This window comes from Cyclobacterium jeungdonense, assembly GCF_010994275.1.
GTDB classification, from domain to species: Bacteria; Bacteroidota; Bacteroidia; order Cytophagales; family Cyclobacteriaceae; genus Cyclobacterium; species Cyclobacterium jeungdonense.
In genome coordinates, this window is sequence record NZ_WMCD01000005.1 from 230,687 (window position 1) to 288,357 (window position 57,671).

52 protein-coding genes (2 of these 52 running past the window's edge) are annotated in these 57,671 nt (G+C 46.1%); 25 read left to right on the forward strand and 27 right to left on the reverse strand.

What is annotated here, in order from left to right; genetic code table 11:
- Together GKS34_RS12490 and GKS34_RS12495 are read left to right on the forward strand one after the other, a co-directional pair.
- A protein-coding gene (locus GKS34_RS12490) for a DUF1553 domain-containing protein (RefSeq protein WP_163385163.1) crosses the window boundary here: on the forward strand, positions 1–726 show its 3' end. It extends 2,481 nt beyond the left edge of the window; 726 of the gene's 3,207 nt are visible here — the last part of the coding sequence; its start codon lies off the left edge, out of view; the stop codon is at positions 724–726.
- A gap of 1 nt (position 727) precedes the next feature.
- Positions 728–2,215: a DUF1501 domain-containing protein gene (locus GKS34_RS12495; protein WP_163385164.1), complete on the forward strand. Its 1,488-nt coding sequence runs from the start codon at positions 728–730 to the stop codon at positions 2,213–2,215.
- On the opposite strand, the gene GKS34_RS12500 is transcribed toward GKS34_RS12495, so the two are convergent.
- The 9 genes from GKS34_RS12500 to GKS34_RS12540 all read right to left on the reverse strand — a co-directional run bounded on the left by GKS34_RS12500 (position 2,197) and on the right by GKS34_RS12540 (position 9,925).
- Complete coding sequence (locus GKS34_RS12500; protein WP_163385165.1) at positions 2,197–2,445, reverse strand: Dps family protein; 249 nt, start codon at positions 2,443–2,445, stop codon at positions 2,197–2,199. The genes GKS34_RS12495 and GKS34_RS12500 overlap by 19 nt on opposite strands.
- 265 nt (positions 2,446–2,710) lie before the next feature.
- Positions 2,711–3,907 carry a M56 family metallopeptidase gene (locus GKS34_RS12505; protein WP_163385166.1) on the reverse strand — a complete coding sequence of 399 codons (1,197 nt, stop codon included), beginning with the start codon at positions 3,905–3,907 and terminating at the stop codon, positions 2,711–2,713.
- 22 nt (positions 3,908–3,929) lie between these two features.
- Positions 3,930–4,298, reverse strand: a complete 369-nt coding sequence (locus GKS34_RS12510; RefSeq protein ID WP_163385167.1) for a BlaI/MecI/CopY family transcriptional regulator — start codon at positions 4,296–4,298, stop codon at positions 3,930–3,932.
- A 465-nt stretch (positions 4,299–4,763) separates the two neighbouring features.
- The gene (locus tag GKS34_RS12515; protein WP_163385168.1) at positions 4,764–6,065 is read right to left on the reverse strand and encodes a DUF2254 domain-containing protein; all 1,302 of its coding nucleotides are present in this window, start codon (positions 6,063–6,065) and stop codon (positions 4,764–4,766) included.
- An 87-nt stretch (positions 6,066–6,152) separates the two neighbouring features.
- Positions 6,153–6,635 carry a DUF4199 domain-containing protein gene (locus GKS34_RS12520; RefSeq protein WP_163385169.1) on the reverse strand — a complete coding sequence of 161 codons (483 nt, stop codon included), beginning with the start codon at positions 6,633–6,635 and terminating at the stop codon, positions 6,153–6,155.
- Positions 6,636–6,645: 10 nt separating this feature from the next.
- Positions 6,646–7,041: a VOC family protein gene (locus GKS34_RS12525; RefSeq protein ID WP_163385170.1), complete on the reverse strand. Its 396-nt coding sequence runs from the start codon at positions 7,039–7,041 to the stop codon at positions 6,646–6,648.
- Positions 7,042–7,112: 71 nt separating this feature from the next.
- On the reverse strand, positions 7,113–7,754 hold the full coding sequence (locus GKS34_RS12530; RefSeq protein WP_163385171.1) for a Crp/Fnr family transcriptional regulator: 642 nt from the start codon (positions 7,752–7,754) through the stop codon (positions 7,113–7,115).
- 2 nt (positions 7,755–7,756) lie between these two features.
- Complete coding sequence (locus tag GKS34_RS12535) at positions 7,757–8,815, reverse strand: hemolysin family protein (RefSeq protein ID WP_163385172.1); 1,059 nt, start codon at positions 8,813–8,815, stop codon at positions 7,757–7,759.
- Positions 8,816–8,902: 87 nt separating this feature from the next.
- Positions 8,903–9,925, reverse strand: a complete 1,023-nt coding sequence (locus tag GKS34_RS12540) for a quinone oxidoreductase family protein (RefSeq protein ID WP_163385173.1) — start codon at positions 9,923–9,925, stop codon at positions 8,903–8,905.
- A gap of 203 nt (positions 9,926–10,128) precedes the next feature.
- On the opposite strand from GKS34_RS12540, the gene GKS34_RS12545 reads away from it, so the two are divergent.
- Positions 10,129–11,346, forward strand: coding sequence for a DSD1 family PLP-dependent enzyme (locus GKS34_RS12545; RefSeq protein WP_163385174.1), 1,218 nt, complete (start codon positions 10,129–10,131; stop codon positions 11,344–11,346).
- Positions 11,347–11,401: 55 nt separating this feature from the next.
- On the opposite strand, the gene GKS34_RS12550 is transcribed toward GKS34_RS12545, so the two are convergent.
- On the reverse strand, positions 11,402–12,592 hold the full coding sequence (locus GKS34_RS12550; RefSeq protein ID WP_163385175.1) for a cation:proton antiporter: 1,191 nt from the start codon (positions 12,590–12,592) through the stop codon (positions 11,402–11,404).
- Positions 12,593–12,763: 171 nt separating this feature from the next.
- Between GKS34_RS12550 and GKS34_RS12555 the strand changes: the two genes are divergently transcribed.
- The gene (locus GKS34_RS12555) at positions 12,764–15,082 is read left to right on the forward strand and encodes a hypothetical protein (RefSeq protein ID WP_163385176.1); all 2,319 of its coding nucleotides are present in this window, start codon (positions 12,764–12,766) and stop codon (positions 15,080–15,082) included.
- A 370-nt stretch (positions 15,083–15,452) separates the two neighbouring features.
- Here the strand turns inward: GKS34_RS12555 and GKS34_RS12560 are convergent, their stop codons facing one another.
- The 3 genes from GKS34_RS12560 to GKS34_RS12570 form a co-directional block, all read right to left on the reverse strand.
- Complete coding sequence (locus tag GKS34_RS12560) at positions 15,453–16,013, reverse strand: gluconate 2-dehydrogenase subunit 3 family protein (protein ID WP_163385177.1); 561 nt, start codon at positions 16,011–16,013, stop codon at positions 15,453–15,455.
- Between the two features lie 28 nt (positions 16,014–16,041).
- Positions 16,042–17,721 (reverse strand): GMC oxidoreductase, encoded by a 1,680-nt coding sequence (locus GKS34_RS12565; protein WP_163385178.1) that lies wholly within the window; start codon positions 17,719–17,721, stop codon positions 16,042–16,044.
- A 127-nt stretch (positions 17,722–17,848) separates the two neighbouring features.
- Entirely contained in the window at positions 17,849–19,129 is a 1,281-nt protein-coding gene (locus GKS34_RS12570) for an MFS transporter (RefSeq protein WP_163385179.1), read from the reverse strand.
- Between the two features lie 238 nt (positions 19,130–19,367).
- Here GKS34_RS12570 and GKS34_RS12575 point away from each other — a divergent pair, with 238 nt between their 5' ends.
- The 4 genes from GKS34_RS12575 to GKS34_RS12590 are packed head-to-tail and all read left to right on the forward strand — an operon-like array spanning position 19,368 to position 22,796.
- Positions 19,368–20,534, forward strand: a complete 1,167-nt coding sequence (locus tag GKS34_RS12575; RefSeq protein WP_205602066.1) for a Gfo/Idh/MocA family protein — start codon at positions 19,368–19,370, stop codon at positions 20,532–20,534.
- Positions 20,535–20,548: 14 nt separating this feature from the next.
- Positions 20,549–21,604, forward strand: a complete 1,056-nt coding sequence (locus GKS34_RS12580; RefSeq protein ID WP_163385180.1) for a sugar phosphate isomerase/epimerase family protein — start codon at positions 20,549–20,551, stop codon at positions 21,602–21,604.
- An 18-nt stretch (positions 21,605–21,622) separates the two neighbouring features.
- Positions 21,623–22,054 carry a c-type cytochrome gene (locus GKS34_RS12585; RefSeq protein WP_163385181.1) on the forward strand — a complete coding sequence of 144 codons (432 nt, stop codon included), beginning with the start codon at positions 21,623–21,625 and terminating at the stop codon, positions 22,052–22,054.
- A 4-nt stretch (positions 22,055–22,058) separates the two neighbouring features.
- The gene (locus GKS34_RS12590) at positions 22,059–22,796 is read left to right on the forward strand and encodes a 3-keto-disaccharide hydrolase (protein WP_163385182.1); all 738 of its coding nucleotides are present in this window, start codon (positions 22,059–22,061) and stop codon (positions 22,794–22,796) included.
- A gap of 384 nt (positions 22,797–23,180) precedes the next feature.
- Here GKS34_RS12590 and GKS34_RS12595 read toward each other — a convergent pair whose 3' ends face one another.
- Positions 23,181–23,306 (reverse strand): DUF559 domain-containing protein, encoded by a 126-nt coding sequence (locus GKS34_RS12595; protein ID WP_262888572.1) that lies wholly within the window; start codon positions 23,304–23,306, stop codon positions 23,181–23,183.
- Between the two features lie 310 nt (positions 23,307–23,616).
- Entirely contained in the window at positions 23,617–25,851 is a 2,235-nt protein-coding gene (locus tag GKS34_RS12600) for an NADP-dependent isocitrate dehydrogenase (protein ID WP_163385183.1), read from the reverse strand.
- A gap of 178 nt (positions 25,852–26,029) precedes the next feature.
- On the opposite strand from GKS34_RS12600, the gene GKS34_RS12605 reads away from it, so the two are divergent.
- The 3 genes from GKS34_RS12605 to GKS34_RS12615 all read left to right on the forward strand — a co-directional run bounded on the left by GKS34_RS12605 (position 26,030) and on the right by GKS34_RS12615 (position 27,728).
- A complete protein-coding gene (locus tag GKS34_RS12605; protein ID WP_205602067.1) occupies positions 26,030–26,563 on the forward strand; it encodes a CAP domain-containing protein in 534 nt (177 codons plus the stop codon).
- A 489-nt stretch (positions 26,564–27,052) separates the two neighbouring features.
- On the forward strand, positions 27,053–27,307 hold the full coding sequence (locus GKS34_RS12610; RefSeq protein WP_163385185.1) for a DUF6364 family protein: 255 nt from the start codon (positions 27,053–27,055) through the stop codon (positions 27,305–27,307).
- On the forward strand, positions 27,297–27,728 hold the full coding sequence (locus GKS34_RS12615; RefSeq protein ID WP_163385186.1) for a type II toxin-antitoxin system VapC family toxin: 432 nt from the start codon (positions 27,297–27,299) through the stop codon (positions 27,726–27,728). Before GKS34_RS12610 ends, GKS34_RS12615 begins: the two co-directional genes overlap by 11 nt.
- A gap of 287 nt (positions 27,729–28,015) precedes the next feature.
- On the opposite strand, the gene GKS34_RS12620 is transcribed toward GKS34_RS12615, so the two are convergent.
- Complete coding sequence (locus GKS34_RS12620) at positions 28,016–29,131, reverse strand: Fic family protein (protein ID WP_163385187.1); 1,116 nt, start codon at positions 29,129–29,131, stop codon at positions 28,016–28,018.
- A 690-nt stretch (positions 29,132–29,821) separates the two neighbouring features.
- Here GKS34_RS12620 and GKS34_RS12625 point away from each other — a divergent pair.
- The 3 genes from GKS34_RS12625 to GKS34_RS12635 all read left to right on the forward strand — a co-directional run bounded on the left by GKS34_RS12625 (position 29,822) and on the right by GKS34_RS12635 (position 35,351).
- Complete coding sequence (locus tag GKS34_RS12625) at positions 29,822–31,003, forward strand: ATP-binding protein (protein ID WP_163385188.1); 1,182 nt, start codon at positions 29,822–29,824, stop codon at positions 31,001–31,003.
- Positions 31,004–31,712: 709 nt separating this feature from the next.
- Complete coding sequence (locus GKS34_RS12630; RefSeq protein WP_163385189.1) at positions 31,713–32,630, forward strand: sugar phosphate isomerase/epimerase family protein; 918 nt, start codon at positions 31,713–31,715, stop codon at positions 32,628–32,630.
- A gap of 69 nt (positions 32,631–32,699) precedes the next feature.
- Positions 32,700–35,351 carry a PVC-type heme-binding CxxCH protein gene (locus tag GKS34_RS12635; RefSeq protein ID WP_240459288.1) on the forward strand — a complete coding sequence of 884 codons (2,652 nt, stop codon included), beginning with the start codon at positions 32,700–32,702 and terminating at the stop codon, positions 35,349–35,351.
- Here GKS34_RS12635 and panB read toward each other — a convergent pair.
- The 6 genes from panB to GKS34_RS12665 form a co-directional block, all read right to left on the reverse strand.
- Positions 35,345–36,166, reverse strand: coding sequence for a 3-methyl-2-oxobutanoate hydroxymethyltransferase (panB, locus tag GKS34_RS12640; RefSeq protein WP_163385190.1), 822 nt, complete (start codon positions 36,164–36,166; stop codon positions 35,345–35,347). The genes GKS34_RS12635 and panB overlap by 7 nt on opposite strands.
- Before the next feature lie 2 nt (positions 36,167–36,168).
- Complete coding sequence (locus tag GKS34_RS12645) at positions 36,169–36,675, reverse strand: phosphoribosyltransferase family protein (protein ID WP_163385281.1); 507 nt, start codon at positions 36,673–36,675, stop codon at positions 36,169–36,171.
- 108 nt (positions 36,676–36,783) lie between these two features.
- Positions 36,784–37,710 (reverse strand): ribosome small subunit-dependent GTPase A, encoded by a 927-nt coding sequence (rsgA, locus tag GKS34_RS12650; protein ID WP_163385191.1) that lies wholly within the window; start codon positions 37,708–37,710, stop codon positions 36,784–36,786.
- 120 nt (positions 37,711–37,830) lie between these two features.
- The gene (locus GKS34_RS12655) at positions 37,831–39,090 is read right to left on the reverse strand and encodes a 3-deoxy-D-manno-octulosonic acid transferase (RefSeq protein ID WP_163385192.1); all 1,260 of its coding nucleotides are present in this window, start codon (positions 39,088–39,090) and stop codon (positions 37,831–37,833) included.
- Between the two features lie 100 nt (positions 39,091–39,190).
- Positions 39,191–39,838 (reverse strand): alpha/beta hydrolase, encoded by a 648-nt coding sequence (locus tag GKS34_RS12660; RefSeq protein WP_163385193.1) that lies wholly within the window; start codon positions 39,836–39,838, stop codon positions 39,191–39,193.
- Positions 39,838–40,326 (reverse strand): cytidine deaminase, encoded by a 489-nt coding sequence (locus GKS34_RS12665; RefSeq protein WP_163385194.1) that lies wholly within the window; start codon positions 40,324–40,326, stop codon positions 39,838–39,840. Before GKS34_RS12665 ends, GKS34_RS12660 begins: the two co-directional genes overlap by 1 nt.
- A 290-nt stretch (positions 40,327–40,616) precedes the next feature.
- Between GKS34_RS12665 and GKS34_RS12670 the strand changes: the two genes are divergently transcribed.
- Together GKS34_RS12670 and GKS34_RS12675 are read left to right on the forward strand one after the other, a co-directional pair.
- A complete protein-coding gene (locus GKS34_RS12670) occupies positions 40,617–43,715 on the forward strand; it encodes a SusC/RagA family TonB-linked outer membrane protein (protein WP_163385195.1) in 3,099 nt (1,032 codons plus the stop codon).
- Positions 43,716–43,727: 12 nt separating this feature from the next.
- Complete coding sequence (locus GKS34_RS12675; RefSeq protein ID WP_163385196.1) at positions 43,728–45,134, forward strand: SusD/RagB family nutrient-binding outer membrane lipoprotein; 1,407 nt, start codon at positions 43,728–43,730, stop codon at positions 45,132–45,134.
- A gap of 186 nt (positions 45,135–45,320) precedes the next feature.
- Here GKS34_RS12675 and GKS34_RS12680 read toward each other — a convergent pair whose 3' ends face one another.
- Both GKS34_RS12680 and GKS34_RS12685 read right to left on the reverse strand, forming a co-directional pair.
- Positions 45,321–47,258, reverse strand: a complete 1,938-nt coding sequence (locus GKS34_RS12680; protein ID WP_240459289.1) for a pyrroloquinoline quinone-dependent dehydrogenase — start codon at positions 47,256–47,258, stop codon at positions 45,321–45,323.
- 652 nt (positions 47,259–47,910) lie between these two features.
- A complete protein-coding gene (locus tag GKS34_RS12685) occupies positions 47,911–48,624 on the reverse strand; it encodes an SAM-dependent methyltransferase (protein ID WP_163385198.1) in 714 nt (237 codons plus the stop codon).
- Between the two features lie 11 nt (positions 48,625–48,635).
- Here GKS34_RS12685 and GKS34_RS12690 point away from each other — a divergent pair, with 11 nt between their 5' ends.
- Positions 48,636–48,869 (forward strand): DUF2905 domain-containing protein, encoded by a 234-nt coding sequence (locus tag GKS34_RS12690; RefSeq protein WP_240459290.1) that lies wholly within the window; start codon positions 48,636–48,638, stop codon positions 48,867–48,869.
- Positions 48,870–48,915: 46 nt separating this feature from the next.
- Here GKS34_RS12690 and GKS34_RS12695 read toward each other — a convergent pair whose 3' ends face one another.
- The 3 genes from GKS34_RS12695 to GKS34_RS12705 all read right to left on the reverse strand — a co-directional run bounded on the left by GKS34_RS12695 (position 48,916) and on the right by GKS34_RS12705 (position 50,874).
- Complete coding sequence (locus GKS34_RS12695; protein WP_163385199.1) at positions 48,916–49,218, reverse strand: hypothetical protein; 303 nt, start codon at positions 49,216–49,218, stop codon at positions 48,916–48,918.
- A 24-nt stretch (positions 49,219–49,242) separates the two neighbouring features.
- The gene (locus GKS34_RS12700; RefSeq protein WP_163385200.1) at positions 49,243–50,004 is read right to left on the reverse strand and encodes an alpha/beta fold hydrolase; all 762 of its coding nucleotides are present in this window, start codon (positions 50,002–50,004) and stop codon (positions 49,243–49,245) included.
- Between the two features lie 153 nt (positions 50,005–50,157).
- Entirely contained in the window at positions 50,158–50,874 is a 717-nt protein-coding gene (locus tag GKS34_RS12705) for a pyridoxine 5'-phosphate synthase (RefSeq protein WP_163385201.1), read from the reverse strand.
- A 148-nt stretch (positions 50,875–51,022) separates the two neighbouring features.
- Between GKS34_RS12705 and GKS34_RS12710 the strand changes: the two genes are divergently transcribed.
- From GKS34_RS12710 to GKS34_RS12745, 8 genes are all read left to right on the forward strand, one after another.
- Positions 51,023–51,475, forward strand: coding sequence for a GatB/YqeY domain-containing protein (locus GKS34_RS12710; protein ID WP_163385202.1), 453 nt, complete (start codon positions 51,023–51,025; stop codon positions 51,473–51,475).
- Positions 51,476–51,483: 8 nt separating this feature from the next.
- Positions 51,484–52,029, forward strand: a complete 546-nt coding sequence (locus tag GKS34_RS12715) for a CvpA family protein (RefSeq protein WP_163385203.1) — start codon at positions 51,484–51,486, stop codon at positions 52,027–52,029.
- A complete protein-coding gene (locus tag GKS34_RS12720; RefSeq protein WP_163385204.1) occupies positions 52,013–52,606 on the forward strand; it encodes an anthranilate synthase component II in 594 nt (197 codons plus the stop codon). The genes GKS34_RS12715 and GKS34_RS12720 overlap by 17 nt, the downstream gene beginning before the upstream one ends.
- A gap of 129 nt (positions 52,607–52,735) precedes the next feature.
- Positions 52,736–53,401, forward strand: a complete 666-nt coding sequence (locus tag GKS34_RS12725; RefSeq protein ID WP_163385205.1) for a CBS domain-containing protein — start codon at positions 52,736–52,738, stop codon at positions 53,399–53,401.
- Between the two features lie 6 nt (positions 53,402–53,407).
- Positions 53,408–54,283 (forward strand): NAD kinase, encoded by an 876-nt coding sequence (locus tag GKS34_RS12730; RefSeq protein ID WP_163385206.1) that lies wholly within the window; start codon positions 53,408–53,410, stop codon positions 54,281–54,283.
- A gap of 74 nt (positions 54,284–54,357) precedes the next feature.
- Positions 54,358–55,116, forward strand: coding sequence for a type IX secretion system protein PorG (gene porG / locus GKS34_RS12735; protein ID WP_163385207.1), 759 nt, complete (start codon positions 54,358–54,360; stop codon positions 55,114–55,116).
- A gap of 71 nt (positions 55,117–55,187) precedes the next feature.
- On the forward strand, positions 55,188–55,928 hold the full coding sequence (gene uppS / locus GKS34_RS12740; protein WP_163385208.1) for an undecaprenyl pyrophosphate synthase: 741 nt from the start codon (positions 55,188–55,190) through the stop codon (positions 55,926–55,928).
- Between the two features lie 89 nt (positions 55,929–56,017).
- Positions 56,018–57,671, forward strand: the 5' portion of a protein-coding gene (locus GKS34_RS12745; RefSeq protein WP_163385209.1) for a BamA/OMP85 family outer membrane protein. Its footprint extends 1,058 nt past the window's final position; only the first 1,654 of its 2,712 coding nucleotides appear in the window; its start codon is at positions 56,018–56,020; its stop codon lies beyond the right edge, outside the window.

Below are 57,671 nucleotides of genomic sequence, written 5' to 3' on the forward strand. Positions count from 1 at the left end.
GTAAAGGAATTACAAAAAATGATCCTACTCTCCGAAACGTATAAACAAGCATCGCTAAGCAGCCGGGAATTGCAGGAAAAAGATCCGGAAAACACCTTGCTGGCTCGTGGACCATCGGGTCGTATGCCTGGAGAAATGATTCGTGACAATGCCCTGCTTGCCAGCGGCATGCTGGGTAGGCGTATCGGTGGCCCCAGCGTCAAGCCTTATCAGCCAGATGGATTGTGGTCGGTGAATGGAGGCCAATACACAGAGGATACGGGAGAAAACCTATTCCGACGCAGCCTTTATACCTTGTGGAAACGCTCGGTTCCGCATCCCACCCTCCATATATTTGATTCACCGGAGAGATCGGAATCCACCATCAGGAGGCAAGAAACCAATACCCCGCTACAGGCGCTGGTATTGATGAATGACCCCATTTACGTGGAAATCGCAAAAGTGATGGGAGCGCGGATATCAAGGCATCCCGATCCGGAGCAGGGGATTCAGGAGGCCTTTAGAAAACTCACTGGAAGGTTTCCGTCAGAAGAAGAAGTCAACGTGTTGCTAGCTTTGAGAAAGCAGGAAATGGCCACCTTCTCCAATAACCCGGAGAAAATGAAAGGATGGCTTTCAACCGGATCTTATCCTGTTCAGGAAAAGCCGGAGGCCTTGCCCTGGGCAGCCAATACCGTAGTTGCCAGTGCCATCTTAAACGCCGATGCGACCATTACCAAAAGATAGTATGTGTAATCACTCAAAAAAATACCGCTTTTCGGATATACCGGAACTACACGAATTGGAAAAGAAAATCGACCGAAGGCATTTTCTTTCTAAAACCGCTATGGGAATGGGCGCATTGGCATTGGGTTCTCTTTTTTCCCAGGAAGGATTGATGGCGAAAGGCATGTCTCCGGCAGGAGGTCTTCCCGGACTTCCCCATCACCCCCCAAAAGCCAAGCGAATTATTTACCTGTTCCAAAGTGGAGGTCCCTCCCAACTGGATCTCTACGATTACAAACCCAAGCTTCAGAGCATGCAGGGGCAGGACCTGCCCGCCTCCATTCGAGGTGAGCAGCGACTGACGGGAATGAGTGCCAACCAGAGTATTTTTCCTGTGGCACAATCTGCCTTTGAATTCAAACAATATGGAAAAAGCAGGGCCTGGGTAAGCGATCTCATGCCCTATACAGCAGAAGTGGTGGATGAACTCTGCTTTATCAAATCCATGATCACTGAGCAGATCAATCACGATCCGGCGATCACCTTTATGCAGTCCGGACATCAATTGCCCGGCCGGCCTTCCATGGGGGCCTGGATGTCCTATGGACTGGGTTCCGAAAACCAAAACCTACCGGGATTTGTAGTGCTTGTGTCCAAAAACGCCGTCCGGGACCAACCCCTCTATGCCCGGCTTTGGGGCAACGGCTTCTTACCTTCCCAGCATCAGGGCGTGCAATTTCGTTCCGGAAAAGATCCCGTGCTATACCTGGGGAATCCGGAAAATTATGAGGGAGAGGATCGGAAAGAAATGCTGGATTACCTGAAAGAACTCAATGGCTTGCAGTACGATACCTACGGAGACCCCGAGATCAATGCACGCATAGCCCAATACGAGATGGCATTTCGCATGCAAACTTCCGTGCCGGAAGTCAGCGACCTTTCGGACGAACCGGATTGGGTTTTTGACCTATATGGAGAAGAAAGTCGAGATCCAGGCACCTACGCGGCCAACTGCCTGCTCGCCCGAAAGCTTATTGAAAAGGACGTACGATTTGTACAACTGTACCATCAGGGTTGGGATCAGCACGGAAATTTGCCGGGAGGGATACGCAATCAGTGCGCAAAGACCGATCAGGCTACGGCTGCATTGATCAAAGATTTAAAGCAAAGGGGACTGCTGGAAGATACCTTGGTGGTCTGGGGTGGAGAGTTTGGTAGGACGGTATATAGTCAGGGTACGCTTACCGAGGATAATTACGGCAGGGATCACCACCCCCGGTGTTTTACTATGTGGATGGCAGGGGCAGGGGTGAAACCTGGATTTTCATACGGGGTTACCGATGATTTTGGCTACAACGTGGTTCAGGATCCGGTGCATGTGCATGACTTTCATGCCAGTCTCATGCACCTGTTCGGCGTAGACCACGAGCAATTGATTTTTAAACATCAGGGAAGACGCTTCCGGCTTACCGATGTGGCCGGTAATGTGATTCACGATTTATTTGCCTGATTTACTTCCTGGCTTACTTTAATGGCTGAGGAGTCTTGGTATTTGGAGTACCGATGCTGTGGGGCATGTCCTAGGGTCAAAATCCGTTCTGCTATATCATCGATCTTGACCTGCAGGTCGGTGTAAAACTCTTCAAATTTTAGGTACAGTTTGAAAAACTTGTCACCTTTGATATTCCAGTGATAGCCTCGGGTATTTTGGTAGAAGATGCGATAGTTAGCTAATAACATGTTTAACTAGTGAGCCAACTCTTCAGGGCGCTGAATGTCCGGGCCTTTTTCGTTTAAATTTCTCGCTGTTTACGGAAAAAAGATGGAATGTGTGACCTGATTATATTCCTTGTAAAGGTGACAAAGGATAAAAAAAAATACGATAATTTCAGGATTAGTGGATATCTAATAAACAATAAATCCCCATGGAAGGGCGCAAACGCGTAGCTCATTCCATGGGAAATTAGTTTTATAACGAAAATCTCGTTATTGATAATAAAAATATTTAGCGTTGGTAAGTCAATTTAATCTTACCACTTACTTCTCCTTCTGGAGTATCCATTTTGACGAAGTGTCTCGTGACCAGGTTGTTCTCATTTAATTCTACGACTTGATAAACCTGAACGGATTGATCGGATGCCTCGGTGGTTAAAACACCTTCTTTCATGCTCCAATTACCTTTGCCGTTTTGATTTCCCTGAGGATCGAAAATCTGGTAGCTCCCGTCTGACTGGAGAAGGAACCTGCCTCCTACATGAAGTGTTTCACCACCAGAAATCATGGCACTGATGTCTGGTCCTGAGATTTGCTCATAAGAGAAAGCAGCTCCTTTCCAATCTCCTGCAATGCCGGATTCCTGATCCGTTTGCTCCATAAACGAAAATAGTGCAGCCATTAGAAGTGCCAATGGCAAAAGCAAAAGAAACCGTGCTTTCTGAATTGATTTTGATTCGCTTGTGTTCATCATTTTTAATCTGTTTTTAAGTATAGGAAAATTTAAGTAATGAATTAATGCATATTCAGTTCGTCCAGAAATCATATTTACTAAATTTCTGGCATATGGTATTTTTGGAAATTCCTTTAACACTACTTGGTCAGCCTGGTACTCATGCACCAGTTTTATATAGTGGTTTAGCACATAAATAGCCGGATTAAACCAAAAAAGCACTTTTACGAATTCAATCAGTAAGATATCCCAACTATGCCCTTGTACGGCGTGGGTACGCTCGTGCAATAAGGCCTGCCGTGAAAAAATAGGTTCTAAATCATCTTCTGGTATAAATATATAGTGGAAAAAGGATGCATAACCAATCCTGCTTTGCCTTACGAGTGTCAACGGTCCCTCCGATACACAGTCGCCCGTTGTTATCATTTTTCGCAATTTGAAAAGTTGCCTTCCCAGTTGCATCAACATGAATATACACCCCGCTATATACGTGTACAGAAAAACGGTACCGATACCGTTGGATTCCTGGCTAGAAAGGCTGGGACTGGAAAGTGTCAAAGCAGGAGTTGCTTCCCATTTCTGCCAGGCAATGGCATAGTGAGATTGACCTGGAAGAGGAAGGTTTAAAAAAGGGAGGAGTAAGGAAACTACGATGACTCCAAGTAGTACAAATCGATTCCATGAATAGAACGTTAATCTGGATAGGAGAATAGCGTATACCAGGGCCCCAATTAGGAGTACGATGTTGGCTTTCATGCAATATAGGATCCAAAACATTTTACGCCTCCTTTTCCATTTGGTCAATGATCTGTTGCAATTCTTTAATTTCGTTATTATTTAGTTTCTTTTCCTGTACTAAAAACGATAATACATTGCTAACTGACCCATCAAAAAAATGAGTCATCATTCTGTTAAACCTTTTTTTACGGTAAAGCCCTTGAGGAATGATAGGAAAATATACATGGGTTTTGCCATATGCTTTATGATCAACGAATCCTTTTTTTTCCAACAACCGAACGATGGAAGAAACCGTGGTGTAAGGTGGTGCGGGTTCTTCCATCTGCGCCATTATTTCTTTTACCATAGCTTCTCTCAACTGCCAAAGAATAAGCATGATCTTTTCCTCATTTTCATTTAATTCTTTCATATAATTATTTTTTTAGCGCCCAAAACTTGCCCTGATAGTTATCCGGGCTTCCGTTTGGGTGTCGCTGGCGTCGTACTCGATTTCATCGGTTTATAATTTTATTTTCATCGGTCAGATGGCCTGTCCCGATGTTAAATCGGGAGAATCTCGCATGTTTGATAATCAACCAACTGAGTCACGCTCGATTACATAGAATAAAGCTATAAATAAATATTTAATTAAACAACTAATTTTTCGTTTATCTACTAAAAAATAGTTTTAAATATATAACGTCGTTGATCGAGGTGTAAAATTAAAATGTGAAATCAGGGGTCGGTCCCCAAAAGCTGCTGCGCATGCGAAAGTGCTGATCCAAAAAAGCTCCAACCTGCAGGCCCATGTGCCAGCGTTCAGCCAAGGCCTTGCGCACCGCGATTTGACCGGGAAAAATAAGTCCTACCTGATATTGTTCTACCAGGTTAAACCTTAGGATATTTTTTGATAGCGTTTTTCCAAGTCATTGAGGTCCTTTTCTTCGTCAAAATATTTTTTGCCCTGATTCCAGATCATCTCTGCATGTTTTTTAATTGGCTGCTTTTGTTCTGACGTGTCAGCAAATTTACTGAGTGTAACCATGGCCTCCATCAGCCGTATGATTACTGCGGGACTATCTTTGGCATACTGTCGGATGGCATTGAAGGCGGCATCCATCATGCCTTCGAAGGTAAGGATGTCGGCTTGAATCCTCAAAGTACCTTCCTTGTCCAAACGATAAGCTGTGGGAAACTTGACTCGTGTCAGGTAGGCCAGGCTGCTAATGAGATTATCGATACAGGAGATGGCGGTGAAGGGGTCGTTTATGCCGGGGGAGAGTGCTCTTGCAGCAATCTCGACCATTTGGTGAATGGCATGTTCGGCGTCTTGCAGAGGGGTTCTTGTTTTTCCACCCAAAAAATGCTGACGCAGCCGGCTCATTGCTTCTTTATCCAGGTTTTTATTTGAGTATACCTTCGCCAGTTCGAGGCCTTTTACCAAATAACTCCCGGGTCGATGAAATAGCTCTATGAAAACCTCCTGCTTACTGGCTTCCTCCATCAATTTATCACTGTCTATGTATTGTAGGTACCCATCAAAGCCAGATTCCAGAACTTGAGAAGCGGCATAGTTACTTTTTTCCTTTTCGGGATTGAACAAATTTTGATTCGGCTCTTCACCCATTTCCTGGGGAAAAAGTTGAGTCAGGTTACGAAACAGTTTTGCAGAGATGTTTCCAATGATATAATCTGCCTGAATGCTGTTGGCGACATGGTGTATAAATATGATTAACAAAACAATATTGGCGACGGCCATCATCAAAGCAAAGGCTACCGAGAATAGGGGGACAAATTGCAGCTCTCCGGTATCTTTTACCGTATTCAGGACAATTAAACAATAAATAAACAGCGAAACATAGGTTCCCAGTACGGTTTGATTAATTCGGTCGTACATGAAATTTTTCACCAGACCGGGACCAAACTGGCTGCTAGCCAGGGTAAGTGCTACAAGGGTAATCGAAAAAACAGTACCCGCCACGCCGATCATGGCTGCGGCAATGGTGGTTAAAATGCCTTTGGCAGCGTCGGGGCTACCGGGAAAGAAAAACTTCATGGAACCACTAGGCTCAAACCCCGAAAAACTGTCCCAATAAACCAAGGCAAAGGAGAGAACGATCACTGTAAAAATGATAAAAACGGGAACAAACCAAAAAGTAGATTTGAGTTCAGACCACCAAAACAATAATTTTTTCATGCCTTTATTAAGAAATATCCTTTTCTAAGGTATTCAATAAAAGAATCAATTCCTACGGAGATCTTTGCTTACGGAATGCGGCATTGGTTAGTTTTTACTTTTCCGGGTAAACAATGCCACGATCGCACTGGTCAAAATACCCATTATCGGAGCGCCAACGATGCTTTGAACCATATAATTTCCCTGCGTAAAGTAGGCCTCCGCTTCCTCCCGCTGCATGTTCCCAGATTCGACGGCGAAGTTTTTTGCATTGGTTAAATAGTCAGGTGTGATAACCGATAGGGTAAGCCATTGCGTTAGGGGGGTTAATAGGGTGACCACCAGGGTAATGATAAGCCCGGCCTTGAACCCCTGCCAGTAGCTCATCGAACCTTCATAGTCTTTTTTCCTTTTTTCCAGCAGCCCGAATACATAAATGGCGATAGCCGGTATGGCGACAAAATTGGTATAGATGACGTGCTTGTCCAAATGCTCGTCGTGCAAGCCTGCCAACCGTTCCAGCACCATCCAAAGGAGGCCCATAAGGGCAAAAATGATTCCCCATTTTATTTCAATGCTGTATTTTTTCATGGGTCATGGGTTAATTCGTAGAGTGAAGGCCAAATGCATTGCCCTCCGTATCCATGCAGATGGAGCAAAATCCATGTTCCCCTATGGGAAATTTTGCTTGCAGCACCTTGCCACCGGCCCCAGGAACTCTTTTTTCTTCTGTGGAGCAATCCTCGCAGGTAAAATACACCAGGGTACCGCCAGCTCCTGGCTGCATATCGGATGATTTTACCAGGGCTCCGCTGGCGTTTGTAGCTCCCTCTACCCAGGGAAAGGCCACCATTTGCATGTCGCCAGCTTCCATTCCTTCCGGCATCGGCATCTCAGATAGGGTTTCACCCAAAACAGTAGCATAAAAATTTTTGGCTCGTTCCATGTTTTCCACATAGATCTCAAACCAGTTTACGGGATTCGTATTTCTTGCCATGGTTGTGTTAATTTTGTATTGTGGCAAAATAGAGTATAGCGGGTAAAATTTACTTGCCCTATGTCAAGAAATCAATTTCCAGCAGCAATCCCTTTTCGAATCCTGCTTAGGGAGCTGTCCGTAATTCCCAGATAAGAGGCAATGTATTTTAGTGGCACCTGTTGTAAGAGTTCGGGTTGCTCCTGCTGCAGGCGCAGGTACCTGTCTCTGGCAGGCTCAGTGATCATTCGTAATGCCCGCAATTTATGGGTCAGCAGTGCCTGAGACATCCATTCCCTGCCCCAGGAGGCAAAAGCGGGTATATGATTGAATAATTCATGAAAGGTGAGGAGAGGAATTTTCCATACCTGGCAGTCGCTGAGGGTTTGAAAATTCTCCTCGGTGGGTATGCCCAGAAAAAGGGACGCCACCTCAATGGCAATCTGTCCCTGGTTCATAAATCCGGTTGTAATGTCTTTACCGGAGGGATTGGTTGCAAAGGATCGAACCAAACCGGAACCGATGCAATAATATGCCTTTGCTCGCTGCCCCTCCTGCAATAGCATGGTCCCCTTGCTTATACCCTGATATTCATGTGCCTGGGCAATTCGCTCCAGGTCTTCAGGTGACAACTCAGGATGTTTGTAAAAATCCTTTACCGAAAGCGTTGGAGGCTGCGTTTCAGGTCTGTTAAATCCGATTCCTTCTGAATTACCGTGAAGGTTTGTTCCCATTTCTAATCGATGTTTTCTCCCGAAGGAAATAAACCCATTTTCAGCGCCCGCTCCTTCCACTGGTCTCTGGCAAGTTCCTGCATGTCCTGAACGCCATCTGTTTCATCCTGAATCTCCAATCCCAAAAGTGTTTCCAAAATATCCTCCATGGTCACAATGCCTGCCAGGCCTCCGTATTGATCCGTGACCATGGCCAAGTGGTCCCTGGTTTGCATCAGCATTTCCAAGACCTCTGGAATGGGATCATCTGTTTGCACCACCGGAATTTTCCTTTTCAAGTCCTTTAGTACATAACCAAACTGGTCCTGAGCTAATTTTTCCAGCACATCATACTTTAGGATGTATCCGGTTACCTGATCGATCGTTTTATCATAAATCGGAATCCGGGAAAATTTTTTAATATTGGAATGGAGTAAGAAGTCTTTTAAGCTCATGTTTTCTTCCAGGGCTACCGTTACCGTCCTTGGTGTCATCACGTGTTCTACCAAAATCGACTGAAATCGGATCAGGTTGTAGATGATTTTGGACTCTTTTTCTTCGAGCACACCATCCCGGGTGGCCATGTTCGTCAAAGCGGTTACTTCTTCCCGGGTGGTTTTGTGGGAGCCTTCATTCTTAAAAAACCGGGTCAACCACTCTGAAACCTTTACCAGCGGGTAGATAGACAGGATCATAAAATTAAGCACCTTACCCATTACAGGAGCCATTTGTTTCCAGTAGGTAGCTCCGAGTGATTTAGGGAAAATTTCGGAGAACACCAGAATTGCCAGTGTCAACAAGGCGGAAATAATTCCAAAATAGGCTTCCCCAAAAATCTTTGTCGCCTGAGCTCCTACGCCGGCAGCTCCGACCGTGTGTGCGATGGTGTTGTAACTCAAGATGGCGGAAAGCGGCCTGTCTACATTCGATTTTAATTTCTCCAATTCCTTGCCATACCGCTTACCGGACTGTTTTAGGGATTCGATGTATGTGGGCGTAATACTCAAAAGGGCCGCTTCCAGGGCAGAACACACAAAGGACACGCCGATGGCTAGAAATAAATAAATAAATAATAGTAACATCTATATAAGTTGGTTCATTTTACTTGTAAACGCCCTTTAAATTGGCAAAACTCCCTTCCAGGAATGGGATAAATAAAGGTATCGATTTTACCAATAGACATATACCTTTCCTGTACTTTCCCCCGATTCAAGTAATTGATGGGCGGCTGCAATTTCTGTTGCGGGAAAAGTAGCTCCTACTTGCGGACGAATTTTCTTTTTCTCCCACAAGGAAACCAGGGCATGTAAACAATGCCCAATAATATCGATTCGATGATCTGCAATCCGTAGCATGTTAACGCCAATAATGCCCTGTGCTTTCATCATCATAAATAGAGGACTTACAAACCCGGTTTTCATCAAAAAGGCAAGGTCATTTAACAAATGACTTTTTTGCCCACTTCTGGCAGCACCTCCAAAACAAAACAAGTGACCACCATGGGCCAGTAGCTTCAGGTCTTTTTTGAAGCTTTTCCCCGCTACCGTGTTGAAAATGAGATTCATTTTTCGCTTGCCAAATTCCTTTTCTATGGCTGCCGAATAATTCACTTCCCGGTAGTTGATAGGAAATTCCACACCCATTTTTTTCAAGTAGTCCACTTTCTGCGATGTACTGCACAGTCCTACCACCCGAACACCCTGAAGATGGCATAATTGGGTAAGGGCCGTTCCTACGCCTCCGGCACAAGCATGAATCAAGGCAATTTCTCCTTTATGCAGGCGGCCAAGATAATTTGTCATGTAATAAGCCGTACCGTACTGGGTAGCCAGGGCACAGGCTTCACCTCCTGGCATCTCCTCCGGAATTTGAGAAAGCGCCCGATAGTCAGCCAGGGCCAAATCGGCATAGCCTCCAAAACGGGTAAAGGCCACCACTCGTTTTCCCATGATTTCTTCAGGCACCTGGGAACCCCTATCGATTACTTGTCCCTCGATTTCATATCCTGGTACAAAAGGAATTTTAGGCGCGTCCTTATACAGGCCGTTCCGGGCCATCACATCTGCATAATTCAGGCCAAAACCGGCTACCTTGACAAGTACCTGAAATTCTTGGGGTTTGAGTTCAGTGCCTTGCTGAAGTTGAAAAGCCTCTTTAGCTGTTCCGTATTGAATGATGGCTAGTTGTTGCATAAAAAACCTGTAAAACTAAACTCAATATAGCTTATTTTTAAACAAGAGAAAATGGTAAGACTGGTCCTACAAGGAAATCGTACTGAATGAATCGCTCGGATTGTTTCTTTTCTGTTACAGTTTCTTAGATCTGAAATAAAAATTAAGGTGTACCATTCAGCAATAATCCGTATTTTTAGAAAGCACCAAAACCACTAAATACCATGCATCGATTTAACCGCAGAAAATTTCTTCAATTTACCGGAATGGCAGGTACATCCCTGCTTTTGCCCGGCAATGGTACCGCAGCTCCTGTTCCTTCCTTTGAATTCGATGAAATAGGTCTTTCAAAATGGGAATTGGAGACGCCTTCTTTATGCCTGGAACTGGAGGTGATGGAATCTAACCTTAAAAAAGTCCATCAAAACCTTCAGGGAACGGGAATTGGAGTACGACCGCATATCAAAACCCACAAAACTCCTGCCTTGGCTCGTATGCAACTGGAGGCAGGAGCTGTAGGCGTTTGTGCAGCGAAGTTGTCAGAATCGGAAGCCATGTTGGAAAACGGTATCCCAAATGTCCTGATGACGGGGGTAAACGTGAGCCCTGGTAAGATCAAAAAGGCCATGGACTTGAGGAAAAAACACCCCGGATTTATACAGGCTGTGGATAATCCTGAGAATGCTGCCGACCTTCAGGAAGCCGCCAAGGCAGCAGGCATCATCGCCGAAGTGGTGGTAGATCTGGATGTGATTAACAGGTCCGGCGTACCCACTGGCAAACCTGCTCTGGCGTTGGCCCAGCAGGTAGATCGTTCACCTAACCTGCATTTTATGGGAATCCTTGCCTATGATGGAGGTGCCCAACATGTCAAGGGTTATGGACCAAGAAAAGCCCGGACAGAACGGACATTTGAACCGGTGGTTGCAACATACGAAAGCCTGATAATTTCCGGTCTTAATGTGGAGATTTTCAGCGGAGCAGGCACCGGTACCTATGACATGATGGGGATCGTGCCGGGTTTTACAGACGTGCAGGTAGGCAGCTATCTTTTTATGGATGCCCAGTATATGGCTATTGGAAGCAAGGAAAACGAGGCACTCTACGATGATTTTGACCCATCCCTGACGGTAATGACCACCGTAATCAATACCAACCACCCCAATCGCTTGGTTACCGACTCTGGGGCCAAAGCGTTTACCATCAATAAACCCAGTGGTATCGTCATTGGAGAGCCGGATTTTACCTACAATGCCGGATCGGATGAATACGGAACGGTTACTTATAATCAGGCCAACCGGGAATACCGGGTGGGAGATAAACTGGAAGTGATCGTCCCTCATTGCGACCCGGTGGTTAATCTGTACGATCGCATTTACGGGATTCGCAGAGGGAAAGTGGAAACTATCCTACCTGTGTTGGCAAGGGGAATGTCCCGCTAAGTGGCTCCAAACTATTGCAGCTCATTCCGCTCCGACTGGAGGCCACAGGCATTTTTTAAACCGTGGCCTGTTCGTCTTCCTCTTGTTTGGGTTTAGCAGTCCACATACCCAGCATCATGGTCAGGGAAGTAATGATGATGACCTGAATGATCAGTGAATCGTTGGCGATACCTAACCCAAGGCTTGCCGGTATACTTAAGTAAAGCAAAATGGTCACCAATCCCCTGGGAGCTATAAAAACCAGGGGAAGCAGGTTTATCTTAAATAGTCGTAATACTGCTGAGCGGATCAAAAATAACGCAACGGAAATCGTTATGGACCAGATTAGGGTTTCCGTGTTGATCAACTCGCTGGTGTCGATCAAAAAACCAAAGACAAGGAAAAACAAGGAGCGGATCAGGAAGGTGAGTTCCAGGGTAAGTTCCTTGAATTTCTTAATTTCCTTTTTGAAACTTTTGGTATGTAGGTTTTTTATCAACGACTGGTGCCTGAGTTGGTCCAGATTGCCGATAAACAAGCCAAACAAAAGGATAAAAATCAGTGCAGGTAGGTGATAAAGCTCGGAAATTGCAAAGATCAAAACGATAACCAGGATAATTGGAGCAAATTTTACCGGGTGTTTAATTTTGCTAAGAAGAAAAGCAAGGATGATACTGGCGAAGAAGGTAATGACCAGAATCATGACGATTTCTCCCACAAAGAAACCTAATGAAGCAGCGCCAATTTTTTCATTTTCCAGTAAAAAATTAAAAAAGATCACCCCAAAAATATCGGAAAGACTGCTCTCGTAGGTAACGAACTCTTTGTTTTTTGCCGACAGATTACTGACAGAGGGTATGGCAATGGCACTGCTTATTATAGCAAAGGGAATGGCATTGAGCAGGGCGGTTTTAAAGTTGACATCTGAAAACTGAATGAAGGCAAAGGCAAGAAGGAAGCTAAAAACCAACACGGGAATAATGGCTATGAGGATCGTTCGGCCGACAAAAGAAACCTTAGATTTGTCAAAATCCAATTCCAGGGACCCTTCCAAAACGATCAGGATCAGACCTAAGGTCCCCAAAAAAGGCAACACAGTAGAAAGATCCGGAATCCCAAGCCAAAAAATTTCAGCCAGTTGGCCTACCGCCCAACCCAAAGCAAACAACAAAATAACCGGCGGTATTTTAGTTTTGGCAGAGGTGATGTCAAAGAAGTAGGCCGAAAGCATTAACACACATAATACAATAATAATGGATAGTGTCATGGATCCTGAATTTGTTTCTTTTTAGAAGCTGTTTTGCTTAAGTCCCAAAAGTACGGATTAATATCCGGCCTTATTTTTCTAAAAATACGATAAACTACGCCAAACAAAAAACCGCTTTTCCACATTGAAGATTTTTGGTTACTTTGGAGGTTAATAAACTTCCGGTTTCCCATGAAACGTTTACTAGGCCTTTGCCTGATTGGATATTTTCTGTGCATGCCCTGCTTATTGCCTGCCCAGGACAGGCTGCCTCTTGGTAGCCATCCCCCAGCCCTTGCTTTTGACCATTTTCCGAACCGGCTTTTTGCATTCGTTTGGCGAAACTGGAACCTGATTGGTGTCGAAAAGATGGCCTCCCTACTGGATTGCGAATCCTGGCAAGTCCGGGATGTCGCCCAGGCCATGGGGCTGCAGGAGGCGAAGCCGCTTTATGCCAGTTACCAGAAACAACTTTACATTACGTTGTTACGAAGAAATTGGCATTTGCTTCCTTATGATCAGCTAATGGAGGTAACCGGGATGTCGGAAAATGAAATGGAGTTTGCCTTGAAGGAAGATGATTTCCTTTTCCATAAGTTTGGAAGGCTAAAGCCCAAGGTCGACCGGCTGAGGTATTCCTTACCGTCGGCTTCCGAATGGGAACGAGCGGCTGCCATCTACGCAGCTGTGGATGCTCACCTAACCGGGCCCCTTCCCGAAGATCCCCGCTTTTCTTTTATAGATCAGCTGGCCAAAACGGAGTCTATCGGTCCCCAAATGGATCGAACCGATCCAGATAAGACTGGCCTGAGGTTTATTTATTCCTATTTCGGGGTTTTTGGTGACCCTCTTCTGGACCCGGAAAGCGACCCCTTTCCGGATGGCCTGCTACAAAAGTTGGCAGAAAGAGGCGTTAACGGAGTGTGGTTGCACGTGGTCTTGAATCAACTTGCTCCAGAAGGAGAGATTTTTCCGGAATTTGGGGATCAATCCGATATCCGTCTAAAAAACCTTCAAAAAATAGCCCGGCGTGCCCAAAAATACGGTATTTCTATCTACCTCTACATCAACGAACCGAGGGCCATGCCTGCCCGGTTTTTTGCTTCCCGGCCGGAAATGGCGGGGATAAGTAAACAAGGACTAACCACCCTTTGTACCAGTAATGAACAGGTGCGGGACTGGATCAGTCATTCCTTAACCCATGTTTTTGAACAGGTTCCGGAATTAGGTGGTGTATTTACCATCACTGCTTCGGAAAACCTAACCAACTGCGCCTCACATGGAGGCAGGGAAGCTTGTCCCCGATGCAGCAAGCGTTCCTATGCCGACATCATTGCCGAGGTAAACCAGGTTATAGCCGAGGGAATACACCGCGCCAATCCGGATGCGCGTGTCATAGCCTGGGACTGGGGCTGGCATGGTCATGGACCTGCCCTGGATGTGATTGAAAAACTACCGACGGATGTGGCCCTCATGTCTGTCAGCGAATGGGGACTTCCCATCGATAGAGGTGGCATTTCTACGCAGGTTTCGGAGTATTCCCTTTCCGCCGTTGGGCCGGGACCCCGGGCGATAACCCATTGGGCGGCAGCAAAAATGAGAGGACTAGAAACCGTAGCTAAAGTACAGTTTAACAATTCCTGGGAATTGTCTGCCTTGCCCTGGCTGCCGGTCATGGACCTGGTAGCCAGACATGCCGCTAATCTGGCCGGTACCAGGTTGGATGGGTATATGTTGAGTTGGACGCTGGGTTCCTATCCCTCTCCGAATCTGGAAATCGCCCGTAAATTTTCACAAAATCCCAATTCAACAGTTGAGCAGGTTTTGGACGAACTGGCCTGGGAAAGGTATGGTCGCCAGGCTGTTCCCCTTATCAGGGAGTCTTGGACAGCGTTTAGCGAGGCATTTCGGGAATTCCCTTACCACCAGCAAGTGGTCTATTTAGCTCCCCAGCAATACGGCCCTTCCAATTTGCTGTACCTTAAACCCACCGGTTATGCCGCCAGTATGGTGGGTTTCCCTTACGATGACCTCGGGAGCTGGTCAGGACCTTACCCGGAGGAGGTATTGGTAAGCCAGTTTGAGAAAGTGGCTCTGGGATGGAAAAAGGGACTGAATCTATTTCAACAAGCCCTGCGTATACCTGGAGGCGGAACTCAAAAAGCGCAGCTTGCCGAAGATTTGATCCTGGCCAAAGCAGCTTATCTTCACTTTCTTTCAGTGGCGCAACAGGGGCGGTTTATCCTGCTCAGAAAGCAGTGGCGTACAAACCCCAACCCATTTGTATACCGGCAGCTACGGAAATTGCTGGAGATGGAAATCCATAGCGCCGTGGAACTGCACGCCCTTGCCCAGGCGGATTCCAGGATAGGTTTTGAGGCATCCAACCAATATTACTACCTGCCACAGGACCTGTTGGAAAAAGTAATCAACTGTGAATACCTGTTAGGCGAATTGGTCAAACAAGCTGAAGGAAAGCTTGGTGAGCACGGAGGCGCTATGGGTCAGTAGGGACCATTTATGAGATGCTTCTCAATCCACATCCCGGGATGTAAGGGCATCCAATCCCTTGAAATCAATTAAAATCGTAATTCCTATAGGTTTATTCAACAAAATCACTCCAATTAAATTCGATATGGTAATTTCCGATAAGGATTCTTATTAGAACAATTACTCCGTTTTAATAGCAGCAGGTTAAGCTATTTTAAATTTAAATGAATATTCTGAAAAATTAATGGCAAGGCCGTCCTCCAACTGCCACTTTCTGGGCCCTGTAGGTCAGTATTGAGCATGCTGCGAACAGGGTTTGTACCCGAGGCACAAAAAAAAGCCCGTCAGTTTGACGGGCTTTTTTTTATTAAATCGTTTTAATCAGGCCAAATCAGATAGCCCACGCTTTATCACCTTTATTATAGTCCGTACAGGGGTCGTATCTACCTGGTGTTTCTATGTAACGTAAAGCTTGTGTGGCACCCACCTCCGAAGTAAAATAACCCAGTAGGGTTAGGTCTTTGATCATAAGGATGTAATTAGAGCCTGAATTTTCTTCAGTGTTTTGCTGCATTGCCTTTTTGTTTAGTTGATTTAAAAAAGCAGTCCGTTCAGCTACAGTGGCATCCATAAAGGCCGTTCCGGTTTCTGATTTGAAATCACTTTTCAAGCTGTTCAGGCCATTGATAAAGGACTTTTGCTGCTCCTCCGTATAAGTATCCTTGACCATCATGGCCATAAAGGAACCGATTCCCGCTGCCTTGGCACCTGGTGTATCCGTTTCCGGAATGATGGCTTCTCCGATCTCATCCATGTACGCTAGTTCTTCTTCGGAAAATTCCAAACCCTCTATTTGCTTTTCAGGGGCGCATCCAGTCAGGATAACGTTGGCTCCGACCATGGTGCCCCCCATCATGAGCACCACACTTTTCAGGGCCTCTCTTCTATTCATTGCATTCATGTTAATTTCTTTTAGGATTTTACAAATTACCTTTTTTCAGTTCTTCCACAGCAAAGTTTGCTGCTCTGGCAGTCATGGCCATATAGGTAAGGGAAGGGTTTTGTGCAGCAGCCGAAGTCATTGCGGAGCCGTCGGTCACAAATACGTTTTTCGCATCCCAAACCTGATTATTGCCATTCAAAACGGAGGACTTGGGATCTCTTCCCATCCGTGCCGTACCCATTTCATGAATGCCCTGTCCAAAGGTATATCCCCGGTCATAGGTAGAAACATTTTTCACCCCTGCTGCTTCCAGCATTTCGGCGGCATCGTTCATCATGTCTACCCGCATTTTCTTTTCGTTTTCGCGAATCTCTGCATCCATTTCCAATACATACATGCCCCACTTGTCCTTTTTGGTTTTGCTAAGCTTGATGGTATTGTCATGGTAGGGGAGAATTTCTCCGAATGCCGTCATTCCAATGGTCCAGGCTCCCGGCTCTGTAAGTTCGGCCTTTAGTGGTGCTCCGAAATCCAATTCGGCCACGGTGCGGCTCCATCCCTGTCGGCTGGCGCCTCCCTGGTACCCGAAGCCTCGGACATAATCCCGACTTTCATTTCCAGTGTTTCGGTAACGGGGTACATAAAAACCTCCCGGCCTTCTTCCAAAATAGTATTTGTCTTCATATCCTTCAATGGTGCCGTTGGCTCCGAGGCGGAAATGGTGATCCATCACATTATGTCCTAATTCTCCTGAACTGCTTCCCAATCCTTCCGGCCAGATGTCTGTGGCAGAGCGCATCAGTACAGCTGTGGAGTTGAAAGAAGAAGCGCAAAGAAATACGATTTTCGCATCGAACTCGATGGTCTCATTGGTCTCGCCATCCAGAATTTCCACTCCAGTTGCCTTTTGGGTATCCTTGTCATAGATTACCCGATTAACAATAGACCAGGGCCTTAATGTAAGGTTGCCTGTGGCTTCTGCAGCTGGAAGTGTGGAAGATTGGGTACTGAAATAGCCTCCAAAGGGGCAACCCAACGAACATTTATTCCGATACTGACAGCCAGGCCTACCGGGTAGGGGCTGCGTGATATTTGCCACACGGGCGTTGGTCATCAGCCTGGAACCGCCAAAGTGATTTTTTAACCGGTCGGCAACATCTTTTTCCACGCAATTTAAGGGGATAGCAGGCATAAATTCTCCGTCAGGTAGTATTTCCAAACCGTCCCTGTTTCCGGCGATGCCAGCAAACCTTTCCACATAACTATACCAGGGAGCCAGGTCGTTGTATCGGATCGGCCAATCCACCGCAATTCCTTGTTTGGCATTGGCTTCGAAATCGATATCAGACCAGCGATAACTCTGCCTTCCCCAAAGAAGGGATCGTCCCCCTACCTGATAGCCGCGAAACCAGGTAAATGGTTTCTTTTCAATATAGGGTGAATCGTCTTCATGAGCCCACCAGTCGAGATTGAGTTCATTCAGCACGTAATCCCTACGGAGATTGGGGTGATTTTCCAACATTTCGATGGTTCGTCTTCCTCTATGAGGGATTTCCCAGGGAGCTTTGGTCGCATTTTTATAATCCTGCACGTGTATCACGTTAGGACCTCTTTCCAGAAGCAGAACTTTTAAGCCCTTTTCCGTGAGTTCTTTTGCCGCCCATCCGCCGCTGATTCCAGACCCAACGACTATAGCGTCATAACTTTGATTAGCCATATACTTGAATTGTTTATTTTAGGTATTGCAATAATATTGATATTTTTAAAGAAACCGTTGGATTTAGTCCTTTTCCTCTTTTTCAATTGAGCTATTTATAAAAACTCTAAATTACCTTTTGCCGCTATCACTCTGTAGATAACGTCCTGGATTGCTGAATGTTTTTCTTATCCCTTCGCAACTCATTGGCTTTCCTGAAGTCATTGTCCTTGAAGAAAAGCAGGAAGAAGATCGTAACAGCAAAGGCGATTCCTGCAGGGATGAGCCAGATGTTTTGCCATTGGTGATTTTCGCCATCAAAGTACAAGTCAGAAACGATTCCTGCTATCCAGAAACCAATCAACATACCGATTCCATACGTTGCCAAGGTGATCAGTCCCTGGGCGGCACTCTTGTACCGGGGTCCTGCCTTAGAATCGGTGTAAATCTGTCCCGAAACAAAAAAGAAGTCATAACATATTCCATGCAAGGCAATGCCAATGATTAGCAGGTAGGTTCCCTCTCCGGCGTCTCCAAACGCAAAGAAAATGTAGCGAACCACCCATGCCAGCATGCCCACGATCAACGTCGTCTTTAAGCCAAACTTTCTAAAAAAGAAGGGCATTAAAAGTAGAAAAAGCACTTCAGACACTTGCCCGATGGTCATTTTACCCGTGGGATTTGAAAGACCTACTTCGGATAGGAAAGGGTTGGCATTTTGGTAATAAAAGGCCAGTGGGATGCATATGAGAACAGACGAAAGGAAGAATATGGCAAAATCCCTGTCTTTAAGAAGCTTCAAGGCATCTAATCCCAGAAGTTCGGATACAGATTGTTTTTCGCCGGTTTTAGTGGCCGGTGGGGTGGCCGGCAGGGTAAAAGCAAACAAACCAAGGACCAGGGAAGAAATGGAGGCCATCAGAAAGGTATTCCGGAGCAATCCCTCACCTATGGCCCCCGGACTGTCCCAAACGAAGAAATAGCTAATCATCAGACCGGATGCAATCCAGCCAAGGGTTCCCCAAACCCGAATGCTGCTAAATTCCGTGGAGGGATCTTTCATTTGACTAAATGACACCGAGTTGGCCAGGGCCAGGGTGGGCATGTAGATTAACATGTATACCAAAACAAAAGGATAGAAGGAGGTAAAGCTGTCGGCTCTAAACATGAGAAAAAGTAGCAGGGCACCCAGTAGGTGCAATATGCTGAGGATTTTTTCTGCATTAAAAAAGCGATCTGCAATCAAGCCAATGATAAATGGGGCAATGATGGCTCCGAAAGACTGCGTGGAAAAGGCAGCCGCAAGCTGGGCTCCGTTGGCGTCCAGATTATTTCCCAAAAAAGTACCCAGGGTAACATACCAGGAGCCCCAGACAAAAAACTCCAAAAACATCATCAGTGAAAGCTTAAATCGGTTGGTGGTTGTCATGGTGGAACAGGATTTCGTTTTTTGTTGGGAGTAAAGCGGCTTGCACCGGCCTTCAAACTATTCTAAGAAATATTTAAATTTAAGCCAATTTAATGTAAATTTATCACTTCAGAAAGTAGGGAAGCCACCTCTCAGCTGGTAAAATAGTCCCTGAGAGGCGGTGAGATTTCTCCTATCTTCTTAGAAATATAGATGTTAAAACCGAACTTTAAAAACCAAAAAACCAAAGATTGGAATAATGAGCGACAGAAAACTTAAAATGGGTATGATCGGTGGTGGTCCGGGCTCCTTTATTGGGGCTGTGCATAGGATATCCGCGGCCATGGACGGGATGATAGAACTTGCTGCCGGAGCTTTTAGCAGCAGTCCAGAAAAATCCGCAGAAACCGGAAAGGAATTATTTCTTCCTGCGAGCCGCGTTTATGGCTCTTATGACGAGATGTTTGAAAAGGAAAAACAATTGCCGGAAGAAGAGCGGATTGATTTCGTTGCCATCGTTACCCCCAACCATGTGCATTTTGATCCTACCAAAAAGGCCCTGGAAAATGGTTTTCATGTGGTGCTGGACAAGCCCATGACCTTTGATTACCAGGAAGCCAAAGAACTCAATAAAATCATAGAAGAAACCGGATTGCTCTTTTGCCTGACCCATACCTATACAGGATATCCCATGGTAAAAGAGGCTCGCCACCTTATTGCTACCGGAGTTTTGGGAAAAATCCGAAAAGTATATGTGGAATACCCGCAGGGCTGGTTGTGGACCTCCCTGGAAAAAACAGACTACAAACAGGCCATCTGGCGGACAGACCCGTCCAAAAGTGGTATTGCCAATTGCATGGGGGATATTGGTACCCATGCCTTTAATCTGGCAGAATATGTGAGCGGTCTGAAACTAACCAAGCTTTGCGCAGATCTAAATATAGTGGTGGAAGGCAGAACGCTCGATGACGATGGGGCGGTATTGCTCAAATTCGATAATGGTGCTTCAGGGGTTCTGATGGCCACTCAAATAGCTACTGGTGCCGAAAACAATATCAAAATAAGGGTGTTTGGAGATAAGGCCGGATTGGAATGGGAGCAGGACAATGCCAATTCCCTTATCGTAAGGCATCCGGAAGCACCTGATCAAATCTACCGCACAGGGGGAAATGTTCCTTATTTGTCTTCCAATGCCATGGAAAATCTCCGCACTCCCGGAGGGCATCCGGAAGGATACCTTGAGGCATTTGCCAATTTGTACCGTAACTTTGCCCGTTGTCTTTATGCGCGAAAAAATGGCGAAACTCCTAAAAAGGAATGGGAAGATTACCCGGGAGCTGAAGATGGACTACGGGGCATGGCTTTTGTGGAACATGTGGTGAAAAGTGGGAAATCTAATGAAAAATGGACTAAATTTGAACTTTAAAAATAATAACCCTTATGAAAACCATTAAAGGACCCGCCTTATTTTTGGCTCAATTTGCGGATGACACCGCACCTTTTAATAACCTGAAGGATATTTGTACCTGGGCTGCCAGTATTGGTTACAAAGCCGTTCAGATTCCCACCTGGGATGCCCGGCTGATTGACTTGAAGAGAGCGGCAGAAGACATGGAGTATGTAAAGGAAATCAAGGCCACCGTTAAAGAAGCGGGAGTAGAGATTTCTGATTTTTCGACCCACCTCCAGGGACAGTTAGTGGCCGTACATCCAGCTTATAATGAATTATTTGATGCTTTTGCCCCGGCAGAACTCGCGGGGGATCTCAAAGGAAAGCAGGAATGGGCAGTTCAGCAGTTGATGTGGGCAGCCAAAGCGTCCAAAAATTTTGGTATGAATACGCACGCCACGTTTAGCGGCGCATTAATGTGGCATACGGTTTACCCCTGGCCTCAGCGTCCAGCAGGATTGGTAGATACTGGCTTTGAAGAATTAGCCAGAAGATGGCTTCCCATTCTTGATGAATTTGATAAATACGGTGTAGATGTCTGTTATGAGTTGCACCCTGGAGAAGACTTGCACGATGGGGTTACTTTTGAATTATTTCTGGAAAAAGTAAATCACCATAAACGCGCAAATATCCTATACGACCCGAGCCATTTCGTTTTACAATGCCTGGATTACGTGGAGTTTATCGACATTTACAAAGACAGGATCAAAATGTTTCATGTCAAAGATGCAGAGTTTAATCCCACCGGTAGGCAGGGAGTCTACGGAGGATATTCCAGTTGGGTAGAAAGGGCCGGAAGATTCCGTTCGCTAGGAGACGGACAGGTAGATTTCAATGCGATTTTTAGCAAATTGTCGCAATATGGCTTTGACGGATGGGCCGTACTCGAATGGGAATGCGCCTTGAAGCATCCTGAAAATGGAGCCATCGAAGGCGCCAAATTTATAAGTGAAAAAATCATCCGGGTAACCGAAAAAACATTCGATGATTTTGCCTCTACGGGAGCCGACGAAGGTCTGAATAAAAAAATATTAGGAATCAATTAATCAATTTTATAACAAACAATGAATTTAAATCTTAAGTTAAGCCTGGCCCTCATTGCGGGCTCAATGATGGCAGTATCTTGTGGTGGTTCCGGTAGCAGCAGCTCCGAATCCACATCTTCTACCACCCCACCCCCCGCGCCTGAGCCTGCTCAGGAAATCAGCCTGGAGGAAAAGTATAAGGACGATCCTGTTTTCATACGGGGAGTGGAATTGATGAAGCAGAATGACTGTCCAAGTTGCCACATGATCGAACGAAAAATCGTAGGACCCTCTTATGCAGATGTAGCTGCGAAGTACGAATCTACCGATGAAAATGTAGAAATGCTTGCCGGTAGGGTAATCGCCGGTAACGTGGGAGTATGGGGTGAAATACCCATGCCAGCTCACCCGGCATTAGCCAAAGAAGATGCCGAGGATATGGTGAGGTACGTACTATTGCTAAAAAAATAAGTTTATGAACAAAATATCTTTATCACTGGCGATGTGTGCGCTGACAGTTTGGGGCTGTGGCCCTTCTCCTCAGGAAAACACCGCTTCTGAAGAAACCATTGAAGAAATTATTGTGACAGAAGAAGAATGGATTAGTTTATTTGATGGCAACAGCCTTACGGGTTGGACCGGCTTTGGTAAAGATCAGCCTGGAGAGGCTTGGGAAGCATCGGATGGTGTTCTTTATTTTAATTCTGAAAAGAAGGAGCAAGGTGCCACCGGAGGTGATCTGGTGACCAGGGAAACATTTGGCGATTTCCATTTCGAAATTGAATGGAAAATTTCTGAAAATGGAAATAGCGGAATCATGTTTCATGTACAGGACAACGGTGAATACGGAGCCCCTTACTATACGGGACCCGAATACCAGTTGCTAGATAATGATGGTCACCCAGATGGAAAAATTGTAACGCACCGTACCGGTGACCTGTATGATCTGATCGAATCCACTGAGGAGGCTGCTAAGCCGGTAGGAGAATGGAACAAAACCGAAATTGTAGTAGAAGACGGGCAGTTGCAGTTTTTCTTAAATGGAGTGAAGACCGTGGAAACCACGCTTTGGGATGATCAATGGAAAGCCATGGTGGCGGAAAGCAAGTTTGCCCAATGGGAGGACTTCGCCACTTTTAAAGAGGGAAAAATAGCCCTACAAGATCATGGTGATGATGTGTGGTTCCGAAATATCCGAATTAAACGTTTGTGATTTTAGATTTTAATAAGAATATAAAAGCCGCTGATTTCAGCGGCTTTTTTTTTCTTTTAAGCGCCTGAAAACCCTAAAGAATCAAGAGCATTTTTCAAAATAGTGTTGAATATAAACCTGAGTTCGATTTACATGCAAAAGTGGATCGCCAGCTCTTTCGGATTTCTGTAACTAAATCCCCCTTTTTAAGGGGGATTTGGATACGTTCGGAACCCAGACACGGTATTACCCTGGAAGTTTCCTCAGCCCGTTGCAATGGCTCCAATTCAGCCTTAGACAGGCATTTCAGCAAATCCCCCTTTTTAAGGGGGCAAGGGGGATTTTTACGAGAATTTTTATTTTTAAGCCCGAAAAGCTCAAAAGCTTGTTCTGGAAACACCATGTTTAATTTCCCAGCGGTTTTTGTCTGTTGAAAGCATACCCTCGAAATTGACTTGCCCTTAACTTTTGCCAAAGTAAAACTTCGGTAAGGGTAGAATGAGATCTCAATTCTCTTGAGAATTCTTTCAAATTCTTGTTTTAAGGGACAAATCGCATGAAATAATATAAAAATTATCGCTTAAAATTCTAGGGTTTTTTCTTTAAAAATTTGATTTAGATTAGTATTCTCGATCGATTTTTCATTTTGGAATTAAATCCCCCTTACTAAGGGGGATTTTGGGTATGAAAGGATTTACAAGCACGGAAATTCCGCAGGATTTGCTCAGCCCGTTGCGATGGCACCCATTCAGCACCACTACTCCTGGTTTTTCTATATAAACGCAAAAAGCCGCTGATTTCAGCGGCTTTTTGTGTTTGGAATTAAATGGACTTTGCAGGACTATGCAACAATGGCTTTCAGAATCTTATTCAACGTAGCACTGGGACGCATCAATTTTGAGGTCTTTTCACCATCAGGCCGGTAATACCCTCCGATATCCATGGGTTTACCCTGTGCTGCGATCAGCTCCTCATTAATAGTATTTTCCTTTTCCGCCATTTCCTTGGCCACCGGACCAAATATTTTTTTCAAGGCTTCGTCTTCTTCCTGATTGGCCAGGGCCTCTGCCCAGTACATGGCCAGGTAAAAATGACTGCCCCTGTTGTCTATCTCATTTACTTTTCTGGAGGGAGATTTGCCATTTTCCAGGAATTTGGCTGTGGCCTGATCCAGGGTTTTACCAAGGACCTTTGCCCGCTTGTTATCAAATGTATCTCCCAGGTGATCCAGGGAAACTGCCAATGCCAGAAACTCTCCCAGAGAATCCCACCTGAGATGGCCTTCTTCTACAAATTGCTGCACATGCTTGGGAGCAGATCCGCCTGCGCCTGTTTCAAACAATCCTCCGCCATTCATCAAAGGAACGATGGAAAGCATCTTGGCACTGGTGCCCAACTCCAGGATAGGGAACAAATCGGTAAGGTAATCCCGAAGTACATTTCCGGTAACCGAAATGGTGTCTTTTCCAGCTTTGATCCTTTCCAGAGAGAATCTGGTTGCTTCTACCGGAGACATGATCCGGATATCCAGCCCACTGGTATCATGGTCTTTCAGGTATTTTTCTACTTTTTGGATCAATTGAGCATCGTGGGCCCTGTCCTTATCCAACCAAAATACGGCAGGAGAACCGGTGGCTCTGGCACGGTTCACCGCCAATTTGACCCAATCCTGAACCGGCGCATCCTTCACCTGACACATCCTCCAGATATCGCCCTTTTCAACAGGATGTTCAAAAATCACTTTTCCACTTGCATCAGTTACCTTGACTATCCCCTCCGAAGGAATTTCAAAAGTTTTGTCATGAGAGCCGTATTCTTCAGCCTTTTGCGCCATGAGACCTACATTGGGTACGGAACCCATGGTGGTAGGGTCAAAAGCGCCATGTTTCTTGCAGAAATCTATGGTTTCCTGATATACGCCTGCATAAGAACGGTCCGGGATGATGGCTTTGGCATCCTGCAATTGATTGTTTTTATTCCACATTTGACCGCTGGAACGGATCATTGCCGGCATGGAAGCATCGATGATCACGTCGCTGGGCACATGGAGATTGGTAATGCCTTTGTCAGAATTGACCATGGCCAGGTCCGGACTGTCTGCATAGCAAGCCTCAATATCGGCTTCAATGGCTTTCTTCTTATCAGCCGGCAACTCGTCCAGGGCTGATACCACCGCTGCAAACCCATTGTTGGGATCTACGCCGAGATTCTTTAAGGTGGCGGCATGCTTTTCAAAAACGGGAGCAAAAAAGACGGTAACCGCATGCCCAAAGATAATGGGATCAGAAACCTTCATCATGGTGGCCTTCATGTGCAGGGAAAACAGTACTCCTTGCTTCTTGGCCTCTTCCTTTTGTTCCTGCAAAAATTTCCTCAGAGCCCGGCTGCTCAAAACAGCCGCATCCACGATTTCTCCTGCCTGAAGTTCCAGCTTCTCCTTGAGGACCTTCTTCTTGCCATCTTTGCCGATCAATTCTATTTTAACCGATGTGGCTTCAGGGATGGTAACAGATTTTTCGCTACCGTAAAAATCACCCTCCGTCATACTGGAAACATGGGTTTTGGAACCGGAGTCCCATTTGCCCATGCTATGGGGATTTTTTCTGGCAAACTGCTTGACAGCTTGCGGGGCCCTGCGATCTGAATTACCTTCCCGCAAAACCGGATTCACAGCAGAACCTTTTACTTTGTCGTATTTGGCCTGAATGTTTTTCTCTTGTTCATTTTGGGGGTCATCGGGATAGTCCGGAAGGGGATAACCCTGGGATTGCAATTCCCTGATCGCAGCCTTCAATTGAGGCAGGGAAGCACTGATGTTGGGCAATTTGACGATATTGGCTTCGGGTGTTTTGGCGATATCTCCCAATTCGGCCAAAGCATCATTGATCCTTTGATCCGCTTTTAAAAATTCCGGAAAAGTAGCGATGATCCTACCGGAAAGGGAGATGTCCCTGGTCTCCACCACCACACCGGCGGAGTCGGTAAAAGCTTTGATAATAGGCAATAAAGAATAGGTGGCCAGAGCCGGTGCCTCATCAGTCAATGTATAAAGTATTTTTGGGGTTTTGTCACTCATATGGTTATTCGTTTTCTGATTTTCGTTAAAAATGAATATCGATTTAAAATCGATGGCTAAAATACGAAAAAAAAATGTATTGGTAGGCCCGCCTGCTATATTAGGCGAAATTCCCCTGCATCCAACAAAATTGAACCCGCCTCGTTTAGAAAAGCTGTAGACACTTAGTCCTATGGCAATGCATCTGATTTTATTTTGGCTGTTTCTGACCGGTGCAACAGCAGGATCCACTGACATTCCTGCTGTTGCACCGGATGAAAAACAACTGTTTGAGCTGATCAACACTTACCGGACCAGCCGGGGCCTGGAAGCGGTGCCACTCTCAGCAGCCCTGACAAAAGTAGCACAGATCCACGCCAAAGACCTGATGGACAATTACCAGCAAAGCAAGCGCTGCAACATGCACTCCTGGTCAAAGGAAGGAGCCTGGACGGACTGCTGCTACAAGGACAATCACAAGGACCCCAACTGCATGTGGGACAAGCCAAAGGAAATCGCAGGATACGACAGTCCTGGTTACGAAATTGCCTACTGGCATTCCGCCGCCGCCCTGCCGGAAGAGGCCCTGGAAGTCTGGAAAAAAAGCCCGGGTCACCATGCTGTCCTCGCCAATCTGCCTCCATTCCATGTGGCCAACTGGAAAGCCATGGGGGTGGGAATATATAAAGAATATGCGGTGGTCTGGTTTGGGGAGATGGAGGATCTTCTTTAAAGCCTTATCAAAAAGGTGCACCACAGATTACTCAGATTGACACAGATTAAAGCAGGGGTGGAGAATGCTACTGAGTGAGGTCAATCCTGACACCTAAAAAATCTGTGAAAATCTGTGCGAATCCGTGGTGAAGAAAAAGGATGCACCACAGATTACTCAGATTACCACAGATAAAAAACGCCACTGGGTGAAGTATGCCACTTCATTCTACTATCTCCGAAGCCATAAACAGATAGGAACCGTCCAAAAGCCATTTGCAATGGCTAAACGTGCACCTTTCCGGGAATGATTTTCCTAACCGTATGTTTATGGAACCCGGCATTGCACTACACCCAGGCCGCAATTTAAGCACGGATAGTACAGATCACCTTGATTCTGAGGTTCTAATAAACCCTTTCTTTTGATAGGGGAACAAAGAAACATGAAAGCTATGTTTAACAGAAAATTAAAAAAGTGGTATATTTGTTTCATATTGTACCAGATACGCTTATGTCCACTCCAACAGAAAAAGTTACCTTATCATTAAATAGAGAACTTTTGGAAAAAATGGCCAATAGGTCTAAAAAAAAATTGTCCCAATATGTTCGTGACCTGATACAAAGAGAGGCATCTATGGAGCAGGAAGACTTCGTGATTTCGGATGAAATAGCAGAACTAAAGGGTTTATTGAAAGCCGATAAAACCGATAGTAAGGAGCGGGTTCATAAGCGGGCCATTGAGAAAATGCGCAACTATGACCGTTGATCGGGTTTTTATCGACACCAATGTTTTTGATGAGTTATTTGCTGACGGGCCTGCGGCAGCGGACATCGCCTTTATAGTTGAACACCTTAAAAGGAAAACGATCCTTGGGTACACCTCTCCCAAAACATTGATGGATGTCTATTACCTGATCCATACCGAGAAGGGATGGCACGAAGCCAACAAACGCATCCGCCAAATTTATTCCCTGGTGGAAATTACTCCCCAAACACAGAAGGAAGTCAGGGAAAGCCTGGCATACAATTGGTCAGATTTTGAGGATGCCATGCAGATGGCCTCCGCTATCAGCCAGGGAGTAGATAAAATCATTACCCTGGATCGAAAATTTCGAAACAAAGACAACGCTTTCATTTGGACTCCTGCTGATTTGAAAAGTTACCTGATCATGAACAGTACGAAATAAAAGTACCACGGCCTGGAAAAAATTAGTGTGAATCGTAGTGAAAAAATGACAACACAGCAGATTACTCGGGTTAATACAGATTAAGGATTTGAGACTGGGTGAAATATGCCACTTCACCCTGATATCATCGCTGTCATAAACTGAAAAGAACCGCCCGAAAGCCATTTGAAATGGCTAAACCTGACCGTTTTAGAGAACGAAATCATTATAGCTTTCCGATAAGATCCGGCATTGCAAATGCCTCAGATTTCGTTTGTTAATGGATACCAGGTTGATTTTTTGTGCATTCACCATTCCCCGGAATCATTCAGGTTAAGCGAATACTTTGTGCTTCTGCCTCCTCCGGTGGAAAGAAAGACCCGTTTTTCGGCCAAATCCTGTAAATCTCTTGTAGCAGTGGCTTTTGATGTCCTGGTAAGGGCCGTATATTTCCGGGCACTCATGCCTCCTTCAAATCCCTTTGGTCCTTCTTCTAACATCCGACGTACTACTTTTAGCTGCCTTTCATTTAGGAGAGGGGTATACCGATCAAAAAACCGTGTTTTCTTTAGGGTGAAATCAATTAACTTTTCCGCCTGCTCCTGCGCCTGCATTGCCATAGACAGGAAGTAGGAAATCCAGGATGTCACTTCATTGGATCGCTGTGCTTTCTGTAAGGCGTCGTAATATTCTCTTTTGTTCGCTTCTATCGCCTGCGAAAGACTTAAAAGAACAGGTCGCTTGAGGTACTGAGACAAGGCTTTTTCTGATAAGGCACGGCCGATGCGGCCATTTCCATCCTCAAAAGGATGAATGGTTTCGAAGTATAAATGAGCGATGGCAGCACGCACCACGGGCTGTTTTATTTCTTTTTTGCTCCCTGGTCCAGTTTCATTAAACCAATTGATAAAACCGGCCATTTCCTTGGGTACAATACTGGACGGTGGGGCCTCAAAGTGAATTTTTTCTTTTCCTAAAGCTCCGGATACAACCAGCATTGGCTCTTCATGAGATCTCCAATCACCAACGGTGATACCTTTACTGCCTTTCATAATCATCCGATGCCAGGAGAAAAGTTTCTCTTCCGTTAAGGCTTCGTGAAACGTATTGCGCACATCCACCATCAGTGCGGCTGCACCTTGTGCCCGCAAATCATTCACCTGCTGCTGTCCCAAACCCAGCTGATTACGAATAGAGGAAACAACGTCCTGCCGGCTCAAATATTCGCCTTCAATCTCCGATGTTTTAATGGCCTCGGATACCATCAGATCAATAATGGCGTCATTTTGCGTTTCTTTAGGCAAACCCTTCAAAAGGCCACTGACATGACCTGCTTTTTCGGAAAACTTAAAGAGCAGTGGTTCTACTTCGAGTAAACGATAGTGAAAACGGGGCCAGTCCTTTAGTTGCCAATTATACCGCATGAGCCGATTATTTTCGTTATTTGGCTCAAATATAATAAAAATATGAGGTGAATAAAAAGCTCATTCGGCTCAAAAATAGAAATAAATCGATGTACATCAATGGTGAAAAAAGTTGCATCGCAGATAACACAGATTCGCACAGCGTAATTATTAGAGGATAGGTCAATTTTGGTGTCTATAAAGACCTGAGAAAATCGGTGTGAATCCGTGGTGAAAAAAAGGATGCACCACAGATTACTCAGATTAACACAGATTAAAGCAGGGGTGGCGGTACTATCTTTGGAGTCATAAACAATTAGGAACCGCCCAAAGCCATTTGCAATGGCTAAACGCACTCGCTTTCAGGAATGATTTTCCTAACGTTCTGACCATGGACCCGGCATTGCAAATGCCTCACTGGCGTAAATAAAAGGATAAAAGGGATTTAGACGCCTACACCCAGCTCAGGCTTAAAAGAGAAAAAATCTGTTAGAATCCGTGGTGAAAAAGTGCGCTACCGATACCACAGATTCGCTGCAATAGAAAAACGCCGCCCGAGGAAGATTTTCACGATCTGAATAGGACAAACGAGGTAGAAACCTTCAAGAGCTTATCCACAGACTTCCCAAAATACTTTTTTCAGGTAGCATTATTTTATATTGCTTTTTATAAAAACTATTTTGTAATTTTACATTTTGTAAAAATCATTCTATGGAAAGTCTGATTCGAAAATCTGAGCGTAAAGCCAGTTTCGTCAAAGGGAAAAAAAGAAGATACCTCTATGGACAAATTGATTGGGAGCAAAAACTGGTCATTGTTCTTGGCTACAGGGGTTCTGGCAAAACAACCCTTCTTTTGCAATACCTCTCTGCTATCCAGGAGAAAGGTATTTATTTAAGTCTCGATGATTTTTATTTCGAAACCCATCGATTAATAGAAGCTGTAGCATCCCTTTACGCTATGGGGTACCGCATTTTCCTATTGGACGAAGTTCACCGGTACCGTTGGTGGTCAAAAGATCTCAAGCAGCTTTATGACGACTACGAGGACATTCAGGTAGTTGCGACAGGTTCTTCCATTCTTGATATCTCCAGGGGAAATGCGGATCTTTCCAGAAGAGCATCGGTCTATCACCTACATGGATTGTCCTTCAGGGAATACCTTAATTTTGAGAAAAACACGGATTTGCCAATACTAGGTCTGGAAGAGGTTATAAACCAGCACCATGTATTGGCACCTGAACTTCTGGACACCTTTGATTTCCATTCAGATTTCCGGGATTACCTTAGTTTCGGCTATTTCCCTTATTTTTTAGAATCCAAAAAGGCCTACCATCAAAAATTGCAGCAAACCATCCAATTGGTCATTGATACAGATATTGCACCTTTTGAGGAACTGCAGCATGCTACGACACGACTATTGAAAAAGCTGCTTTTCGTCTTGAGCGAAAGCGTCCCTTTCACTCCCAACATCCAGAAATTGTCCCAAAAACTGGAGACTCCGCGGAATACCGTCTTAAGACTTCTGGACATATTGAACCAGGCTCAAATACTGATCCTATTGCGATCTTTTACCAAAGGGGTAAGTTACCTTCAAAAGCCGGAAAAGATCTATTTGCAAAACCCCAACTTTATTTACCTCTTTTCTCCGACGATAGCCAATATAGGTAACGTACGTGAAACGTTTTTCCTCAATCAACTAACAGCAGTTCATTCGGTGACGGCTCCCAGGTATGGCGATTTTATGGTCGATGATACCTATATATTTGAGGTGGGCGGAGCTTCCAAGACCAGCGAACAGCTTCAGGGAGTCCCCCAGTCTTACCTGGCATTAGATATAGCCGGGGGGAGTAATCGGAGAATCCCCCTTTGGTTATTTGGTATGTTGTACTAGGAGAATCCCTGCCTGCAAATAGGATCGCAGCACAGATTCGCATAGAAGAGAGGTCAATTTGGGGAGCTAAAAATCTGTGAAAATCGGTGTGAATCCGTGGTGAAAAAAGAAGGTGCACCACAGATTACGCAGATTAACACAGATTAAAAAAGGGGTGGAGGCACTATCTTCGGAGCCATAAACATTTAGGAACCGGCCAAAAGCCATTTGCAATGGCTAAACGTGTACACTTCAAGAAATGGTTTTATTAGCTGTATATCCATGGGAGCCGGCATTGCAAATGCCTCATTCGCATAAATAATTGGATAAAAGGGATGTAGATGCAATCTACATCCAGACCTGGGAAAAGAATAGAGACTGGGTGAAGACTGGTGCTGGGTGAAGTATGTCACTTCACCCTCCTATCTTCGGGATCACAAACAGTTTAGATCCGCCCGAAAGCCATTTGCAGTGGCTAAACACACACGTTTCCAGGAATGATTTTCTAAACGCCCTGTCCAAGGGACCCGGCTTTGCTGATGGCTCAGATTCCGTACGTCAATGGAAAATAGGGATGTAATTGCAAACTCACCCAGTCTAGTAGGAAAGAGCTATAGGCTTGATCCTGCTTCCAATTAACCCAAAATAATAGACCATAAAGGATTTATGCTGCAAAATACTTCTCCTGATTTGAATTTTTAGTACTTTAGGAGACGATAAAAAGTAGATCATGAAACACTTAAACCTTCAGGATTCGACGCATGACCGGCGTAATTTTCTTAAAAAAGCGGGTCTGGGAGTAGCAGGCCTGGCATCTTTTCAGGCAGAATCGCTGGCAAATTCCCGGCATTCAACAAGCCAATCAAAAAAAGTGGAATTGGCCATTGCCACGATCACCTGTGACGGTTTTGGGGACGAAAACTTTGTAAAAGCCTTTGAAATCATTCCCCAACTCCCTTTTAAAAATGTAGAGTTCAACTGCTGGTATGGCCGTAACCTTACCCCTTCAGGCATCAGCAGTATAAAAGAACGCTGCGATCAGAATGGCCTGAGACCCATTTGTGTACAGGGCAGTAGTTTTGGGGCGGAGGGAAACATCGTAAAGGACGTTGCCCACAAACTGTGGCTGATGGAAGCGGCGAAGAAACTCGGTTGCCGTCGGGTCAAATGTACAGGATCGGGCCGAGGGAAAGCAGGCGGGACTGAGGCAGTAGTGGAAATCGTTCGTGAATTGGCCCCTGCGGCCGAAGAAATGGATGTGCTGCTCCTACTGGAAAACCATGCCAACAATAACATTGAGTTTATTGAAGATTACGAACGGATTTTCGAGGAGACGGATTCTTCCCATGTGGGCATCTGCATGGACAATGCGCACTTCAATGGTTCCAACGTGGAGCTGATGGAAGTAGTGGACACCTTTCACGAAAAGATCCTGCACATCGATATCAAAGACACCGAAAGAATGGGCATTCACAAAGTGGTCAATTTTGGAGAAGGAGTAACCGACAACGATGGGGTGATTCAGAAAATGCTGGACTATGGCTATGAAGGCTACTTGTTGGTAGAGATGGCTCCACCATTAAATCAAGACACCTTGGTGGCAGATTTGACCCGTGCCTACCGTTTATTTGAGAAATACCAGAAGTGATTTTTATAGCTAAGCCGGTTACTATTTCATAGTGAGACAAAAAATACCTCGAATACAAAGGTTAAAAGCATGCGATTTATACCATCAACCCAATTTAGATTTTTGTGCTTTATTTTATTGATAACCAGCATTTTTTCCTGCAAAAATAGTCGGGAGGAAACGGATCCTGTGGTTGTCGGCGGGGTCACCGTTTTGGACGAGCGGTTGGAATTGACACTGATGAAGCAGCATCCGGATATTGTCACGCCTATTGGCATTGCCGTGGATACGCAGGACCGCGTCTACGTGCTTGAATCCAACACACATTTACCTCCAAAGGACTATGAAGGCCCCGACTACGATATCATTAAAGTGTATGAGGACAGTGATGGAGACGGGACCTGGGACAAGGAGTCCGTCTTTGCAGAAGGATTGTTTGAAGGTTTGAATATCGCTTTTTCTCCGGAAGGGAATTTGTATGTGGTTACCTCCAAAGAGATTTGGAAATTTTATGATGAAGATGGGGATGGAATCAGCGAAAGGCGCGAAAAGTTGATGGCCTTTACCCAACCCAAACAGGTCTATGCCCATGCTGCCATATTGAGCATTACCTTCGATACCGAAGGCTGGATGTATATAGGAAGGGGAAATACCGGAGCAGCACATTGGATTGTAGAGGGAAGCGATGGCAGTCAAGTCGAAGGTTATGGAGACGGAGGCAATATAATTCGGGCCAGAACCGATGGATCGGAGCTGGAAATATTTTCTACCGGATACTGGAATCCCTTTGACCTGAAGTTTGATAACTACGGTCGCTTGCTGGTAGCCGACAACGATCCCGACAGCCGTGGTCCCAATCGACTGGTACATGCGGTAAAAGGCTCCGACTTTGGTTACCAATCGTTTTTTGGTGGCAGCGGCATCCACCCCTACCTGGCCTGGAATGGTGAATTGCCCGGAACCCTACCCTATGCTGTTCCTTTGGGTGAATCACCGTCAGGACTCCTGAATGCCAACCTGGCCAGACTACCCCGGGATTATAATGACCAAATGCTTTGCTCCATCTGGGAAGAGAGCAGCATCGTCCGCATTGCTCTGGAGGAAAAAGGCCTGTCGGTAACCGGATCTACGGAAGTGATTTTACAGGGTGGAGAGGATTTTAGGCCGGTGGCTTTCGCCAGCGATAGTGAGGGTGCCATTTATTTTACAGATTGGGTGGAGCGGGTTTATCCCAACCATGGAAAAGGGAAAATATGGAAACTTTCAGCTAAAGAAAATAGGGATCTAGTGGAGCGCAGGTACCAATATGATTTCCCCAAACCCAACAAAAACGTTGAAAAATTTCAGGAAATTCTATCCGCCACCAGTGATTTTGACCAGCTATTGGAGCAACTTAGGTCCGATGATCCCTTTGTAAAACATGCGGCGGTGATGGCTTTAAGCAATGAGAGGCATTGGGAAAACCTCGAAGAAGCGATAAACGGCGAATCCCCTGCCATACGATTGGGAGTGCTACTGGCACTTCGGCGTTCCAATCACCCAAAGGAGGGAGCACTTTCCGGAAAATTTTTGGAAGATTCTGATCCTGAAATCCGAAACATGGCCCTGATATGGATAGGCAGTCGTGGGCTGCTAACACAAAGGGAAAATTTGGAGAAGGCGCTGGTAGTCGGAGATTTCAATACAACGTTATTCGAAACCTATCTGGAAACGGTAAAATTGTTGGAGCCGGAATTCCGGGTGGCATTCGAAAACAAAGAGGAGGAAGTCTCCAAGCGGATCCCTTTAAAATTGCCGGACAACTTCATCGTTGATATCGTCAGGGACCCTTCCAAGCCTACTCAGATGAGGGGATATGCGCTAAAATATTTGGAAAACCCGTCTGCCGAAAAGGACCTTCTCCTGGAATTTTTGGACCGGGAAAAGGAAGAGGAAGTCCTTTTGGAAATCATCCATACCTTGGCCGATGTGCCCGATAAAGAAGTAGCCAACGCTTTGCTTCAAGTCAGTTTATCAACAAATAGGCCCATCAATATACGGGCAGAATGCTTGTCAGCACTGTCCCGGCAGCCTGATGAGGTTTGGAAAGAGATAATTCCTTTATTGGAAGTTTCCAATGAAAACCTTGCGATTGCTGCGGCAAGGTATCTTCGGGCCAAAAGTGGAGAAGAAGCCGTAAAGCTTGCCATGGAGCGGGTCTTGAATGATGGAAGCAGCTGTGACAGTGAAGCTCTGCGACAGCAATTGATGTTGGCCCTCTATCAGGATTCTGGAGAGCGACCCGATTCCAGAGAAATAGCTCAGTGGGAATCCCTACTGGAAGGACCCGCTGACCCGGATAGGGGGCGAAGGATTTTTTACTCTAACACTTCCCTTTGCTCCACGTGCCATGCCATAGATGGCCGAGGAGGTGATCTTGGCCCTGATTTGAGCAATGTTGGAAAGTCTAAAGATCGTAGCGCTCTTATTAGCTCTATTATTTTGCCATCCCAAGAAATGAGCCCGGAGTGGCAAGGTTGGTACATTGAAATGAAAGGCGGCACCCGACATGAAGGCCGGCAAATAGATGTGGGCTATGATGATATCAAGCTCTATACCCAGGCAGCGGGTTTTGTACAGGTGGAAAAAGATGACATCGCAGATTATGGGATGTCCGAAAACTCACTGATGCCTGAAGGCCTTGCGCAGCGGCTGACCAACCAGGACCTGAAAGACTTGCTGGCTTACCTGGAGAGTCAATAGCTTTCTTTCTCGTTTGGAAAATCACCGGACTTCACGTCTTGTATGTAATTTCCAACGGCTTCCAACATCGTAGAGCGAATATCGGCGTATTGCCTGAGAAAACGAGGCTGAAATTCTTGAGTGATGCCCAACATGTCGTGCAGTACCAATACCTGCCCGTCTACGTCCTGCCCCGCTCCAATGCCGATAACGGGGATAGATATTGTTTCCGCTACTTTTTTGGCAAGCTTAGCAGGAATTTTTTCCAATACCAGCGCAAAACAGCCGCATTCCTCCAGAATTTTGGCATCTTCCAAAAGTTTACCGGCTTCCTCCTTTTCCCTGGCCCGGACGGTATAGGTACCAAATTTATAAATCGACTGTGGGGTGAGGCCCAAATGACCCATAACCGGTACACCGGCACTTAAAATCCGGACTACGGATTCTTTGATTTCTGCACCGCCTTCTACCTTGACGGCGTGGGCACCGGACTCCTTCATGATCCGGATAGCGGATCGGAGCGCCTCAGAACTGTTTCCCTGGTAGGAGCCAAAGGGAATGTCCACCACGACCAGCGCTCTTTCCACTGCTCTGACAACAGCGGTGGCATGGTAAATCATCTGATCCAGGGTAATGGGCAGGGTGGTTTCATGTCCCGCCATCACGTTTGAAGCCGAGTCGCCTACCAGTATCATGTCAATGCCGGCAGCATCCACTATTCCGGCCATGGAAAAATCATACGCGGTTAGCATGGAAATCTTTTCGTGCCGCTTTTTCATCTCCTGAAGAATGTGGGTAGTGATTCGTTTCAGGTGGGTAGATTGGTGTACTGACATTTTTAGTGTAGGTGAACGGTGGAGGCTTCTGAATTTAAATCTACGGTAATGTGTTCGCTCAGCGTAGTGGCCAACTCAAAACCGGTGTAATCCGGAGCGACGGGATACAACTTGTGACTTCGGTTTACCAGGACAAGTACTTCCATTTTCTTGATTCCAGCTTCCAAAAACGGGACCATGGCATAGGCCAGCGTTTTGCCGGTGTTTAATACATCGTCCACCAGAATTATAGATGCGCCGGCCAAGGGGACTTGTTCTGAAAGATGAATCTCGTGGAGTTTTGGATGGGATTTGTCCAGGTCTATCTTAATTAATTGGAGGCTAAAGGGAGCGATTTCACGGAGTTTTTCCACCACCCGCTCGGCAAGTACGTAGCCCATTCCGGTCATGCCAGCCACTACCAGGTCCTGTTCCCCGGCATTTCTTTCGTAAATCTCAAATGCCATTCGGGTAATCTTTTGTTGGATCTGCCGATGGTTCAAAACCATCGTTTTTCCTTGTTGCGTCATTTCCATGCCCTTTTCAAAATTTTAATGAAATTAACCGAAAAGACCCTGCTTTCAAAACAATGGCCTAAAATACTGGTTTTCCCTGCCTTTTCCGCCAGGAGACCTTACCTATCGATGGCTGTCTTCTTCGTCTAGTATTTTTAGATAACTTTCGTACCGGTACGGATGGATATATCCCTGTTCCAGCTGCTCAATGACCTTGCATCCCGGTTCGTTTACATGGGTGCAGTTGTTGTATTTACATTGCCCCAAATAGGCTCTCATTTCTACAAAATAATGAGACAGTTCTTGCTCCCCGATGTCCAGAATTCCAAACTCCTTGATTCCCGGCGTATCGATCAGGTAACCCTTGTCTTTGCCCAAGGAAAACATTTCGGCAAAGGTGGTCGTATGTACCCCTTTTGATGAGAATTTGGAAACTTCCTGTGTGACCTGGCTGGCCGCTGGCACCAACCTGTTTAGCAACGTGGATTTGCCTACTCCCGAATGGCCGGCAATCAAGGTGGTCTTCTTTTCCAGTAGGGGGAGGAATCGTTCGGTCAGGTTTGTATCGTTGAGCGCGGAAAGCTCCAACACCGGGTAGCCCAGGGGTTCGTATATTTCCCGGATTAGTGCTTTGTATTCCAAATCTTTTTCTTTCGAAAGGGTTTCTACTTTATTGATCAGAATACTGGCGGGTATCCGAAAACTCTCAGTGCTAACCAAAAAACGGTCGATGAATCCCAGAGAAGTCCGGGGATTTCGGACAGTTACCATCAGGTAGGCCTGATCCACATTGGACGCCAATATATGCGAAAAATGTTGCTTCCGGGTAGATTTGCGTATAATATAGTTTTCCCGAAGAAGGATGTTGGAAATGACGGCCGTTTCCTGATCTTTTTCCTTGGCAAGCTCCACATAATCGCCCACCGCAATGGGGTTGGTCAGCTTCAGGTCTTCCTGCTTGAACTTTCCTCGCAACCGTGCCTTCAGCAGTCCCTCAGTGGTTTGAACTTCGTACCAGGAGCCTGTCGTTTTAATTACCCTTCCTTTCATCTGTTTATATTTTTTTTTCAACGGTCATTACCTGTCCCGCACCGAAGGTCGGGATAGCCTATGCCGATCTTTAATCGGGAGAATCTCGCATGCTTTATAATCATCCCACTGTGTGACGTTCTAGTCATGCTCGATTACATGTTCGTTTTTTATTATGGCTATGGTCTTCTCTGCGCTGCCCAAATTGTCCCGGAGCAATTTTTTAGCGGCCTGACGGGCCTGATTATACTTTGTAATTTGGCTCAAATGGTTCATGGCATCGAACAAATCCTCCTTATTTTTAACAGCAAAGCCACAGCCGTACTGTTGACTGATAGCTGCTTCCGGAAATTTGGAGGCTCGCTTTACCTGGCCAAACAAAACAGGGATACCAAAGGCCAGTGGCTCCAGAATATTGTGTAGCCCTTTACCAAATGCGCCTCCCACATACGCCCAGCGGGCAAATTGATAAAGGGAGGAAAGCATGCCAATATTATCAATTATCAGGACTTGCCATTCCCGGGAGTCCTCCCTGCTCTCGAATTCTGAATAGGTTAGGGAGGTCTTTTGAATGGCTTGTTGCCATTTCTGAATGGTTCCTGTATGAAGGTCGTGTGGGGCAATGATGAACTGTAGGTCTTCGGATTGGTTAATCCAAGGGATGAGCAGGTCCATGTCCTCCTGCCAAACGCTCCCCAGAACCATGACGGGTTGCCGGATGCTTTCCCGGATAGCCGGAAAGGATTTTGGACGCAGGCTGATGGCTGCCACATTGTCAAATCGGGGATCTCCGGTTTGAGTGGCATTTTTATATCCAATTTGCTCCAGCAAGCCAATGGAAGCCGCATTTTGGGTAAAAATATGATGGAAGCAAAAGAGTATCTTTCGGAAAAAGCTGCCGTACCAGGAAAAGTAAACCTGTTCCTTCCTGAAGGAAGCAGCCACCAGAAAGCTGGGAATCTTTCGTCTTTTTACCTCTAAGAGGTGATTTGCCCAGAGATCGTATTTGATAAAGACGACCAGGTCGGGAGCAAGCATATTCACAAATTTTTTGGCATGTGAGGCTTTGTCTATAGGGATGTAGGTAAAATAATCCACCCAGGGTTGTTTTTTTTTGATTACCTGCTCGTAACCGGAGGGGCTGAAAAATGAAACGGCGACCGCCCAGAGGGGATATTTTTCCTTGAACGCAGCGATAACCGGTTTGGCCTGTTCGTATTCGCCGAGAGATGCCACATGAAACCAGACCAGGGGGCTGGGGTGTTTTTTTCGAAAGTCCCTGAGTGATTCAAAAATGCCTTTCCTTCCATCAACCGCCTTTTTGAGTTTCACCGACCCCCGACTTCCGATTTTCATGACAAAGTCCAGCAAGTGCATGCTCAGGTTGTATACCAATTTCATCTGTTTATATTTTTTTTTCAGCGGTCAGATGGAATCTCGCATGCTTGATAATCATCCCGGTGTGTGACGGATACGTCATGCTCGATTTCATGACGTAAAATTACATCAAAAATAGTTCTTTGAGCAAGGTGGCCTCCAATTCATGTCCCCCCGGATAATGGAAGAGGCGTAAATCGCGGATCCCTGCTTCTGTCAACCGGGAGTATTGTTCCTGAAAATTTTCCGTGGAAAGAAAAGGGTCTTCCTCCCCTAAAGCAGCCATTACCCTGCTGCCTGCCAACCTACGCTGAAGCAAAACTGAATCCAAGTCGTAGGCAGGGGCTCCTCCCCAGAAAATTACTTTGTCCAGCGGAAAATCCATCTGACAAATCCATCGACTCATGGTGGCGGCACCCTGTGAAAAACCGAGTGTATGGACTACTTCTATATCGGGAAGCTGCTTCCGAATTTCAGTCAGCATGGTATTGAGGTATTCGTTGGTATTGGCAATATCTGGTTCTCGTTCGTGTTTGGTCATCCAGTTGGCACCTACCCGACCGGAAAATCCCTTCAAATAATGCCGGTTAAGCCCTTCAGGTGCTACGATCATACGGTCTTCGGTATCAAGAGAACCAAACTTCCGCAGAAAATAATAGGCCAGTTGCCCATAGCCATGAAAAACTATCCAAAGGCTGGTTTCTTTTCCTGTAGGCGGGTGACTCAAATAATATATGTGCCGATGGGTGTAGGACAGGTGCCGGGAAACCATTATTTGTTTAGATCTTCAAATTGATAGGGCAATAAGTCCTGTATACTGTTAGCGCGAAGGAGTGTTCCATCCGGCCGGTTCATCAGGATTTCTATAGGCGCGTTAAACTTTCGTTCGTACTCACTGATACTTTGCCGGCAAAGCCCACAGGGTGTCACGGTGGCTGAGGCGCTGTTATCCGACTTTTTGGCTGTAATGACCAGAATCTCCGGTTTTAAATCAGGAAAATTGGCATGAGTGTATCCGAGAAGGATCCTTTCCGCACAGACTCCTACTGGAAAACAAATATTTTCCTGATTGTTTGCCCAAAAGGTTTGCCCGTCTTCCAAGATTACAGCCGCACCCACCCGGAAATTGGAGTAGGGTGCATAGGCTAAGTCTGTCGCATTGCTGGCAAGTTGGAGGAGATTTAGGCGAACGGCATCCAGCTTCTCTACTGGTACAATTTCAAGGCTGCTGGTACTGATGATTTTCCTGTTTTCTTCCATGTGTATTCCTAGATTTCAATAGTTAAACATACGGTTAAATTTATAAACCTACCCAAAACAGAACAAAATATGCGATTGGCGAATTGAACTTTTTGAATATTTTTTTTAAAAAATAGGCACCGTATTTATTCGTTTTAACGTTTTATACTTACCTTAATCGTGGATTTCCCGAATGGGATGAACCAAAACTAACCCGAAAAGTTATTAGAATGACAGTCCTTTAACTAATCTTTTTAAATGGTTAGCGGGTAAAAAATGTAAGTTAGTATAAACCACAAAAGGAGTACATTATGAAAAAAAATTTTACTTATCTTTTATTACTACTGTTCTGCTTTATGTTGCAGGGGTCCTATTTGCTGGCACAGCAGCGGACGGTCAGTGGTAAGGTTACCTCCACCGAGGATGGAGAAGCACTACCAGGAGTGAGCATCGTGATTGAAGGCAGCAGCACGGGGACCGTATCTGATCTGGAAGGAAATTATTCCCTGGTAGTTCCAGGTCCTGATGCCGTTTTGCTCTTTTCGTTTATTGGTTTTGCTACCCAATCCGAGCAAGTTGGAAACAGGCAAACATTGAATATTGCATTGAGTCCGGAAGCTGGAGATTTGGATGAATTCATTGTAACGGCCTTTGGTATTTCTCAGGAGAAAAAGTCTCTGGGCTATTCCGCTCAAAGCATCGATTCGGAGGCCATTACGAAAATGAAACAGCCCAACCTGGTTAATGCCTTGCAGGGCCAGGTAGCAGGCGTTCAGGTCACCAATTCAGGTGGAGCGCCGGGTCAATCGGCAAGAATCATTATCCGGGGCATCAACTCCCTGGATCCCGGTGCGGACAACCAACCCCTGTTTGTGGTGGATGGGGTACCAGTAGATAATTCGACCATAGAATCTTCCGGTACACCCAGAGGGCTATCGAACCGGATGGCAGACGTCAATCCAAATGATATTGAATCCATGTCGGTGCTTAAAGGTGCTGCCGCAACCGCGTTGTATGGCGTTCGGGCTGCCAATGGTGCCGTGATTATTACCACAAAAAAAGGAAAAGAAGGACAAATCCGGGTCAATTACAGCGGTTCGGTTGGTTTGGAAACCCTGAACCGGCTGCCCAAGTTACAGGATGAATACGGGCAGGGATTCAGTGGGGAATACCAACCCAGCAGTTTCTGGCCTTCCTGGGGAGCACCCATCGCTGAGGTCCAACAGACCGTACCGGATCACATGTATCAGGACAACTGGAACAGGGCCTTTAACACAGGCGTGCAGGTAGATAATAGCGTTAGTATCTCTGGTGGGAATGAAGTCGCTACTTTTTACGGATCTTTCGGTAACCTCATGCAGGAGGGAATTATCCCTTTTTCAACCTGGGACAGGACCACGGCCAAGTTATCCGGTTCGGTGAAGGCCAGCGAGAAATTTGACTTCTCCGGATCCATTAATTTCTCCAATACAGGTGGAAACCGGGTACCCCATGACCGCTTTATGGAGCGCATGATGTATTGGTCTGAAACCACAGACGTTCGGGATTACATTAACGAAGACGGTACCATGCGAACCTATGGCAATACCAACCCGATCTACGATGCGCGCTTTGCTACCTACGAAGACGACGTAAACCGTATCATTGGAAACATTAACATGAATTACAATCCTACGGACTGGTTGTCGTTTTCCTACCGCCTGGGAAATGATTTCTATAGCGATGTGCGGACAGAAATCACTCCTGGCCCAAAGGGAATTGATGGGGAAGTAGCCCTGAGCTCCACGGGTCTTCTAGAGGAGACGCGAATAAACAGCCGGGATCTTACCTCCAACTTCTACATTACCCTTAAAAAACAATTCAATGCAGATTGGAATACCAGCCTAAGGCTTGGAAACGATATTTTTGAAAGACGGTATGATCGGGTTACGGCGAGGGGAGAAAATTTTGTGATCCCTGAGTTTTATAACCTGAACAATACTACCCAGATTTTCGCCGGCCAGGGCAAAAGTCTTCGAAGGTTGATCGGTTATTACGGAGACTTGATGGTAGATTATAAAAACTACCTGTTTTTGAACATTACCGGAAGAAACGACATATCCTCCACCTTGCCCAAGGACAACAATTCCTTCTTTTACCCTTCGGTAAACCTTGGCTATGTAATCAGCGAAAATCTAAGTCTGCCATCCTGGCTTACTTTTGGGAAATTACGCGCTTCCTGGGCGCAGGTAGGAAAAGATACCAATCCCCACATCTTAGGGGCTACCTATGCTTCTCCGTCCATATTTCCATTGAACGGACAGGTGGGATTTACCCGGAACTCGGTCTTCGGAGATCCCAATCTGCGGCCAGAGCAAACCACCTCTGTGGAATTTGGAATTCAGACGGCCTTCTGGGATAACAGGGCTAACTTCGATGTGACCTATTACAAGTCCAACGCCAAAGACCAGATTATTCCTGTTCCCATTTCTGACGCAACTGGCTTTTCTTCCTATATCACCAACGCAGGGGAAATTGAAAACAGCGGATTTGAATTTATTTTGGGAGGCACGCCGGTACAGACTCAGGATTTTTCCTGGAATATCAATGCCAACCTTTCCATCAATAACAATGAAATCAAATCCATCAGGGAAGGTATTGATGAGATAGTAGTCGGCAGCCAGTTTGGTTATGTGGGGTCTACCGTTACGATGAAGCTAATTGAGGGAGAAGCCTATGGCAACATTTTCGGCAGCTCTTATCAGCGGTTGGGAGCGGATCCGGACAATCTGTTTCTTGACCGGAGCCTTCCGGTGATCATTGGAGCCAATGGCTTTCCAGTAAGGAACGGGACCCAATTGATTCTTGGAAATGCGGTGCCCAAATGGATCGGCGGTATCCGGAACGATTTTACCTACAAAGGGTTTGAGTTGTCCTTTTTGGTGGATTTTAGAACCGGAGTGGACCAGTACAACCAATACAATAATTTCCTTTCCGCTTTTGGGAAAAATGAATTTACAGAGGCCCGGGAAGATTTCAGGGTATTTGAAGGAGTTCTTGCCGACGGGTCACCCAACACGCAGGAAGTTTGGTTAGGTCAGGGAGAAGGGCCTGATGGGGTCGACTATGGTGCCGGCTACTGGAGAAATCACTACCGGACTACCAGCGAAAACTTTGTCTCGGATGCCAGTTTTATCAAGTTGAGAAACCTGACGCTTGCCTATAATCTGAGCCCGAATATTTTAGGAAACACACCATTTCGATCCGCCAGAGTATCGGTGGCGGCCAATAACATCATCTTATATACTCCCTGGGATGGCTTCGATCCGGAGTCTTTCTCTGCGGGTGCTGGTGGCAATGCCGTAGGATTTACCGGCCTGGGCTTCCCGGGTGTACAGAGCGTTTTCTTTAATCTGAACCTTGGACTTTAATTTTCAGCTACTATGAAATCTATATATAATCTAATTCTGGGCGCATTGCTTCTTTTTGGGGCAAGTGCCTGTGAGAATTTCCTCGACGTAAATGAAAATCCAAATAATCCACAGGATGCACCGATAAGTGGGTTAATGACCAACGCCACCTACGAGACAGCTTTGAACGTGCAGCGTATTGGTAGCATTACATCCAATTACGTACAATACCTGGCTTCACCCAATCCAGCCAGTTCTTCCGATGTGATGGATCCGCTGAATTACAGCGGTACCTGGTTTAACTTGTATAATGTGATGACGGACCTGACGGATCTAATAAGTAAGGCCGAAGAATCGGATGCTGGACATTATCTGGGCGCAGGGCAAGTATTGATGGCGCTGAACCTGGGGATGACGGTAGACATTTTCGGAGATGTTCCTTATTCGGAGGGATTTGACTTTAGTGCCGTCACTCCTACCTATGATGATGACGAGCAACTTTATGGGGAGATTTTGAGCTTGTTGGATCGGGGGATCCAGAACCTATCGGGACCCACCGCCATCTCCATTGGCGATGATGATTTTATATTTCAGGGGGATGTGGATAGCTGGCTAAAATTTGCCAACATGCTCAAAGGCCGATTCATGCTGCATACCAAAGATACCGGAAGCTACAACGAAACGGAATTGCTTTCCGCCCTCGACAACGGGTTTAGCGGAAACGAAGACGATGCTGCTGTGGCGTTTTTTGATCAACGTTTTAATCCCTGGGCCCAGGTCGCTATTAATAATGAAAACCTGCTTTTGGGAGGATGGATTTCCACTCAGTTTGTGGAGGCCCTGGACGGTACTTCGTATCCTACGGTTGATCCCAGACTACCACTGATGATAGGTACCACCGATGATGGAGAGTTTATTGGTGTTCCCAATGGAGCAGGCAGGGGCGATGCACCGGAACAAGGAGCCCGATCTACACTAATTCCCGGACAATTTTATACCTCTGAGCTGTCACCGCTATTGATTGCAACCTATGCGGAGCAGAAATTTATTGAAGCGGAAGCCGCCTTAATGAGTGATCCCAATCGGGCCTATGCTGCTTACCTGGAAGGCATCGAAGCCCATATGGATATGCTGGAGGTGGCTGAATCCGAGAAAGAAGCCTATCTCTCCGACCCGAGTGTAAGTGTAGGAGCGGGATCCCTGACACTGGATGCTATTTTAAAGGAAAAATGGGTAGCCCTATTCCTGCATCCTGAGACCTGGAACGATGCCCGGAGGTTTGATTACGGCTATAAAGACATGACCTTGCCTGCAAATCTCAATTCAAATTTGAACAATCAGTTTATCCGGAGATTGGCCTATCCGGATAATGAGGTCAGCAGGAACGGGGAGAATGTTCCTGACGTGACCCTGTTGGACCGAATCTGGTGGGACCAGTAAGGAATTAAATTGACTCACCTTTTGTGCCGGGCGAAGTTTCAAACTTCGCCCTTTTTTCAGCGCTATTAGTAGAAAAATGGCTGGCATAAGCTCATTTGCTACGGTCCATAATCAAGGGGAAATGAAAATCAAGTCCGGAAAGTTCAATTAATTAAGGGTGCGGGAAAAATTCACTAACGGAATCACTTACTCCAAGGCATAAGCCACGACGTAATCACCCAGGGGAGTTCCCAGCTTTCCATGACCTCCAGCTGAGATCACCACATATTGTTTTTTATCAATTTGATAAGACATGGGCGTAGATTGGCCGCTTGCAGGAAGCTGATTTTGCCAAAGAAGCTCACCGGTTTCCGTATCAAATGCCCTGAAAAAACCATCCAATGAAGCGGCCACAAAAGTTAGCCCGCCAGCCGTGGTCAAGGCACCTCCGAAGTTTATAGACCCCCAATTCACTGCTTCCGGATAGGTTTGAGGGTCGTACATAAAGCCAAGCGGCACTTCCCATTTGAGTTCACCCGAATTCATGTCAATGGCCAGCAAGGTTCCCCAGGGCGGTTTTGTCTGCATTTGCAGTCCGCTTTCGTTTCTCGCAAACAGGTAATCCCTTTTCAGCACATAGGGAGTTCCCTCCTGAAGTCCGGTTTCTGCCCTTAAAAGGGCCTCATTCTTTCCTTCTTCTTCCTTAAGTTTTTCCCGGGGGATCAGGCGGACAACAGCTACCAGGCGGTTGATGTTGGTGATCAATAGCTTTCGTTCGGGATCGTAAGTAACTCCTCCCCAATGCACACCTCCTGCATTGGAAGGGGTCACCATGGTACCTTGCAGGCTTGGCGGCGTAAACGGCCCCTCATTTCGTAAGGATGCGATTCGGTTTTCTGCAATTTCCCTTTCGACTTCGGTTAATCCCCAGGCATCTGCTACACTTATGTGCTGTGGCCCAACCGGCCTTGGCAAAATCGGAAAAGGCTGGGTAGGATACGCTTGTTCACCGGGCACCTCGCTTCGGGGAACAGGCCGTTCTTCCACCCGGAATAAGGGCTTACCGGTTTCTCTATGCAAAATAAAAATATGCCCCATCTTGGTACCCACCGCGACAGCAGGCAACTTTAACCCATTCCTTTCTACATTAATTAGTGCTGGTTGGGCAGCGTTATCGTAATCCCAGAGATCGTGGTGAACGGTCTGGAAATGCCACACCAGCTCACCCGTACTGGCCCGGAGGGCTACGATTGAATTGGCATATTCATTCTTCCCAATGCGTTCTCCTCCATAGTAATCAGGACTGGGACTAGTAGTTGGGATAAACACCAGGTCTCTTTCCGGATCAACCGAAAGAATTGACCAGGCATTGGCGGCTCCGGTCTGAGCGGCCTTTTTTCCTATCCAGGTAGCTCTTGCCGGATCTCCTGCCGCTCTGGGTATGGGATCCCAACTCCATTTCAACTTTCCAGTCAATACATCATACGCCCTCACAACTCCTCGTTCATAATTCAACCGTTGATTATCACCCATGGAAGTGCCGGTAATTAGGGTATTCCCGATGATCGCGGGAGGTGAGGTTACACTGATTGGGCCGATACCTTTTCGTAAGTCAATAGTTCCCTTTTTGCCAAAATCAGAAATTGGCTTGCCGGTAGCCGCCGATAGGGAAATCATACGGCCGTCAATAGTGGCCAGGTAGATTCTTCGCTCCAAATTATTTCCCACTACATCCGGTCCTGGCCAGGTGGATACGCCCCGGGAAGTAATTTCAGAGTAGTCCTCTTTCAGGTTTACTTTTGGGTCAAACGTCCACTTTTCGGCACCGGAAACGGCATCCAAAGCAATGACCCGATTGCTCGGAGTACTCAGATACAACACTCCCTCCACCATCAAAGGGGTGGCTTCAAAAGCTGCTTTTTCTGCTGCATCATTGTTTCGGTAGTATTCCAATTCCCCGGTACGGTAGGTCCAGGCCACTTTCAGCTGATTGACATTATCGGGGGTTATGTGGGAAAGCGCTGCATGCCGCATGCCACCCGGGTCGCCTCCATAGGCCGGCCATTCCCTGTCATTTCCCTGTCCAAAAACAGCATCAGGCTGTGTCAGGGAAAGGAATAAAAACAGAAAGAAAATAATTTTCATGGTTGTGAGCATCATAGTACCTTACTTAATCAAAGGAAAAATAATCATTTTCCCCGGTTTAAAACAATGAAAAAACTTAATATTAAGCACTTACAAGCACGATTCCAGCAAACTATGATGGGTTTTCACTTGCTTCCTATAGATAGGAATATTTTTAAAAAAGAGAACCTAATCCATTTGAATGAACATTTTTTTGGTATAAAATTTTGTTGAGAAATGGTTACATATTGAAAGAAGGTTCAGAAATAGAGGTCATAAAAGGCATACTAAAAAAAACTCAGTAAAGGTAAATCCAATAATGGTGTAAACAGATACTACTTGTCAAAAAGCCATTTGAAATGGCCAATCGTACCCGATCTCAAAATCATATTATGAGTACTTTCTTTCCTTTCTAACCGAAACGGCAAATGCCGCAACGCCGGTTTTGCCCTGGTAAATGCGTGTAGAAAATGCTAGAAACTGACTGTAAGTGCTACACTGCTCTGGAAAGACAGGTTGAACTGCCAGGCCTACCCGTTTTCAAAGAAAAGATCTTCATTCGACAGGTTCGCAAGAGGGCTCTAGAAAAAACACTAAATTCAGAAAAAATGGGAGTGCCTATTGACAAAAAAGGATATAAATGGCCTTGATTTAGGTCGAATTTAGTTTTCATTTAAGACGCTCCAATCAAAAATACCGCCGGTATTTTGTGTAGATCCGGTCTTTCCTTACGCCAGTCCGCCACCTTTTTGGTACGAATGGACTCCCCTTCTCCTGTAAGTTCACTGGCAATACAAAGTTCGGTCCGCCCGTCCAGTTGCTCCAGCAAATCTTCCAGCAAGCGGTTATTTCTAAAAGGAGTTTCCATAAATAGCTGAGTAACCTTCTGCTGCAGGGCCGTCTTTTCCAATTCCTTGATAGCCTCTATGCGGGCTTTTCGCTCGATGGGAAGGTACCCGTGAAAGGTGAAGGCCTGTCCATTAAAGCCGGAACCCATTAGAGCCAGAAACATGGATGAGGGCCCCGGCAAGGGAACCACCCGTATCCCCAGACGGTGCGCCCAGGCCACCGCTTTGGCCCCGGGATCGGCGATACCCGGGCAACCCGCTTCGGATAGGATCCCCACGTCCTGCCCATTTAGCACCGGTTCAAGGAGTTTTTTTACCTGCGGATCCGGCGTTTTTTTATCCAGCTTTTCCATCCGTACCTCTTCCAGATTGACGCCCAATTTCAGGCTGCTAATGTACCTGCGGGCCGTTCGGAAGTCTTCGACCAGGTAATAGGAGGTAGCTGCAATTACGTTTTTGACCAGAGGGGCCATGATGTCAGGACCGGTTTCAAGCACCAATACATTCGGTACCAGGTATACTATTCCCTTTGCTTTCATTATTTTTGGGTATGGAAAATGGAATGCCTTCGTTTGCAAAAATACTTATTATTATCGGACTGTTGTTAGTAATCGCCGGATTGCTGCTTTGGTGGTTGCCCAAATTTCCCGGTTTCAAAGGCGTCCCCGGAGACATGGTGTTCAAAAAAGAAAATTTTACCTTTTATTTTCCCCTGGGTACCAGTATTCTGATCAGTTTGTTGTTAACCTTATTGCTTTATTTATGGCGAAAGTTCGGAGGATAAACGAAAGTTCTGAACCTTAAAACCTAGAGAAATAGGTACGAAAAACCTATAAGAAGCCATTGTTTATGATGAGTATTAGTAAAACCACATTGATTACCAATCTAAAAATTCCTAAAAAAGCGGCGGTTTTAAAATGATCGACCAGATGCCTGTTGGCTAAGCTAAAGCCAAGCAGTCCCAAAACCAACAACAAGTTTAAAATGGTGATGCCAAGCAGCGAGTAATCATACCATTCAGGCAATTCTACGCGGTAAAAAACGCCATAAAGAATATAGATAACCAGGGTTAGCGTACTACTACGGACATTCCATTTACGAAGCTGTTTTCTGGGTAAAGTTCGTGTGGGCATTAATTGGTTAGTTTTGATGAGAGGTTAAGCACCTAGAAAAGCATTTATAGTGGTTATGACCGCATCCGGTTGTTCCGCATGAAGCCAGTGACCGGCATCTTTGAGGTGGATGATGTGATTGTCAGGAAAAAGCGCTTCGATATCTTTCTTGTCACTGCTTTTGATGTAATCCGAATTGGCCCCGCCCATAAACAGGACAGGTTTTTCAAAAGGCTTGTCCGATTCGATGGCTTCTCCCACATTTTCTATTTGTTGGGTGATAACCGGCAGGTTGTTTTTCCAGGCAAACTTACCCTCTTTTCGAGTCAGGTTTTTCAATAAAAACTGCCGGATACCCTTTTCATCAATGAATTCGGCCAATTGGGCTTCTGCTTCTTTCCTGGAATTGGTTTTATTCAGATCCACGGAGTTAAGCGCTTCCAGAATATGCTGGTGGTGAACAGGATAAGGCCTGGGTGCAATGTCGGCTACGATCAGTTTCTCCACCCTTTCCGGGTACATCAGCGCCAGTTTCATGGCCGCTTTTCCTCCCATAGAATGACCCAACAGGTACACGCTATCCAATCCTTCTGCATCCATCAATTCCCGGAGATCTTCCGCCATTACCTGGTAATTCCATTCTTCGGAATGGGGGGAGTCGCCGTGGTTGCGGAGATCAATGAGGTACAAGGTATAACTTTCCTCCAGGTTTTTGGCTATTCCCAGCCAATTGTCTGCCGATCCAAACAGTCCATGAAGGATCAGAAAGGGTTTGCCTTTGCCGCTTTTTTTAAAATTGAGTTTCATGTGTTTATAATTTGCTTTTCAAAGGTCATAACCTGTCCCGCACCAAAGGTCGGGATAGCCTGTCCCGATACTAAATCGGGAGAATCTCGCTTGCTTTATAATCATCCCTCCGTGCGTCGCTTGCGTCATGCTCGATTTCATCCTATTCTGTTTTTATTCTTCCAACTGCCTGAGGTACATTTGGATGGTGTTTTCCAGGCCGTAGTACAGGGCATCGCAGACCAGGGCATGGCCAATCGACACCTCATCCAGATAGGGAATACTTTCCTTTAGAAATTTCAGGTTGTGCAGGTCCAAATCGTGTCCGGCGTTTAGTCCCAGCCCCAGTTCGCGAGCCAGTTGGGATACCTCTATGTACGGGGCCACTGCCTTTTCCCGGTCCTGAGGATACAAGCTAGCATAGGGCTCCGTATACAACTCCACCCGGTCGGTGCCGGTGGCTTTGGCCGCTTCAAAGTAGCGGGTTTCCGGATTAATGAAAATGGAGGTCCGGACACCGTATTCGTGCAATTCAGCGATGATATCCTGTAGCATTTCCCGGTGTGTAATCGTGTCCCAGCCGGTATTGGAAGTCAGGGCTTCGGGGGGATCGGGCACCAGGGTGGCCTGGGCCGGACGGGCTTCCCGAATGATCTCCATATAGCGCCGGTCGGGATAGCCTTCAATGTTGAATTCCGTCTTTATGCGGTCTTTCAGGGCCATTACATCGGTGTACCGGATGTGCCGCTCGTCCGGCCGGGGGTGCACGGTAATGCCCTGGGCACCGAATCGCTCTGCGTCCAGAGCCACTTTTACCAGGTCCGGATTATTGGCTCCCCTGGCATTCCTCAGGGTGGCAATTTTATTTATGTTGACACTTAATTTCGTCATGTTCCAAATATGCGTTAATTTTGCACTAAATTAAATATATTGCGTAAACAATGGTAATTGGGCCGAAGTTTAGGCGTTTGATTTTTTATTCCTGATCCACTTTCGGGTCGCTCACCACAAGAGAAACCAAACTTAAAATTAACATACCATGAGTTTAAAAATTGACATTGAAAAAGAAATCAAACAAGCGATGCTGGCCCGGGACAAGGACAGGTTGCGGGCACTGAGAGCCATTAAATCGCTTATTTTGCTGGAAGAAACCAAAGGAAGTGGGGACAAAGGCTTGTCCGAAGAAGAAGAAATCCAGTTGTTGACCAAAGCCGCCAAACAGCGAAAAGATTCCTTAGAGATTTTTGAAAAGCAGGGTAGAGAAGACCTTGCCGCTCTTGAAAATTCCGAACTGCAGGTCATTCAGGAATTCCTGCCTCAGCAGTTGTCGGAGGAAGAACTGGAGGTAGAATTAAAAACCATTCTCGCCGAAACCGGTGCGGAAGGACCAAAAGATATGGGCAAGGTCATGGGAGTGGCCACCAAAAAACTGGCCGGAAAGGCAGACGGTAAACTCATCTCACAAAAAGTCAAAGCCCTGCTTAATTCTTAGGTATCTCCTTGAGCACGATCGATCTTATCATACTGGGCATGCTGGCCGTAGGGGCCTTTAGCGGATACCGGCAGGGGCTGTTTATTGGTCTTCTGTCTATTCTCGCCTTTTTCATCGGCATTATTCTGGCCTTTCGGTTCATGCATTGGGGTGCGGAATTGTTGGCTGAGCGGGTGGAGAGCCTGACTTTTATGCTTCCTTTTGTTGCCTTTATTCTGATCTTTCTGGCGGTGACCATTACGATCCGTATTTTGGCCTATTTGGTGAAACAAGCCCTGGACCTGACTATTTTAGGTACCTTCGACAATTTTGCGGGCAGCATATTAGGACTACTTAAGTGGTCTATTATGATCAGCCTTCTGATTTGGGTAGCCCATTCCTTTGAGTTTGAGGTGCCGGAGGAAATGCGGAAAGGATCGGTAATCTACCCCATGATAGTGCCCATAGCTCCAGCCATGGTGTCTTTTCTGGATGATTACACTCCCATCATTGATGCGGCCATTGCTACCATTAAAGAACTCGTAAACAGCTCCACTGGTGATCCTGTTAATTGATAATTTCGATTCGTTTTCGTACATGCTGGCGGATTACCTGCGAAGGTCTGGAGAAGAAGTGCGTGTAGTCAGGAACGATGTAACCCTTCGTGATTTGGAATCCCTGGATTTTTCGGCAATGGTTTTGTCTCCAGGGCCGGAAACGCCCTCCCTGGCCGGTAACCTTATGGCGATTACAGCCGGGTATATACATCGCCTCCCGATATTGGGAGTTTGCCTGGGGCACCAGGCCTTGGGCATGTGCTTTGGGGCAAGTCTCCGGAAAAGCCAGTATCCCATGCATGGCAAAGTCTCCACGGTATTCCAAAAGAACGGGCATCCGGTTTTTGAGGGTCTGCCGGAACGGTTTGAGGTGACCCGATACCATTCCCTGGAGCTGAAAGGGCTTCCGGCCGAATTGGAAGTGCTGCTGGAAACGGATCGGGGAGAGCTCATGGCATTTTGCCACCGAAGCCTACCGTTAATAGGGTTGCAGTTTCATCCAGAAGCCCATCTCACGCAGCATGGTGAGAGGCTGCTGTTAAACTGGATAGACCTGTACGCCAAAGAGAAGAGGGAGCAGCTACTGACCAATTGAGCTTTTTGCGCCTGTATCCGTGCGAAAAAGTGATTATTTTTTCCAAAAACAGGTGGAATCTCTTGGATTTGAACCAAGGAGTGCTGGAAGGCGTTTTATTTTACGAATCCTTTTAATACCTTTAGCTATATGAGGGCACTAGACTTTATCAATCATCTGATCCCACCCCTGAAATTTACCGACAAGGTGAAAATGGCCCTATCCTGGATGGAGGAAATCCGGACGAATATCTTGCCGGTTGCAGATAAGGGTGTTTTTATGGGATTCATTACGGATGAAATCATTTACGATATCAACAACCCGGAGTTGACCATTGGCGAAGTGGAGCTGCTGGCTGCTTCCTGCGTGGTGCAGTTGGACCGGCATATATACGAGGTGCTTAGAATCGCCTCCGAAAACCAGGTAAGCATGGTAGCGGTGGTGGATAAAGAAATGAAATACCAGGGTGTGGTTACGGAAGAGGATGCCGTAACGGCCTTTACCGATTCGATTTCGATACAAACCCCTGGCGGAGTGCTGATTCTTTCCATGTTTATGACCGATTACAGCCTGTATGACATTGCCAGGGTGGTAGAATCCGAAAACGCCAAAGTCCTCAGCAGCTTTATTTCTAACGATCCGCTGGACGATAGTAAAATCAAGGTAACCCTTAAAACAGATCAGGTGGAGTTAAGGCATATAAAGGCAACCCTGGAACGCTTCGGCTATAAAATCATTGACCATTACCAGGAAGATGGCGGCATTAGCAGCGAACAGGATCGGCTGGGCAACCTGCTACGATTTTTAGACATTTGATTTTACATGAACATCCTACTGCACGGCATCACCATTTTACCGGAGTTTCATACGTATATTCAGCAGTTAATACAGGTTTTTGAAAACCAGGGACAAGCGGTATGGGTCACCGAAAGTCTCCACCCATCCATACGAGATACTGGCAGCAGGCAATCCATTTCTATCCTACCCGAAGACAATACCGGAATGGAAACGATGGATTTTGTCATTTCTATTGGTGGGGACGGGACGCTTTTGGACACTATTTCCCGCGTAGCTGCACGGGAAGTTCCTGTATTGGGTATCAATACCGGCCGTATGGGGTTTCTAGCTACCATTGCCAAGGAGGAAATTGCGCTGGCCGCAGAAGATCTGATGGCAGGCAGGTATGCCCTGGAGGACAGAAGTCTGGTATGTCTGGAGTCGAGTATTCCGCTTTTTGATGGGCTGAATTTTGGACTCAATGAGTTTACCATCCACAAACGGGACACCTCATCCATGATCACGGTGCACACGTATATTGATGGAGATTATCTCAACAGCTACTGGTCCGATGGGTTGATTGTTTCTACGCCTACCGGATCCACCGGCTATTCCCTGAGTTGCGGGGGGCCTCTTATTTCGCCCATTGCCAGGAACTTTGTCATTACTCCGGTGAGTCCGCATAATCTGAATGTGCGTCCCATAGTGGTCTCCGATGACAGTGAAATCACCTTTAAGATCGAAGGGAGAAGCGAAAAATTTCTGGTATCTTTGGATTCCAGGTCAACTCCCATTGATGCTTCGGTGGACTTGAAGATCAAAAAAGAAAAATTTGTTGCCAAATTGGTTAAATTCCCGAATTACAGCTTCTTTGACACCCTGAGGCAAAAATTGAATTGGGGCTTTGACATGAGGAATTAGTTTTAACAATATTTAACCCGGCAGATACTGCCACGGGTTTTTTATTCGTTAGGTAGTTTATAAATTGCAGCGACTTGAATAAAGCCAGGTATTACACGATCATTTTCACCGCCGTATTGTTTCTTCATGGGCTAACTGCTCATGCACAGCAATACGAGGTAGGATTGGGATTGGGAGCGGGCAGCTATACCGGAGACATCATCCGAACCATAGACCCCACCCAACTGGGTATTCAGGGAACGTTGTTTGGCAGACGAAATTTTGACAATGCCTGGAGCCTGAGAGCAGGGCTTACCGTAAGCCGGCTCAATGCGACGGATAGTATTCGCCCCATTGATCCCGTAGCGATGGTTCGCAATGCCTATTTCACCGGCACCATGGTAGAACTGGCAGCCACCATGGAATTCCATTTTCTGGATTACATGAACCACCGGTCTTCCTCCCGATTTTCACCTTTTGGGTTTTTTGGATTGGGGGTAGGTACATTCTTTGGAAACGGCCAGTCCTATTCAGCCGATCCCCAGCCGGGCAGTTACCGGATGACTTCGGCCATCCTACCCTTTGGCATGGGTATCAAGTACAAGTTGAAGGATCGCTTGCTTTTATCCTTTGAAGGAGGAGCCAAGGCCACCTTTTCCGACTACCTGGATAAAATTGCCACCGACCCGATTGCCCTCCCCCGTTTTCGCACCGACCCCGGAACCGGAGATCCCGTTCTGGATCCCAATGCCATCAATTTTGGCAACCTCTCAGACCGTGATTGGTACTATTTTTTAGGATTTACAATCAGCTATTCCTTCCATCAGATAAAATGCTATCCTTACAATAATTGACCTCAGGATAGAATTTTTGAAAAAGAAGTGTCATTTTTGTGATTCATTACAAATTGGAACCGTACATAGGAATGAAGGAAGTGATTGATAAGGGGAAGATCCCTCAACACATAGCCATAATTATGGATGGCAATGGACGATGGGCTCAGAAGAAGGGGGCCATGCGCATCTTCGGTCATCGGAACGCCATCGCGGCTGTAAGGGATGCCATTGAAGGTGCCGCGGAGCTGGGAGTGAAATACATTACCTTGTACGCATTTTCTACTGAAAATTGGTCCCGCCCCAAGGAAGAAGTGGATGCCTTGATGGAAATCCTGGTACAGGCTATTACCGATGAGGTGCCCACCATGATGGAGAATAATATACGCCTGAGCACCATCGGCGATACCGATAGCCTTCCCGGAAAATGCAGGGAGCACCTGTCCCTTGGAAAGGAAAAGACAGCGGCCAATACCGGCATGACAGTCGTGCTGGCCCTGAGCTATAGCGGACGCTGGGAAATTACTCAGGCGGTACGGGAAATTGTCAAAAAAGTAGTCAGCGGGGAAATCCCGGAGGAAAAAATCAACCAGGAAACAATAGCTTCCTTTTTGAATACCACCGGAATTCCCGATCCCGAGTTGTTGATCCGCACCAGTGGTGAAATCAGGATCAGCAACTTTATGTTGTGGCAGCTGGCATACACCGAACTTTACTTCACGGAAGTATTGTGGCCGGATTTTCGAAAAAAAGACCTGCATGAAGCCATTTTGGCCTATCAGAAAAGGGAAAGAAGGTTTGGCAAAACCGGTGCCCAGATTAAGCCCTCCTAATAACAACACAGGCCTGAAAAGAAAACTATATTTTCAGGTTATTTCAGCTCGCTAATCCCTGGGATTAGGAGTTAAACTTATCGTTTGAAATGAGAAACTATTTACTGATTATTTACTTGCTGCTAGTGACCGGAGTGGCAGAAGCCCAGATTCGATTGGGACAAAGCCGGTATACCCGTCAGGAGCCGGTAGATATTATAGATTTGGACTATTCCAATCCAAAGACGTATCGGATTGCCGGAATAGAAGCAGTGGGACTGAGTACCCTGGATGAAACAGCCATTATTTCCCTGGCAGGACTCCGGGTAGACGACGAGATTACCGTTCCGGGGGATGCCATCTCCGGTGCCCTGAAGAAACTCTGGGCCCAGGGAATCATCGGTGACGTCAAAATTTTGGTTACCAAAATCGAAGGTGATGACATCTACCTGCTCCTGGACCTTACAGAAAGACCCCGCTTTAGCCGGGTGGAATTTTCCGGAGTCAACAAAACCCAGGAAGGCGAACTCGAGGACAAGGTGAATATCCGCGGAAGAGTGGTGAGAGACGATGTTTTGAACAACGCTCAGCGAAATATCCGGGATTATTTCGTAGGGAAAGGTTTTCTCAATGCGGAGGTGAAGGTAGTCCAGGAACGCGATACCACCCTGCCCAACAGTGTGAAGCTGCGGTTTGATGTGGAAAAGAAAAGCAAAGTTCGGATTAATGAAATTCAGATTTCCGGGAATGATAACATAACCGCCCCCCGCATCAAGAAAAAGATGAAAGGGACCAACGAACATGCGCGTGTATATATTTTTAAGGACCTGGTTTCCAGACTGCTCAACGCCAGTCCCAAAAACGTGGGGAATGCCATCGTAAAGCGAAACCCCGTGACGGAGGACCAGATCAGGGAATACATCAATACCAATTTCAAGCTCAATTTCTTTAACGGGTCTAAATTTGTCCGCAGCGATTACAGGGATGACAAAGACGCAGTCATCGATTTTTACAACAGCCGCGGGTATCGGGATGCCGAAATCCTTTCTGATAGCGTCTATCGCTTTGACGATAGCCGCATCAATATCGATATAGACATAGAGGAAGGGCAGCAATATTATTACCGAAATATTACCTTCTCGGGAAACTACATTCATACCGATGAAGAACTTCAGGCCAAATTGGGTATCTATAAGGGGGATATCTATAATAAGGAAAAGCTGGACAAAAGGCTTAACTACGATCCCCAACGAGGGGATGACGTCAGTTCCCTGTATCAGGACAATGGATACTTGTTTTTTAGAATTGACCCGGTAGAAGTAAACGTGCAGGCCGATTCCATCGACATCCAAATGCGGATATTCGAAGGGCCTCAGGTGACAGTAAATAGCGTTTCCATAGAAGGTAACGAGCGGACAAGTGATCACGTAGTGATGCGGGAAATCCGTATCCTTCCCGGGCAAAAGTTTGACAGAAGTGCCCTGGTGCGGACCATCCGGGAACTTTCCCAGATTGGCTATTTTAACCCGGAAAATATCGAACCCGATATGCGTCCTAATTTTGAGGATGCCACGGTGGACATTACCTTCAAACTGGAAGAACGGCCAAATGATCAGATCGAGCTTTCCGGTGGCTGGGGCGGTCTGTTTGGCTTTGTCGGTACCGTAGGACTTACCTTCAATAACTTCTCCATCAAAAACATCCGGGACTTTTCGAAGTGGCGACCGTTGCCAGTGGGGGATGGGCAGAAGCTTTCCCTACGGG

Bases quoted from the DNA above. Each gene is read 5' to 3' on its own strand.
- GKS34_RS12705 (WP_163385201.1), bottom strand. From the start codon at position 50,874: ATGACGAAATTAAGTGTCAACATAAATAAAATTGCCACCCTGAGGAAT.
- GKS34_RS12565 (WP_163385178.1), bottom strand. From the start codon at position 17,721: ATGGCTAATCAAAGTTATGACGCTATAGTCGTTGGGTCTGGAATCAGC.
- GKS34_RS12635 (WP_240459288.1), top strand. From the start codon at position 32,700: ATGCGATTTATACCATCAACCCAATTTAGATTTTTGTGCTTTATTTTA.
- rsgA (WP_163385191.1), bottom strand. From the start codon at position 37,710: ATGAAAGGAAGGGTAATTAAAACGACAGGCTCCTGGTACGAAGTTCAA.
- GKS34_RS12580 (WP_163385180.1), top strand. From the start codon at position 20,549: ATGAAAACCATTAAAGGACCCGCCTTATTTTTGGCTCAATTTGCGGAT.
- GKS34_RS12625 (WP_163385188.1), top strand. From the start codon at position 29,822: ATGGAAAGTCTGATTCGAAAATCTGAGCGTAAAGCCAGTTTCGTCAAA.
- GKS34_RS12590 (WP_163385182.1), top strand. From the start codon at position 22,059: ATGAACAAAATATCTTTATCACTGGCGATGTGTGCGCTGACAGTTTGG.
- GKS34_RS12610 (WP_163385185.1), top strand. From the start codon at position 27,053: ATGTCCACTCCAACAGAAAAAGTTACCTTATCATTAAATAGAGAACTT.
- GKS34_RS12550 (WP_163385175.1), bottom strand. From the start codon at position 12,592: ATGACACTATCCATTATTATTGTATTATGTGTGTTAATGCTTTCGGCC.
- GKS34_RS12710 (WP_163385202.1), top strand. From the start codon at position 51,023: ATGAGTTTAAAAATTGACATTGAAAAAGAAATCAAACAAGCGATGCTG.
- GKS34_RS12675 (WP_163385196.1), top strand. From the start codon at position 43,728: ATGAAATCTATATATAATCTAATTCTGGGCGCATTGCTTCTTTTTGGG.
- GKS34_RS12560 (WP_163385177.1), bottom strand. From the start codon at position 16,013: ATGAATAGAAGAGAGGCCCTGAAAAGTGTGGTGCTCATGATGGGGGGC.
- GKS34_RS12515 (WP_163385168.1), bottom strand. From the start codon at position 6,065: ATGAAAAAATTATTGTTTTGGTGGTCTGAACTCAAATCTACTTTTTGG.
- GKS34_RS12660 (WP_163385193.1), bottom strand. From the start codon at position 39,838: ATGGTTTCCCGGCACCTGTCCTACACCCATCGGCACATATATTATTTG.
- GKS34_RS12495 (WP_163385164.1), top strand. From the start codon at position 728: ATGTGTAATCACTCAAAAAAATACCGCTTTTCGGATATACCGGAACTA.
- GKS34_RS12645 (WP_163385281.1), bottom strand. From the start codon at position 36,675: ATGACGCAACAAGGAAAAACGATGGTTTTGAACCATCGGCAGATCCAA.
- GKS34_RS12540 (WP_163385173.1), bottom strand. From the start codon at position 9,925: ATGCAACAACTAGCCATCATTCAATACGGAACAGCTAAAGAGGCTTTT.
- GKS34_RS12725 (WP_163385205.1), top strand. From the start codon at position 52,736: ATGAGGGCACTAGACTTTATCAATCATCTGATCCCACCCCTGAAATTT.
- GKS34_RS12520 (WP_163385169.1), bottom strand. From the start codon at position 6,635: ATGAAAAAATACAGCATTGAAATAAAATGGGGAATCATTTTTGCCCTT.
- GKS34_RS12665 (WP_163385194.1), bottom strand. From the start codon at position 40,326: ATGGAAGAAAACAGGAAAATCATCAGTACCAGCAGCCTTGAAATTGTA.
- GKS34_RS12510 (WP_163385167.1), bottom strand. From the start codon at position 4,298: ATGAAAGAATTAAATGAAAATGAGGAAAAGATCATGCTTATTCTTTGG.
- GKS34_RS12545 (WP_163385174.1), top strand. From the start codon at position 10,129: ATGCATCGATTTAACCGCAGAAAATTTCTTCAATTTACCGGAATGGCA.
- GKS34_RS12500 (WP_163385165.1), bottom strand. From the start codon at position 2,445: ATGTTATTAGCTAACTATCGCATCTTCTACCAAAATACCCGAGGCTAT.
- GKS34_RS12525 (WP_163385170.1), bottom strand. From the start codon at position 7,041: ATGGCAAGAAATACGAATCCCGTAAACTGGTTTGAGATCTATGTGGAA.
- panB (WP_163385190.1), bottom strand. From the start codon at position 36,166: ATGTCAGTACACCAATCTACCCACCTGAAACGAATCACTACCCACATT.
- GKS34_RS12730 (WP_163385206.1), top strand. From the start codon at position 53,408: ATGAACATCCTACTGCACGGCATCACCATTTTACCGGAGTTTCATACG.
- GKS34_RS12575 (WP_205602066.1), top strand. From the start codon at position 19,368: ATGAGCGACAGAAAACTTAAAATGGGTATGATCGGTGGTGGTCCGGGC.
- GKS34_RS12680 (WP_240459289.1), bottom strand. From the start codon at position 47,258: ATGAAAATTATTTTCTTTCTGTTTTTATTCCTTTCCCTGACACAGCCT.
- GKS34_RS12530 (WP_163385171.1), bottom strand. From the start codon at position 7,754: ATGGGAACAAACCTTCACGGTAATTCAGAAGGAATCGGATTTAACAGA.
- GKS34_RS12695 (WP_163385199.1), bottom strand. From the start codon at position 49,218: ATGCCCACACGAACTTTACCCAGAAAACAGCTTCGTAAATGGAATGTC.
- GKS34_RS12655 (WP_163385192.1), bottom strand. From the start codon at position 39,090: ATGAAATTGGTATACAACCTGAGCATGCACTTGCTGGACTTTGTCATG.
- GKS34_RS12605 (WP_205602067.1), top strand. From the start codon at position 26,030: ATGCATCTGATTTTATTTTGGCTGTTTCTGACCGGTGCAACAGCAGGA.
- GKS34_RS12505 (WP_163385166.1), bottom strand. From the start codon at position 3,907: ATGAAAGCCAACATCGTACTCCTAATTGGGGCCCTGGTATACGCTATT.
- GKS34_RS12615 (WP_163385186.1), top strand. From the start codon at position 27,297: ATGACCGTTGATCGGGTTTTTATCGACACCAATGTTTTTGATGAGTTA.
- GKS34_RS12585 (WP_163385181.1), top strand. From the start codon at position 21,623: ATGAATTTAAATCTTAAGTTAAGCCTGGCCCTCATTGCGGGCTCAATG.
- GKS34_RS12700 (WP_163385200.1), bottom strand. From the start codon at position 50,004: ATGAAACTCAATTTTAAAAAAAGCGGCAAAGGCAAACCCTTTCTGATC.
- GKS34_RS12685 (WP_163385198.1), bottom strand. From the start codon at position 48,624: ATGAAAGCAAAGGGAATAGTATACCTGGTACCGAATGTATTGGTGCTT.
- GKS34_RS12620 (WP_163385187.1), bottom strand. From the start codon at position 29,131: ATGCGGTATAATTGGCAACTAAAGGACTGGCCCCGTTTTCACTATCGT.
- GKS34_RS12600 (WP_163385183.1), bottom strand. From the start codon at position 25,851: ATGAGTGACAAAACCCCAAAAATACTTTATACATTGACTGATGAGGCA.
- GKS34_RS12535 (WP_163385172.1), bottom strand. From the start codon at position 8,815: ATGTTACTATTATTTATTTATTTATTTCTAGCCATCGGCGTGTCCTTT.
- GKS34_RS12555 (WP_163385176.1), top strand. From the start codon at position 12,764: ATGAAACGTTTACTAGGCCTTTGCCTGATTGGATATTTTCTGTGCATG.
- GKS34_RS12690 (WP_240459290.1), top strand. From the start codon at position 48,636: ATGGAAAATGGAATGCCTTCGTTTGCAAAAATACTTATTATTATCGGA.
- GKS34_RS12670 (WP_163385195.1), top strand. From the start codon at position 40,617: ATGAAAAAAAATTTTACTTATCTTTTATTACTACTGTTCTGCTTTATG.
- GKS34_RS12630 (WP_163385189.1), top strand. From the start codon at position 31,713: ATGAAACACTTAAACCTTCAGGATTCGACGCATGACCGGCGTAATTTT.
- GKS34_RS12570 (WP_163385179.1), bottom strand. From the start codon at position 19,129: ATGACAACCACCAACCGATTTAAGCTTTCACTGATGATGTTTTTGGAG.
- uppS (WP_163385208.1), top strand. From the start codon at position 55,188: ATGAAGGAAGTGATTGATAAGGGGAAGATCCCTCAACACATAGCCATA.